A 54275-nucleotide genomic window follows, 5' to 3' on the forward strand; every position below is an offset into this window, starting at 1 on the left:
AATGTTTAGAGGCACGTTATGCCCATCAAGCTGGACCGCACCGATAAAGCCCTGTTGAACGCGTTGCAAGGCAATGCCCGCCTGACGGTGGCCGAGTTGGCCGAGCGGGTTGCCCTGACCACTTCACCGTGCTGGCGGCGAATACGCACCCTGGAAGAGAGCGGGGTGATCAGTGGCTACCAGGCGATCCTCTCGCCCAAGGCGCTCGGCTATGGGGTGACGGCATTTGTCAGCATCATGATGGAGAGCCACACCCAGGAAATCGCCCGGGCGTTCGAGCAGCGGCTGTTGGAAATTCCCGAGATTGTGGCGTGCCATAACGTGTCGGGGCGCTATGACTTTTTGCTGGAAGTAGTGGCCAAGGACCTGGAGTCGTTCGGCGAGTTTGCCCGGGAGGTCTTGCAGACCTTGCCCTGCGTTAAGGAAATCTATTCGAGCTTTTCCTACAAGTCGGTGCGGCCGTTGCGGGTGATTCCGCTGCCGGGGTGACGGGCTTCTCGGGCAATCCGCTTCCATCAGGGTTACGTCCCAGCGGGGGGCGTGCTCTGAGCGACACCCCGCAGCAACAGCGCCTCGAACACCCGCTGCACCCGTGGCTCATCACTGTGGGCCACATTGAAGCGCATTGAGTCGCGATGGGCCGGGTCGTAGCCAAACAGCGCGCCGGGCGCGAGCACCATGCTGCGTTTCAACGCCTCCTGGGCCAACAGTTCGCCGTTTACGCCAGGCGGCAGGCGCGCCCAGATGAACATTCCGCCTTCATAGGCCATCGGCAGTACGCAGCCGCAGCGCTTGAGCCATTGCTCGACGCGCCCACCGGCCTCCATCAGGCGTTGCACCATGCGCTTGCGATGTTTGGCATAGCTGCCTTCGCTGAGCATGCGGTAAACAATCTGTTCGAACAATTCCGAGGTCACGCCACCGCTCATCAATTTCATGTTGGTCAGGTTGGCGGCCAGTTGCGGCGCAGCCACCACGTAGCTGACTCGGGTGTTGGCACTGAGGATCTTGGAGAAGCCCGACAGGTAGGTGACCTGGTCCAGCCCCGCGACGGCGGCCAGGCGCGGGGGTGGGTTGGGGTGCAGGTCGCCGTAGAGGTCATCCTCGACGATGTGGCAGTGGTACTGCTGGGTCAGTTGCAGCAGGCGAAACGCCTGGCTGGGGCTGAAGGAGTGGCCGGTGGGGTTATGCAAGACGCTGGTGGTCAGGTACAGGCTGGGGCGGTGTTCGGCCAGCAAAGTTTCGAGGGCGTTGAAGTCAAAGCCGTCGGGGCGGCGCTCGATGGTGATGACCTTGACGCCGTGCAGCGCCAGGTTGGCGTGGAAGTTGAAGTAGCAGGGTGCGTCGAGCAGCACGGTGTCGCCAGGGCGGGCCAGCAGGCGCATGAGCATGTCCAGGCCCTGCACGGTGTTGGGCGTGGTGATGATTTGCTCCACCGGCACCGACAAACCTTCGCCGTGCAGTTTCTGTTGCAGTGCCTGGCGCAGCGGCAGCAGCCCGGCCGGTGTGCCCAGCCCGGCAATGCGCAGTGACGGCGCGCGCACCACGCTGCGCATGGCCTGGCGGATTGCTTCGCCATTGAGCCAGTCCTCTGGCAAGTGCCCGCCACCGGGGCGCAGCTCGCCACCGGCGGTGACCAAGGGGCGGCGCAATACGCTGAGCAGGTCCTGGGGCAACAGGTCGACCCAGGTCACCGAGGCTGGACGGGGGCAGTCCATCGCCACGAAGTAGCCCCGGCCCTGGCTGGAGGTGAGCAGGTGGCGCCCGCGCAGGCGGTCCAGTGCTTCATTGAGGGTGAACTTGCTGACGCCCAGGGTCTGGGTCAATTCGCGTACCGACGGCAACTTGCTGCCCGGTGCCCATTCGCCGCTTTCGATGGCCTGGCTGAACGCCTCGACGATCTGCTGGACCTTGGGTGTGCCTTGCACAAAAGCGATGGCAGATACAAACATGACGCGTCCTTGTGTTTACTGGTGCTTTTACCGGTGAAGTTAGGCCGGATTAGGCATCACTTTACCTGCCTTGTGCAATGCAACTTCCCTAGACTGCGGGCCATCTCGCCAGGAATTGGCGAAATTTCCTACAAGCGAGCAATGGATTCTGCATTCTCATGAAGACTTATATGTGCGCCCCCTGCGGTTTTATGTACGTAGAAGAATTGGGTATTCCGGAGGACGGAATACCTGCAGGCACCCCTTGGGAAGAGGTGCCTGAAGACTGGACATGCCCGGATTGCGGCGTGACCAAGGCCGATTTCATGGCCATCGAGCTCCCTGACACTCCATCAACGAAAGGAATCGCCCCATGGAAAGTAAACTGATCAACGCTAGCGTGCCGTTCTGTACCGGTGTGGCCCACCAGAAATACCTGGGCGCCGAGAAGGGGCTGGAAACCGCCATCGAAGGCAATTGCACCCACTGGTACATCGACGGCAGCCTGTTTGGCGAAATGGTCGACGACTGGACCGATGCGCGCATCGAAAGCCTACAGGCGCAAATCGCCGCCACCGGCGTTCGGCCGATCTTCCACGGCAACTTCAAGGCGCCGCTGGGCAGTGACGTCGAGGCTTTTCGTGCTGCGGCGGTGGAGTATGTGAAGAAAGAAATTGACATTGCGAGCCGCCTGGGCGCGCCGTTGATCATTCACGGCGGCTGCATCGTCGAGCCGAAAATGGTGCTGATGGCCAAGAAGGTTGCCCTGGAGCATTACCTGAAGGCGGTGCAGGAACTGGCGCGTTACGCCGAGGCCAAGGGCACGGATATCTATCTGGAAAACCTGTCCAACTACGTCAACTATCGGCCATTCCACTACATCTTTACTCATGAAGCGGAATACGCCTTTGTGTTCGAGCGCCTGCAAGCCCACAGCAACGTGTACTTCTTCCTTGATGCCGGCCACGCCAACATCGAGAACGGCCAGCCAGCAGCAATCGTGCGCAAGTATCACCACCTGATCAAGGGTATTTCCTTCAGCAACAACAACGGCGTGCAAGACCAGCACTTCGGCATCCACGACGGCAACTGTGACTACGCCGATGTGGTGCAGGCCATCGTCGAGACCAACTGGAAGGGCCTGGTAGCGTTCGAAACCCGTAACCAGACGGCCAAGGCTGCCCTGGCTGACCTGGCGGTGATGTACCGCGAATCCCTGACCACCGAAATCGCTGTTGCCTGATCGGCCCAGGGGCGAGCACTTGCGGCGCTCGCCCCGTTGTTGTTTTTATCCATTCAAGGTCCCCGGCCATGACAAGTGCGTTAACCCTGTCTTCGTTTCTCTACTTCCTGCTGTTTTGCGCCACCATGACCTTCAGTCCCGGCCCCATGACCCTGCTGCTGCTGAGCCTGGGCTTGAAGGACGGCTTGCGTAGCTCGATCCCGGCGCAGATCGGCGCCAGTGTGTCGTACCTGATTTCCATCCTGATCTTTGCCGTCGGCTTCTCGGAGTTGATCAAGGGCAACCTCGCCATTACTCAGACCATCCAGTTTGTCGGCGTGGCGTACATTCTCTACCTGGCCTACAAACAGTGGACCAGCAGCGGTGTGTCAATCAATAAAGCCGGCGCCGTGGAGGGCTCGCGCAGCCTGTTCGGCAAAGGGCTATTGACCGGGTTTTCCAACCCCAAGACCATCATCATGTTCAGCGCCGTGTTCCCGCAATTTGCCGGGGCTGGGGAGCACAGTTCGGCGGCGGATATCGCCATCCTCGGGGCGACCTTCCTGTTGCTGCAGTTTGCCAGCGGGTGCCTGTACTGCTATTTCGGCCAGCGCATCAAGCACGTGCTGGAAAACCCCAAGAGGCGGGTGTTGTTGCAGCGCATCACCGCCGTGTTGCTATTGGGCGTTGCGCTGATGCTGGCGCGTGGGTTTTCACACTGAAGTATTAGCTTCCAGGCGGTAGTGGCGATCTGCCGGTGCCCTGATAGACTCCAGGCACCCACCCAGGATCGCACCCACCATGCCAGCCGTCGGAGGAAATGGACGTCCGCTCGCTTCGCGCTTGTACAAATCGCGCCTATTGGGGCTGACGCTCGGCTTTATCTGCGTCGCGTTTGGCATGTATCCGCTCAACCCCTCCCTTTGGGTGTGGGTCTGGATGCTGATCAACGCGTTTGTGTGGCCGCATGTGGCGTTTCAATTGTCGTTGCGCGCGGCCCATACGTTGCGCAGCGAGCGCCGCAGCTTGTTGTTCGATTCCTATTGCGGTGGGTTCTGGGTCGGCGCGATGCACTTCAACCCGCTGCCCAGCGTCACCACGCTCTCGATGATGACCATGAATAACGTCGCCATTGGCGGGCCGCGCTTCATGCTCGCCGGTTGGGTGGCGCAGGCCCTCGGGATCGGCACGGCGCTGCTGATATTTGCCCCTGCATTCATTGCCGTGACCACCCAGGCCCAGCTGTATGCCTGCCTGCCGATCCTGATGCTGTATCCCCTGGCCCTGGGCTGGATCTGCTACCGCCAGGCCGTGACCCTGGCCAGCCACAAACGCGAATTGCTGGCCCTGAGCCGGACCGACAGCCTGTCTGGTCTGCTCAACCACGGCGCCTGGAAAGACCACCTGGACATCGAGTTCCAGCGTTGCCGCCGCGGCCCGGCTGGGGCAGCCATCGCCTTGATCGACATTGACCACTTCAAGACTATCAATGACACCTATGGCCATGTGACCGGCGATATCGTATTGCGCCAGTTGAGCAAAGTGCTGCGCCAGAACCTGCGTACCACCGACCTGGCCGGGCGTTATGGCGGCGATGAGTTCTGCGTGATCCTGCCTGACATGCCCCTCAACCGTGCCACTGAAGTGATGGACGCCTTGCGCGACCGTTTCAATGCCCTGGCGTACGCCCAGGACCCGACGCTGCGCGTCAGCTTGAGCATCGGCCTGGCGCCGTACCAGCCGGCCCACGCCGACTCCATCAGTTGGCTCAACGATGCCGACCAGGCGTTGTACGAAGCCAAGAGCAGCGGGCGCAACCGGGTGAGCTCGGTGCAGGAGAGTTGGTTGCGGTCGATCTAGTGGGGTAGGGTGGCGGGGCACCTTCCAACAAAAAAACAAGGATCGGCCCATGCTCTTCACCTTCCCGCGTACCCTCCTGGCCGCCACCCTGGCCTTGTCCTTCGCCCTGCCGGCCTACAGCGCCGAACCCCACAAACAGATCCAGGCGGATGCCGAGCAGTACAAGGCCGACGCCCTCAAACTGCTGGAGCGCCTGGTGAACATCGACTCCGGTTCCGGCTACGAGCCGGGTCTGACCCAAGTAAGCGACATCGCGGTGGATGAGTTGAAGCAGCTGGGTTTCAGCATTGAACGGGTGCCGGACAAGGCGGCCAACAACAGTCATGTGGTCGCCACCCTCAAGGGCACCGGCAAGGCCAAGATCCTGCTGATGGCCCATATGGACACCGTATTCAAGGAAGGCTCGGCCGCCGAGCGCCCGTTCCACATCAAGGACGGCCGCGCCTATGGCCCCGGCGTGATGGATGACAAGGGCGGCATCGTCGCCGGCATCTATGCGCTGAAAGTCCTGAAAAACCAGGGTTTCAAGGACTACGCGCAGATCACCTTCCTGCTCAACGCCAGCGAAGAAACCGGCTCGGAAACCGCCTCCGAACTGATCCGCAACACCGCCAAGGGCCACGACGTGACCCTCAACCTCGAACCAGGCCGCCCAGCCGACGGCCTGGTGGTGTGGCGCAAAGGCAGCGCCACCGCCGTGGTCGAAGTCAAAGGCAAGGCCGCCCACGCCGGCGTCGCCCCAGAATTGGGGCGTAACGCCGCCATGGAAGTCGCGCACCAGATCCTGCAACTGGGCAAGCTCGGCGACGAAGACAAGAAAACCACCATCAACTTCACCGTACTCAAGGCCGGCGACCGCACCAACGTCATCCCCGACCAGTCCACCGCCAAGGCCGACGTACGCGCAGCCTTGCCGGAAGAGTTTGACCGGATCGAGAAGGACTTGGCGCGGGTTTCAGCGAACAAATTGATTCCGGAAACCGAAGTGAAAACCAGCCTGCAACGCGGCCTGCCCCCCATGCCGCAGACGGCCGAGTCGGACAAGTTGGTGGCAATTGCCCAGGGTATTTATGGAGAGTTGGGGCGTAAGTTGACCATTGAAGGCAGTGGTGGGGCGGCGGATGCGAGTTTGTCGGCCGGGGTAGGCACGCCGACTCTGGATGGGTTTGGGATAGTGGGTGGGAATATTCATACGCCTGAGGAATATGCCGAGGTGGAGAGTGTGGTGCCACGGGTTTATTTGTTGAGTCGGATGATTATGGAGCTGGCCAAGCGCTGATCGGATCGCGGGGTTGCAGAACGAGGCAGATTTGAATGTGGGAGGGGGCTTGCTCCCGATGGCGGTGGGTCAGCTTGCATATGCATTGACTGACCCACTGCTATCGGGGGCAAGCCCCCTCGCACATTGGATGTTCAGATCTCTAGGATTAGGGGATTTACCTGAACGGCATCAAGGCTGTATGAAGTATAAATTAGAGGTGGAGCCTTCGATTTTCCTGGCTTTGCTCTTTTTTAGGTACGCGTTGAATTCACGTTCCAGGGATTCTCTATTGGTGTATTTTTTGTACTTGCGTGGTGTTTCGCATGCGTACATATACAACCGCCAAGAGTCGAAGCCGTCGACCCTTTCGTCCGGGCCATAATCAAAGTCAATACATGCTTCAGATAGATAAACACGGCAACCAATTCCATGTAGCTCGTAGGTGATATCGCCGGTGACTGATCCTTGTTGCGGAATTTTTTTGGAGCGCCATAGCCTCAGAATATTTTTGGTTCCGAATGATTGCTTAAGTAAATCTGTCGCTTTTTTTACGTGCGCTAAATATTCAGCTATCAAATCTTCCAGGGTTTGAGTTTTCATCGTCTTGGCTTGTCCAATTTATCGATCCCAACTGCATTTGATGTGTTTGTTGTGGAAGGGTGATGAATTCATTTAATTGTAAATGTTGTTTGCGGTACTTAAACTGGTCTATCTGCTTTGTGTTGCTATAATGCCAATGCAGCTTTTATCAAATTATTCATCCGCTGCTGCTTCAGTTCTATAACGAATCAGGCACTCAAGTAGTGTTTTCATGAGCGCTCAATTTTCGATGATATCATTCTCGAAGTAAGTGTCGAAAAGCTCTGTTAACTCTTTTGGCTTGTTAATCTTTTTTGAGGCGATGATTTCTTCTCTTTGAGAGTTTTTAGTGTTTTCGATGCACTATGTAAGTAGCAGTCCTTGAAGTATTGATAGATGTGGTTGTCTTTTCATGTTTAATAATCCGTGCAAACAGTGGTTAGTTTTTTCTTTACTTGGATGCAACTGGATCTTCGTGTTTTTCATGTTCTGGTGTTTTCCATTTGTCCATTTTACTAAATGAATCTGTCTCTTTTATGATTCTTCCATTTTTTGACTTGCGCTGGCCTTTAGGTTGTAGTGTTTTAAGCGGCGTAAAAGTACTTGCATGAATTTTCGCTGGTCGATTATCTCGGTGCTAAAATAAGTTGCCATTTTTTCGAATACACTATTGAAGCTGTCACCAGCCGCCAAGAAATGCTCGATTGAGTCAATAAACCAATTTTGTTCTAGGTGGGTATACATCAGGAACTCGGGTCTGGTCAGCTTGTTGAAAAGCTCGGCAAGTTCTTTTTCGTTGTTTACGTTTATTGAGGCGATAAGCTCCTCTCTTTTAAGGTCATCCGTGTTCTCGATGTCGTAAGTGAATAGCAGGCCGCGAATTATTGACATGCTAGGTGGTTTTGTTTTCATGTTATTTGCTCGCGGAAGCCTCTGTTATGTAGTTCTGTAAGCAGCTTAATAACACGTGCATGAATTGCCTGTGGTCAGTTATCTCATCATCGAAATAGGTGTCGAGAAGATAAAAAACGGAATTAAAATTTTCATCAGTATTTAGGTAGTGTTGAAGTGTTTCAATATGCCATTGTTGAATTTCAAATTTGTATGATAGGAATTCTGGTTTGGTCAATTTTTCAAAAAGCTCAGCGAGTTCTGTTTCGTTGTTGACATTTTTTGAGGCGATGAAGCGCTCTCTTTCTGGATCGTCGTAGTTTTCAATGCTGTAGGTGAATAGTAGGCTTTTGAGTATTGATAGTTCTGGTGTGAGCTTCATGTTTAGAATCCGTGTACGCAGTAATTGGATCGCGCTTATCAGATAGCCGGATTGCAGAATGAAGCAGATTTAAATGTGGGAGGGGGCTTGCTCCCGATGGCGATGTGTCAGCTTGTATATACATTGACTGAGCCACTGCTATCGGGGGCAAGCCCCCTCCCACATTGGGCATTCAGTGTGTCCAATACTGAGGTTCACCATGTGGATGGGTCCTCGAGGCTGGCTTTTTGGAGATCTTCTTTCCAGACATCTTGAGCGAGAATATAGATGTCCATTAAGAAACCCCTTGGGTCATCAAGCGCATACCACTCGGCTCTCGGCCACGATCCAGTTTCATTTTCGTCTATCTCAAATAAATTGTCGAAGTTATGCTTTTCGTCCTTCAATTTGCTTTTTAAGCTTTCAATTAAAGTGTACTTGTGTCTGTGTGATAGATAATTCAAGCTCAAAGCATAATTTGTTATAAGTTTTTCTCTGTCAGATTTTTTATTTGGATCATATTGCGCAAGCTCCATGCCGAGCCCTTGCTCACGGTAATAAATATCAAAAGCCCCGATAAACCACATCAGGCTTGGATCAAACGGTTCGTTTAAGAATGGGTCTTTCAGCATTATTTTTTCTCAGCAGGAAACGCGGTAAATGGTCGAGAGATATTGTTTTTATCAAACTTTATTTCAAACCAATTCATGTTTTCATTTAGGTGTGGATTTTCAGGATTTCTGTTATTCGGCCTGTATCCTCGACCTGCTCCCGGTAACTCCAATTTGAGCGTGGGATTTCTATTGTGATCTTGGCCATTGAATGGATCGAGTCCGAGAGATTTGCGTGTCAACGCCTTATTCAATGCATTCAGCTGCATTTTCCAGCTATGAAACTGAGAGCTTAGATTGCCCCTTCCATCCGGTCGGGGCAATCCGGTGATCGGATCTGTTCCGTCGATAGCCCTTTGCTTCAATGCGGCGTCAGTTATTTCAGGTCCATGCCCAGCAACGACGGCATATCCGCTGCATGACTGACCGAGTCCAGCGCACGCGAGTACCAGGCGCCCATCTGCTGGCGGTACTCCACCAGGCTCTGATGGAAGCCATCCAGCTCGTGTTCGATATGGGCAATTTGGGAGGTGTGCGTCATCCGCGAGGACTTCCCACTGGGGAGGGCCACGCGACCAATGCGCTAACGAAAAAAACCATCTGCAATCCCTCGCACTGTTTGATCAGGCGAGGGACTTTGCAGAGGTTTTCAGGGCAGGGGAGTAGAGCTTATCCGGCGGTTGCGTGGGACGTTTCAGCAACCTTGTCGCGCAGCACCAGGCTGCACAGCGCCGGCAGGAACAACAGCGTCAGCACCGTGCCCACCAATACTCCGCCGATCAGCACATAGGCCAGGGACGACCAGAATACCGACAACGTCAGCGGAATAAACGCCAGCGCTGCCGCCAATGCGGTAAGGATCACCGGGCGTGCACGCCGCACCGTGGCTTCGATGATCGCTTCGCGAATCGGCATGCCGTGGTCCTGGTTCTGGCGAATCTGGTCGGTGAAGATCAGCGTGTTGCGCATCAGGATGCCGCCGATGCCGATCAAGCCCAGGATCGCGTTAAAACCGAACGGTTGGTTGAACAGCAGCAAGGTCGGTACCGCACCGATCAGGCCCAGTGGCGCGGTGGCGAAGACCATGAACATCACGCCAAAGGAACGCACCTGGAACATGATCACCGTAAGGGTCAGCAGGATCATGATCGGGAACAACGCCGCCAGGGCCACGTTGGCTTTGGCACTTTCTTCCACCGGGCCGCCGATGTCGATGTGGTAACCGGCCGGCAGCTTGGCGATCAGGGGTTGCAGGTCTTTGTACACGGCCATTTCCACATCGGGCGGTTGTACGCCGTCGATGATGTCGGCGCGCACCTCCACAGTGGTTGCGCGGTTGCGGCGCTTGAGGATCGGTTCTTCCATCACCGCCTGGAAATGCCCGACCTGGGCCAGCGGCACCGAAGTGCCGGTGCTGTTGGTCAGCGTCATGTTATCGAGGTTGGCAAGGTCTTCGCGCTGGCTGCCTTGGGCACGGGCTACCACGGAGACGGTGCGGTTGCCTTCGCGCACTTCGGTGATCGGGTTGCCGCTGAGCAGGGCGTTGAGTTGGGACTTGACCTCTTCGGGCGTGAAGCCGAGCAAGCGCAGGCGATCCTGATCCAGTACCAGGCGATATCCGCTGGCGCGCTCACCCCACTCAAGGAAGGTGTCCCGGGTCAGCCGATTGCCGGCAACCACTTGGCGCACTTGCTCGGCCAGCCCGCGCAGCACCTCCAGGTTCGGCCCGGACACACGGAACACCACGGGGAACGGCACTGGCGGGCCGAATACCAATTGCGTGACGCGCACCCGCGCCGCAGGGAATTCGCCGGCAGCGATGCGCTCGCGCATGCGCACTTTCAAGGCGTCGCGGGCGTGGGAGTCTGGGGTTTGCACGATCAACTTGGCGAACGCCGGGTCGGGCATTTCGGGGTTCAACGAGAGGAAAAACCGCGGTGCGCCGCCGCCTACATAGGTGTCGACCATACGTGTCTGCGGCTCCTGCAGCAGGGCTTTTTCCACCTGCGCCGCCACCGTTTCAGTGCTTTTGAATGCGCTGCCGGGCGGCATATACACTTCCAGAATCAGCTCCGAACGGTCGGAATCGGGGAAGAACTGTTTCTTCACCACCGTCATGCCCAGGCCGCACAGCACAAACGCGGCCACCACCAGCCCGGTCACCAGCCAGCGCCCGCGTACGCAGGCTTCTACCAGGCGACGCAGTTTCTGGTAGTAGCGCCCGGCGTAAATTGCATCATGCCCGCCAGGCACAGGCTTGATCTGCGGCAGCAGCTTCACGCCCAGGTACGGGGTGAACACCACCGCCACTAACCACGAAGAAATCAATGCAAAGCCAACGATCCAGAAGATATTCCCGGCGTACTCGCCCGCACCGGAGCGCGCGAACCCCACGGGTAAAAAGCCGATGATGGTCACCAGCGTACCGGTCAGCATGGGCGCAGCCGTAGAGCTCCAGGCGTAGGTCGCCGCATGGATACGATCAAAGCCTTCTTCGAGTTTGACCACCATCATCTCGATGGCGATGATCGCGTCATCCACCAGCAAGCCCAGGGAAATGATCAGCGCGCCCAGGGTCACGCGGTCGAATTCTCGCCCCGTGACGAGCATGATCACGAACACGATCGACAGCGTCAGCGGCACCGCTGCCGCCACCACCACGCCCACGCGAAAGCCCAGGGCCAGCAGGCTTATTAGCATCACCACGGCGAGGGCGACGAAGAATTTGAGCATGAACTCATTCACCGCCAGGCTGATGTTTTTCGCCTGGTCGGAGACCTTGACGAAGTTCACGCCCAAGGGCAGGTCGGCCCGGATGCTGGTTTCCTGCGCCTGCAGGCTTTTGTCCAGTTCCAGGCCGTTCCAGTGCTTCTCCATGATCACCCCGAGCATCAGCGCCGGGTCGCCCTGATGGCGAATGCGGTAGCTGGGCGGGTCTTCATAACCGCGGCTGACGCTGGCCACATCAGCGATGCGCAGCACGCGGCCATTGACTTGCAGGGGCACGTTTTCAATCAGCGCCAGGCTGTCGAACGCCCCGTCGATACGGATATACGCGCGAGCGCCGGCGGTCTCGACAAAGCCCGACGGCGCCACGGCGTTCTGCGCGGCGAGGGCGGCAAAAATCTGCTCAGGCTTGATGCCCAGGGTCGCCAGGCGTTCATAGGAAAACTCGACAAACACCCGCAGGGCTTGCTCGCCGAGAATATTGACCTTCTTCACCCCCGGCAGGTTGAGCAAACCCTGGCGCAGAGTCTCGGCCATTTGCACCTGCTGGCGATGAGGCAGGTGCTCGGCTTCCAGGGCGTACAACGCAAAGTAGACATCGGAATATTCATCGTTGAAAAACGGCCCTATTACACCCTTGGGCAGTTTCGCCGCTTCGTCGCTGAGCTTTTTGCGCGTCTGGTAGAACAGCGCCTGGACTTCGCCAGGGCGCGTGGACTCCTTGAAGGTGATGCGCATCGACACAAAGCCGGGTTGAGCGATGGTTTCGACGCGGTCGTAGTAGTCCAACTCCTGCAAGCGTTTTTCCAGGCGATCGGCGACCTGTTCCTGCATTTCCTCGGCTGTGGCGCCGGGCCAGGCGGCGGCGATGGTCATGACCTTGACGGTAAACAACGGGTCTTCGGCGCGCCCCAACTTGCCAAACGAGAACACCCCGGCGACGAGGATCGCAATGAGCAAGAACAGCGTGACCGCACGGTGTTTGACCGCCAGTTCAGAGAGGTTGATCCCGCGCATGCTCAGTGGTCCTGTTTGCGGTTGAGGGCGATTCGCACCGTGTCGCCGCTGTGCAGCAGGTGCGCGCCGAGGGCAACGATGGTTTGGCCCGGTGACACGCCGCTGTCGAGCCATGCGTCTTCCTGGCCGAGGCGGGCGACTTTTACCGGCGCGAAGGTGAGCCTGTTGTCATCGCCAATCAGCCACACGCCGGGGCCTTGGCCTGCGTCCTGCAGTGCGCCAATCGGCACGCGGGTTTGTCGGGCCTGGCCGTTACCTTGCAGGCGTACGGTGATGGTGGAGCCGAGGGCGAAACGCTCTACCGCACCGTGCAGCACATAGCGGGCGCGGTAGGTGCGGGTGGTCGGGTCGGCGCTGGCAGACAGCTCGCGCAGGGTTGCGGTCACGGCCTGGTCGGGGGCGCCGAAGGGGAAGGCCAGGGCCTTTTGCGAGGCTTGGTCGCGCTGGTTTTCCGGCAGGTTGACGATGGCTTCACGGGCACCGTCATGGGCCAGGCGCGCAACGATTTGCCCTTCGGCCACCACTTGGCCGTGGTCTGCGCGCACGTCGGTAATGACGCCGTCGCCATCGGCCTTGAGTACCGAGTAGGTGCGGCGGTTTTCAATCTGGCTGGCATCGGATTGCGCGGCGGCCAGTTCCGCCTCCGCGACGCGCAGGTTGGTGGCCGACTGGTCGAAAATCTGCCGCGACACCGCGCCGGTACTGGCCAGGCGCTGGTAGCGGTTTTCATCATCGCGGCGTTGACGCAGCTGGGCCAGGGCGGCGTTGACGCGGTGCTTGGCCGAGCGCAGCGCCAATTCGAAGTCGCCGATATCCAGCACCAGCAAGGTGTCGCCACGGGCAACGCGCTGGCCGGGGTCGACCTTGCGTTCGATCACCTTGCCGCTGACTCGGAAGCCCAGGTCGCTTTCGGTGCGGGCGGCGACTACACCGGTATAGGCACTTTGCTGAGTGTTGGCGGCTTCGACAGTGGCCGCCAGCACGGGGCGCGGCAGGGGCGTTTGAGCGGCATTGTCGGCTTGGCTGTTGCAGCCACCGAGCACCGTCAACAGGGCCAGGGGCGTGAGAAGACGCAGAGGGAGAGGGTGCATGGCGGGCTCCAGGGTGACCAGCGGGCAAAAAAATTACGGTCATAATTTTTAACTTATATTATGGTTGAAATATAAATTAATCCAGCCCCGGATAATCCCCATGGCAAATGCCTCGGCACCTTCACGCAGCACATCCAGTGCGTGGGACCGCAGCGGATTGTGGTGATAGGCGTGACAATGGTGGCGGTTAGCGGAGGGCTGATGTTGCCCGGTTGACGTGCTTGGCCTTTGTCGCGTTCGCTCTGTTGCGGCAGCGGCAAGTTAAAGCATTGTCCTATGTATAGAACGATGCGGGCCAGTTTTGCCGGCTAGTGCCCAAGGGTGAGGCGATTTATTGTGTACTCACTTTGGAGGTACACATGAAAAAGCTGATTGGTCTCTACACCAGCCCCCGCGCCCACTGGGTCGGCGATGGCTTCCCGGTACGCACATTGTTTTCCTACGACACCATGGGCAAGCACATCAGCCCATTCCTGTTGCTGGACCACGCCGGGCCGGCCGAATTCACGCCCACCGAACAGCGTCGTGGCGTCGGTCAGCACCCGCATCGCGGCTTTGAAACCGTGACCATCGTCTACGACGGCGAAGTCGAGCACCGCGATTCCACGGGTGCCGGTGGCAAAATCGGCCCCGGCGACGTGCAATGGATGACCGCCGCCAAGGGCATTCTCCATGAGGAGTTCCACTCCCAAGACTTCGCCCGTCGCGGCGGAGCGCTGGAAATGGTGCAACTGTGGGTCAACCTGCCGGCCAAGGACAAAATGGCCGATGCCGGCTACCAGACCCTCGTGGATGGCGATATTCCGGTGCTGCCATTGGCCAACGACGCCGGTCACCTGCGCCTGATCGCCGGTGAGTTCGCCGGTACCCATGGCCCGGCCCATACCTTCACGCCGATTGACGTGTGGGACTTGCGCCTCAACGCCGGTAAGGCGGTCACGCTGGACCTGCACGCCGGGCGCAACACGGCCCTGGTGATCCTCAGCGGCACCGTGCTGGTCAATGGCGAGGAAGTCGCACGCCAAGGGCAGTTGGCGCTGTTCGAGCGTGACGGTGATCGGATCACCCTGGAGTCGAATGAGGACGCCAAGGTGTTGCTGCTCAGCGGCGAACCGATCGACGAGCCTATCGTCGGCCACGGTCCGTTCGTGATGAACACCGAGCAGGAGATCCACCAGGCGTTCGCCGACTTCCAGTCGGGCAAGTTCGGGCAGATGCACGCCTGAATACTGGGTAGGTTTATAACCTCTGTGGGAGGGGCTTGAACCCGATAGGGGCTGTCAGTTTGAGTTTTTCTGACTGACCCACCGCTATCGGGAGCAAGCCCCCTCCCACATTTTGCTTTGTGCTATACCCGCGATCTTCATTTCATGCGATCTTCTCGGCATTCGCCCTGGAGTCGCCTGGATGCCCTCATTTATCGCTGATCACCCGATGCTGTGCGCCGTCGCGTTGATCTTGATCGACATCGCCGTGTGGCGCCTGATCTCTGCCGACCTGGCCAACTGGAAACTCGCGGCGCGGCTGGTGATCTTCGCGGTGTTCAGTGCCGTGCTGTTCAACGACGGCATGAACCCCATGCAAGCGGCGCCTTATGCCGACGACACCACTCTGCACCTGGCTGCCACGGCGTTGCAGATCGGCTGGTGGTTGTTCGGCGCGCGCACCCTGACGGTGTTGCTCGGCGCGGTGATGATGCAGCGGGTCGGCCATACCGGGCGCCTGTTGCAGGACCTGATGGGCGCGGTGATCTTCCTGATCGCGATTATCGCCGCCATGGCCTACGTGCTCGACCTGCCGGTCAAGGGCGTGCTGGCCACCTCCGGCGCGGTGGCGATCATCGTCGGCCTGGCCTTGCAGAGCACACTGAGCGACGTGTTTTCCGGGATCGTCCTCAATACCACCAAGCCTTACCAGATCGATGACTGGATCTCCATCGACGGCACCGAAGGCCGCGTCACCGATATCGATTGGCGCGCCACGCGCCTGCAAACCTCCCAGGGCAGCCTGGCGGTGATTCCCAACTCCCTGGCGGCCAAGGCCAAGATCATCAACTTTTCGCGCCCGGCGGATATGTTCGGGCTGACGGTCAGCCTGCAAGTCAGCCCCCATGCACGCCCGCAAACCGTGATCGACGCGCTGGAGCGTGCAATGCAGGGCTGCCGGCCATTGTTGGCCCAGCCGGCCCCGAGCGTGGCGTTCAAGGCGTCCACCAGTGGCGGCGCCGAATATGAGATCAGCGGGTTCGTGCCGGCCATGGGCCTCAAGCGCGAAACGCGCAACCTGCTTTACGACCTGGCGTACCGGCACTTACAGGCGGCGGGTGTGGGCCTGCTGTCCGCGACTGAAGGCAGCACGCCGCCAGCGCTTTCCGGAGCCCGGGCGTTGCTTGAACGCTCGCCGATCTTCTCCACCTTGCGCCAGGAAGAAAAAGACACCTTCAGCCACAACATGAGCCTGCACACCTACCGCGCCGGCGAGATGATCCTGGCGGCGGGGGAGGTCAGCGATCATCTGTTCATCGTCGAGTCCGGCGTGGTCTCGGTGCTGTTGATCAAGGACGGGCACACGTTCGAGGCCGGGCGCATGGGGCCGGGGGAAGTGATCGGTGAGGCGGGGATCCTGTCCGACCAGGCCGCGCTGGCGGACTTCTCGGCCAAGACCTTCTGCACGCTGTACCGCATCGAGAAGGAATACTTGAAGCCGTGCCTGGACGCGCGGCATGACATCGGCGAGGCAATGAAGGCGCTGCTGGATTTCCGTATGCATGCCGCCCAGACACTGACCCAGGACGCGCCGGTGGTACCGGTGAAGAAGGGCTTTTTGCAGTGGCTGAGGAACCGTGGCCTGTAGATTGGTCACCTGTTCTTCGCCCGGATTGGCTATTCCTCCAGAACGCTGCGGTGACTAACCTGCTCACCAATCCCACCGTTCTGGAGCAATACCATGCAAACCCGTACCGATTTCTACACCGCCTCCCCGGACGCCATGAAAGCCATGCTCGCCCTGGAGGCGGCGGTCGGCAAACTCTCCATCGAACTGCCGCTGCTTGAGTTGGTGCGCCTGCGCGTCTCGCAGATCAACGGCTGCGCGTTCTGCCTCGACATGCATACCGCCGACGCACGCAAGGGCGGTGAGACCGAGCGGCGCCTGTACACCGTGTCGGCCTGGCGCGAAACGCCATTCTTTACCCCGCGTGAACGCGCTGCCCTGGCCTGGGCCGAAAGCCTGACGCTGCTCAGCCAGACCCACGCCCCGGACGAAGATTTCAACGCGCTGGCCGAGCAATTCAGCCCACAAGAACAGGTCGACCTGAGTGTGGCCATCGCCACCATCAACAGCTGGAATCGCCTGGCGGTGGGCTTTCGCAAGATGCCTAAGTAAACCCTTATTCCGGTAGGGGCGGGTGAATCAGAAATTCACCGACGCACTCAAGCGCGCCGTCAACGGCGCGCCCTGGAACAGATAGTCATCGCCCATGTACTCGCCCGCATCGCGCCAGTAGCGCTTGTCGAACAGGTTGTCGACGCTCAGGCGAAACACCGTCTCATACCCATCGACCTTGGTGGTGTAGCGGCTGCCGACATTGACCACTGCGTAATCACCCACCTCCACATTGCCGTTGCGGTTGGCGTACTTCTTGGCGCTGTATTGCACGCCGCCCAGCACCGCCAGCCCATTGACCCACGGCAACGCATAGTCGGCATACAAGCTGGCGCGCAGCTTGGGCACGTTGATTGCCTGGTGGCCTTCATAGTCGGGTGTACCGCTGCCACTCACCCGCGCGCGTATCGCGGCGACGCTGGTTGCGATTTGCAAGCGGTCAGTGGCCCAGCCGTTGGCGGACAGCTCCAGGCCGGTGTTTTTCTGCTGGCCCTGTTGCATATAGGTAAAGTTGCCCGCGCCATCTGGCCTGGAATACTGATAGGCCTGGCGTGTCTGGAAAACAGCGGCGGCGAAGCTGATGCGGCGCCAGTCGTATTTCACACCGGCTTCAATCTGCCGTGACGTGGTGGGCGCCAGAGTGTCGCTGCTGTTGCTTGCAAACCATGGTGCGGTGCCGCCCAGGGACAGGCCCTTGCTGTAGCTGGTGTACAGCGAAACGTTTTCCACTGGTTTGTAGATCAACGACGCCTGGGGCAGGAACACGTATTGCTGGGTGTGGCGGGCCTGGTTGCCCTGTTTGTCGAAGGCTTTTTCATCCAGGCGCACTTCGCGCCCGCCGAGGATGGTTTGCCACTGTTCGTTGAAGCGAATGCGGTCAGTGACAAACAGGCCGTACTGGCGGCTGTCGAGGTTGCGATGGCTGTCATTCAGTGGCTTGTCGGTAGGTGAGAAGCTCGGCGCGTCCTGATGGATATTGCCGCTGCCGATGTACTCGTTGACCGAGTCGCGCTTGTCGATCACCCGGCGAAACGCGCTGGTGCCAAAGGTCAACTCATGGCCCAGGCCCGCCGTGTCGAACAGCCCGGTCATGGCCGCCTGGATTTCATCGTCGCGGCGAGTGTCGTCGGGGCTGCGGTAGTCGTAGATGTCGTAGTCACCTTCGGGGCTGAAGGTGTTGGCATTGCAGGTGCTGACGTAATAGCAGCCCCAGGCAAACGAGCTGTAGTCATCAATCACCACCTTGCTTCGCGCCGCGCTGATATTACCTTTCCACTGATCACTGAAGCGGTACTCGAACTTGCCGTTGAGGTTCAGCGAATCAATTGCCACCTGCTTGCCGCCGCTCTGATGCCCCAGCAGTTTTTTCGGCGAGGCACCCTGGGGCACTTCGGTACCGCCCAACAGTTGGTAACCCGGCACCGAACGCTGTTGCTTGTTCTGGTATTCGGCATCCAGTTGCAGCACGGCGTCGGGGCTGATGTTCCAGTCGAAGGCCAGGGATACAAAATCGCGCTGGCCGTTGGCGTGTTCTACATAGGAATTGAGGTCTTCATGGGCGACGTTGGCACGCAGACCGAATTGTTGCTCGCTGCCAAACCAGCCGCCGACATCCGTGGCGATATAGCCGCTGCCGCGATCATCGGTGGAGACGGTCACCGAGCGCACATCCTCCGGGCGCTTGGTCACATAGTTGATCACGCCGCTGGGTTCGGAAATGCCGCTCTGCAACCCGGCCAGGCCCTTGAGCACTTCCACCTGCTGCTTGTTTTCCAGGGCGACGTTCTGCTCGCCGGTGATGGTGCGCCCGTTGATCTTGTAGCTGCTGGCCGCGTTCAGCGAGAAACCGCGCACCAAGAAATTTTCGTAATAGCCAATCGGTGCATAGCTTTCACCGACAGAGGCATCGTTGCGCAACACTTCACTGAGCAGGCGCGCTTGCTGGTCCTTGATCAGCGCGGCGTTGATCACCGTGATCGAGGCGGGTGTGTCCAGCAGCGGCGCTTCATTGAAACCACCGACCAAGGCGGTGTCTGCGCGATAGCTGCCGGGTGCTTCCCCCTGGATGGTGACCGGGGCCAGTTCGAGGTTCGCGGCCTGGCTCACGGCCACGCCACTGCACAGCAAGAGGCTGACGCTGTGCAGGCTCAGGTTCAACAGAGAGGAAGGGGGACGAATAGCCATCGAGGTTTCCGTTTTACAGACAGGTGGCAGCGAACGCGCGGGGCGCCGGGAAGGGTCGCTACGCTAGGGCCAAATGACTGCTTTTACAAGTTGTCGAGACTGCTCAATGGCTGATTGCGCGACATTCTTAGCCCTCCTTTGATTGATAGCCTTTTAATCTATCAATAGAAGTTGCAGAGAAAGTTATTGGACTAGTCTCGTATCTAGATGTGCAGCCAAGGATGGACGTGCTGGCTGACCCACTGCAAAAGTGGCTTTGGCATCTGTGTTTTTTATCTTCAACTCTTTGAAATAAGTGATATTTCCATATTCGCTGATGTTTTTATCGGCAGAGTCTTCCTGTGTTTTTTTGTCGGACCGTCGCACTGCATCAAAGGGAATTCGCCACAGATAGCGGCTTGTTGAAGCCGCCGCCACGGACAGGATCGATCATGAAGATCGTCGAGAGTGCGTTGCATGCTTTCTATGCCAAACATCCAGGTTTTGACCTGGCCACGTTTGATTTCATTGCCCAGGACAGTGCGCAGGCCCGCAAGAAAAAAGGGGCTGGCAAGACGCGAGTGTCCAAGGCGGAGCAGGTCGTGCGGGCGTACCAGCGACTGTTACACCTGAGTGGCAGCGAGAGTGCGGCGCAACGCCTCGTGGAGTTGGGATTCCATAGTGCCCATCAGATCGCCGCCATGCCCGAGTCGGTGTTCCTCGCCAGGATTGGCCAGGACATGGACCCCAACTTCGCCGCGCAACTGTACGCCAATGCCGCGCATACCAAACATCAAGTCAGCCATCTGTGGGCCAACCTGGTGGCCTCACGGCCACAGTCGGCGGCGACGATGCTGCGCGCAAGCACCGTGACCGAAGATACCTTGGCTGAACTGCAAGCGCTGCCCAGTTACGCGGCCATGTTTGGCAACCAGAACTTCTGCAGCTGTGAGGACTGCAAGTCGATCTTCGGGCCCGCCGCCTATTACGTCGACATCATGCGCATCACCGATGCCTATGTCAGCCAGGTCAACAAAGACAGTATTCCAGCGAAGTATCCCTTGGCGGTCCGGCGCAATGACCTTTTCACCTTGCCGCTCAGTTGCGCGACCACCCATGATCCGCTTGCGTACCTCGGTATCGTCAACCGGGTGCTGACCGACAAGTTGCGGGTCGAGACCCTACAGGCTGATATTCCCTGGCTGCTGGCGACCACCACGTACCCGTTCAGCACTCCGTTCAACCCTCACCGGATGTACGTCGACCTGACCTTGCAGGCCCTGGACCTGAGCTTGGCGCAGATCTACGGCACCACTGCGGGCTTTGCGTCTGCCGACCCCTATGCCCTGGCGCTGGCGGTGCTGGCGTTATCCCGGGAGCAGGCCACGTTTGGGGTGACGCCCCTGGCCACCGAGGCGCAATTGAAGACTGCCTGGGGGCTGCGTGCCGACAATACGCTGGCGAGCCTGTCGGAGCTGACGGTGTTCTCACACCGTTCGGGGCTGCCACGGGCAGCTGTGGTCGAGCTCACCCGCCAGGGCTTGACGGCCGAGGAACTGGAGGCCGGCCTGGCTCATGGGCTGTGGTTCAACCAGTCGCTGCCGGCGGGGCAGTCGGTGCAGATTCAACTGGGCGATGACAGCCCCGATACGCTGACCCACCTGACGCCCACCACCCTTGACGCGGTGAACCGTTATATCCGCCTGGCCCGCTGGAGCGGGTTGGGGTTTACCGATCTCGGCTATGGCCTGGGTAGTCTGGGCCTGAATCTGTTGAACGCGGATACGCTCGCGACGCTGGCCATGGCCCGTGGTGTGGTGCAAGGCCTGGGCTGGACCTGGGCGCAGGCCTCGGCCTTATGGGCCGGCATGCCGACCAGCGGTTCGGGTGGCGCGCCGGGCACGCCTTCGCTGTTTGATCAGGTCTGGAACAACCCAGTGGTGCTCGGTGCCGATGGCCGGGTGTATCACCCCGAGGACCCGTCCAATCCGCTCTACACCGATGAAGTCGCCATTTGGGATGTCATGGCCGGGCACACCGACCAACCCGGCTTTGACGCGGCGCGGTTGCAGGCCGGCCTCGGAGTGACCTCGGCCGATCTGCAGGCCTTGGCGGCGTTGGCGTTTCCCGATGACGACGAGGTACGCCTGACGGTCTCGAATCTCTCTTGCCTGTACCGCCTGGCCGCGTTGGCGCGGGCTATGGGCCTGGGCGTGGATGCGTTGCAGGCTACGGCGGCCTGGGTGCAAATCGATATGACCCAACCCATCCCGCCGCAGGCCCTGGCACGTTGGTTGCTGGTCCCCAACTGGCTGGAGCAATGCCATCTGAGCGTGGATCAGGTGGAAGCCTACCTCGATCCCCAGGCCCCGTTGCTGGTCGAAGCGGCCTCTGTTCTCAGTCATGCCGCGCTGCTATCGATCTGGACCCAGGCCCAGGGCAGCCTGTTCACCCCGGCCGCGCTGGTGGGCAATACCGTCAGCGAAGTCATGGCAGACACGCTTTACGCGCAAATACTGGCCTTGAGCCCGGCTGTCGTGGTGGATGTACGCATGGCATACCATCGGCACATACCCAATGCGCCGGATATCGCCGTTGCCCTGGTACCGCTGGCGGTCACCGAGGCGGCGCTGGCGGCCCTGGGCCTGAGTGAGGAAGAAACGCAGGTGGTGGCCCAAACGCTCAATCGCATGCACCGCAGCCAGGCGCAGGTCCTCGACAGCGGCCTGGCAACCTTGGCGGGCGTGAGCGTCGAATTGATCGGTGCCGTGGGGGCAATGGTTTCGGCACAGCCCGAGCGGTCAGCCTGGCTGACGTGCCTGCTTACCCCGAGCGCCGACGGCGATGCTACCTGGCAGGTCAGCAGTCAAGCCTTGCTCGACGCCAGCCGTTTGCTGTTGGTCAGTGAAGCGCTGCCCCTGGATGCACCCGTGTTGACCGCCATGCTGGCCATGCCGACGGTGTTCGGCGTGATGCCGGCGGCGCTGTTCAGCCTTGACGCTTTGCAGGCCATGGGCGTGTATGTTCAGAGCCGCCAAGCCCTGGGGCTTTCCGATAGCAGCTACCTGGCCTACCTCTCGATGCCCGCCGACACCGCCTGTAGCGACGGTCAGAAGGCTGCTGCGTTGTGCACGTTGACGGGATGGTCGCAGGCCGACCTGTGCGGTGTGCTGGCAGCGCTGCAAACCACTGACCTGTTGTACGACACCACCCATGGCCTGCTGCGCCTGGTAACTATTTTTTCGATGCTGCGCCGTGGCGGTTTCGGTGCCAGTGCTTACCAAGCCCTGCTGCACAGCCGGCAGTGGGCCTTGAGCGGCAGTGCCGCCACCGCCGACTGGCAGGCCTGGGAGCAACTGGCCAACACGCTGGCGGGCGCTGCGGCTGCACACCTGCGCGGCGCCTGGGCTGAAGTGGGTGGCGGTATCGACGCGCGGTTACTGGAGGCCCGGCGCGATGTGCTGGTGCCCAGCCTGCTGTGGTATTACGAGGTCAGCCTGCCGTCAGTGCGCACGGTCAATGACCTGTCCGGTTACCTGTTGCTCGATGTACAGATGGGCGGCGCGAATCAGACCTCCGAAGTGGTACTGGCCTTGGCCTCGGTGCAGATGTACCTGAACCGGGTGCGCGCTAATATCGAGCCGGGTATCACCCAGCTACCCATTCCCCAGGTGTGGTGGGAATGGCTCCCCACCTACCGGATGTGGGAAGCCAACCGTCGGGTGTTCATCTACCCGGAAAACTACCTGGTCCCGACCTTGCGTTCGTCGCGCACCACATTGTTCCGTGAGTTGGAAGCGGACCTGCTACAGACCAACATCACCCCTGAACGGGTGGAAAGCGCGTATCGAACCTACGTGCAAGGCCTTTCAGGGTACGCGTCGTTGCAGTTTGTCGATGCCTTCCGTGGCACCGTCAGCGACCCGCGCCGCGGTGAGATCGATACATTGTTCGTGTTTGCCCGCAGCGCCACCGAACCCTATTCCTACTATTGGGCCAAGCAGGAGCACGAGGCCAATTGGTCCCAGTGGACCGCCATCGATGTGACGATCAAGTCACCCTATGTAACCCCGGTGTATGCCTTCGGCCGCCTGTTTGTGTTCTGGGTGGAAACCAGCGTGGTGTCCAGTACCGCCATTGAAACCACCCAGGGCAATACCCAGTCGAGCAACAGCGTGGTGTACAAAGCCGCGATCCGCTACAGCTTCATGGATGCCAGCGGCACCTGGGTCGGCGACCAGACCCTGGCCCCCGAGCAGGTGATTTTCGCCGGGCCCAATAACGTCAAGTTGTCCACCCAGTCGGGTTACGACCTGTTCAATATCAACAGTCTGTTCTGGCAGAAGTGCAATGTGCTGCTGTTTGCCGGCACCGCGCCGATCGGCCCGGAAAACGATGTGCGCATCGACGAGAAAATCGCGGTGCTCTACGGGCCGTTCCTGGAAAACACCTCCAATGGCACGCCGATCGACACCTCGGTGCTTGCGCCCAGCGGCAGCCAAGTCAACCCGGCGGTGGCGCAGTTTGAAATCCAGGTGTACCAGCGCAGCCGCATCGTTAACCAGGCTATCGCCTCGGGCTTTCGCGGCCTGGTGGGGTTACGCGAGCCGCTGTTGCTCAACCGCGAGTTGCTCAAGGACTACCTGTTCCAGCGCACCGAATTCCTCAACCTGGCGGACAACTATGCTTTCGGCGTGCCGCCCACGGTGCAGCCGCTGTATGACTATGCGATGAACCGCTTGTATGCGCGCGGCACGCTCAATCCATTTCGCACCAACTACTATGGCGACTGGAATAACAGTGTCGACACCGCGCTGTTGCGCACCCCGGTCACCCCAGCCTTGGTGAAGTTCAGCGGGCTCGAACTGGCGGGAGCGCAGCAGTTGATCCTCGACCTGGTAGCCGCCGGTTACCTCAAGGCCGGCAGCAGTTCCGCCAAGTACGTGGTGCAACCGGGTTTCAGCAACAACGCCGATTTCCGCTTCCTGTTCTTCGGCGATGACAGTCGCGATGTGCAGATTATTCGCCTCTGGGCCAAACACTGCCTGTTGCAGGCCAGCATTGAAAGTCGCGAAGTGCAGGCGCAGACCTTCCTGATGACGCCCCTCGGCCAAGGTGCGGCCGACCAGGCCATGCTCGACCTGCGTGCCGCGGGCATTCTCGACAGCGGCGATTATGTGCGGTCCAGCTTTACCTCGGCCACGGACCTCTCGCAGATCCTTGACGGCGCACCGGATCATGCCTCGGTGGAGTTCGCCATTCGCCAGCAACTGTTCGTTGCCATGGGCGATGCGGTGCTGTTCGCGCGCCTGTCCAACCGGCAATGCTCGACCTTTGTGATCAAGAATCAGCCGTCGCACTTCGTCGGCAACGTCAATAGCGAAAGCTTCCTGGTGACCCCGGATACCTCGCGCGCTCCTGCGTTGAACGAGAAATCACGCGCGATGGGCCTGGAGACCGCGCAGTCGGTTACCAATACGTCGTTTATCAGCAGCGATATTACGGCGGCGGAGTCCATCGCGGTGTTCAACCTGCTGGTGCAGCACGGTGTGATCGACAACAAGGGGCGCCTGAGCGAGCCCTTCCTCAACAGCGATGACTTGAGTTACCTGTTCCCGGGCGAGCCGTTGCAAAGCCGCCAGATCAAGACCGCCCAGGTGCGGGTGGTACTGGTGGATCTACCGACCATGACCCTGGTGTCCTACTACGCCGAAGACGACCGGGTCATCATCACGGTGCAGTCGTTTTTGCGCCTGGGGATTTCCCAGAGCCAGGCCCAGTACGTCTTCGAGACCTTGAAGGCACGCCAGGTCATCGGGGCCCAAGGTTACATCAGCGCCAACTATGACCCCCTGGATGACCTCGACGACTTGTTCCCCGACGAGCCTGCCCAGAAAGCTGCGCTGTTGACCGCCGATGTCGCGTTGATCCTGCGCGTCTACTACGACAATACCTGGCGGCGCAGCGTGCAGGATCTTTATTACCGCTTCACACGGCTCACCACCGGCGCAGTGCCCAGGCTTGCCGCCGCTTTGCAGCAAGGCGGGGTGCCTGCGTTATTGAGCCTGCACCAGCAACAGGCGCCGGTGATTGCTACCACGCCGTTCAGCAGCTATGCGCCCGGCGAGCGGGTGCGCCCACCGGTGTTGAGCGACGCCACCCAAGTGGATTTCGACGGGGTCTACGGCCTGTACTACTGGGAGCTGTTTTTTTTCACCCCCCGGCTGATCGCCGATGCATTGTTCCAGGCCGGGGATTTCCAGGCGGCCCTGGGGTGGTTGCAATACATCTTCAACCCCACCGAGCGCCTGACCTCACTGAGCCCTCAGGATTTCCAGACCCCGGATATCTCACCCGAACAAGCCGATGCCGCGTTCCTCCTGCTCAAGGCCACTGCGGTGATCACTGCGCAGAACCACGTGGCTGCCGACTACAGCCGGTTCACCGACCTGAGCTTCTTGTTCCCCCAGGTGGCAGACCCTGTCTTGCGCACGCGGATGATCGAACAGGTGCGTGCGGTGCTGTTCAACCACCAGACTGCCAGCCTGGCCTGCCAGTTCTGGCGTTTCCAGCCGTTTCGCAACCACACCCAGCAGTCCCTGGTGCAGACCCTGACCAGCCCCGTGCAGATTGCGGTGTACAACAGCGATCCTTACGACCCGTACGCCATCGCCCAACTGCGCATAGGAGCGTTCGAGCGGGCGACATTCTGCAATTACATTGACCTTCTCGTGGCCTGGGGCGACAGCTTCTTTGCGCGCAAAACCCGCGAATATCTGAATGCCGCCTACCTGCTGTATGCCATGGCCAGCGACCTGCTGGGGCCGCGCCCTGAAAGCGTCGGGCCCTGCACTGATCAATTGCCGGTGACCTTCAACGAAATCTTGCAACGCTATGGGGACGATCCCGCGGCCATTCCGCAATTCTTGCTGGACATGGAAAACCTGCTGACGGTGCGCGGCGCAGCCCTGGACGAAGCGGTGCCGATGGCTGGCGGGGCTTTCAATGAAATTGACGCGCTGTTCTGCGTGCCGCAAAACGACCAACTGATGGCGCGCTGGGACGGTGTCGAAGACCGCCTGTACAAGCTGCGCAACAACCTCGACCTGGACGGCAACACCTTGCTACTGCCGCTGTTTGCCGCGCCCATCGACCCTATGGCGCTGGTGCGGGCCGCTGCGGCCAATGGCGCGGGTGCCGGCTTTGCCGAACTGGCAGTGCGCCCGCCAACGGCGCAGACATTGCGTTTTGCCGGTCTGCTCATGAACGCCCGAGCAGTGGTCGGCGACCTGCAAATGCTCGGCAGCGAACTGGAGCAGGCCTTGACCGCGCAAAGCAGCGAGCAGTTGATGCTGTTGCAATCGACCCACGAGCAACGCCTGACTGCCGCGCAATTGCTCTCGTTCGAGCAGCGCACCCAGGCTGCCCAGCACACGTTGGAAGCGGTGCTCGCCACGCGGGCCACCACCGAACAGCGCAAGCAGTATTACGACGGGCTGATCAGCCAGGGCATGATCGCCGCCGAGATCGTTTCGATCACCCTGGGGATTGCCTCGCGGGTTGCCAGCTTTGTCGCGATCGGCTTTGAGACCGGCGCGGCGATTGCGGCCCTGGCGCCACAGGTGGGTTCGCCATTCGCTATGACCTACGGTGGCGAGCAGATTGAAACCGGGCTGCATCGCACGTCGGGTATCTGGCGCCAGGTCGCCGAGGTGGCCGATACCGCCAAGGACTTGAGTGACACCGTTGGCCAGTTCCAGCGCCTCAAGGCCGGCTGGGAGCAAGAGTCGACCCAGGCAGGTCTGGAACTCAAGCAGATCGATCAGCAGATCCTTAACGCTCGTTGCGACTTGGCGAGTGCCAAGGCTGACTACGCCGGCTACGAGATCGGCCTGAAAAACGCCGAGGCCCAGCAGGCGTTCCTGTTGAGCAAATTCGACAATCCGGACTACTACGCCTGGCGCGTCAGTCGCGCTACGGCCCTGTACTACCAGTTCTATCAATTGGCCCTGCAGTCGGTGGATGCTGCCCAGAGTGCGTTGCAATGGGCGTTGGGCGACACCACCGCTTACCTCACCAGCGATCCCTGGGACCCCAGGCGCCGTGGCCTGATGGCCGGGGCCAGCCTCAGCCTGGTGCTGGACCGCATGGACTATGTGTTTGCGCAGAAAGACGTGCTGCGACAGGAGATCGTGCGCGAGGTGTACCTTTCGCAACTCAACCCGGCGCAGTTGATTCGCCTGCGCGCCGAGGGTATCGCCGACTTCACGCTGAGCGAAGCACTGTTCGACTTCGATTTCCCCAGCCACTACTGCCGCCGCATCAAGACCGTCGCGGTCACCGTGGTCAACACGGATGACGCCTTGCCCAGTGGTATCCACGCCAACCTGACCCAGACCGCCAATAAGATCCTGCTCAAGCCCAACCCGGTCGGCCTGCAATACATGCTCGACGGGTCCGGCCACCCCGGCGGCGATGTGTGGGTGGACTGGCGCTCCAACCAGAGCGTGTCCCTGAGCCGCGCCGCCGCCGATGAAGGGGCCTTTCTGGAGTACTTCTCCGACGTCGAGAAGTTGCAGCGTTTCGAGGGCACCGGGGCGGTGTCCAATTGGCGCTACCAGTTGCCCAAGAACACCAACCAGTTCGATTTTTCGTTGATCGAGGACGTGCAGTTCAGCCTGCGCTATACCGCCACCGACGGCGGCAAGACCTATGGCGAACTGGTGCAAGGCAAACTCGCCGGAAGCACCTACAGCGCGGCGCTGATGGTCAGCCTGGCGACCGCCGAGCCCGAGGTGTGGGCGGCGTTTCTCGACGATACCGGCGACCCGCTGACCCAGGCCCTGGTGTTTGACATGCCCGCGCAATTATTCCCTCCCAACACCCGCGATCTGGTGGTGGACAAGGCATACCTGGCCCTGGTGGTGAGCAGCGGCGTCCAGCTACCACCCAGCGCCAGCTTCCTCACCCTGACCGCCGGTGGTCAACCGGCACAGGCAGTGACCACGGTGGGCCTGGCGGGTGAGGCCGCCTACGCGAAAATCCCCCTGAAGCAGATCGCCGGGGAATGGCGTGTGCTGTTCGATCTGCAAACCATGAAATCCAACCCCCTGTTGGCCGCTTTGCTCGATGGCAACGGCCATATCGATGGCGAGTCCTTGCTCAATCTGTTTGTGTCGGTGCAGTTCACCGCCAGCGTGTTCAAGTGAGCAGTCTTGACCTTCACGTGTTTGAAAGGAGATCACCGTGAGCGACCAATGTAAAAGCAGCCTCGAACCGGGTCAGTCCCTGTGCAGCGTGACCCACTGCGAAAGTTATCGCCAAAGCTCGGCCATGGCGCGCTGGTGCAAGTGCAAGGATTGGCAAGGCAATCCGATGCCCGACTGCACGCCCATGGGCGGCAACTTTCCCGTGGAAACCTACAACTGCTTCAACAAAACGACCAAGGAGCGCCGTGCCATCACCCAGGATGCCTGCCAGATCCTGCGCGACGACAACCACGACTGGTCGTGGCAGGCTTGCTACTGCTGCTGTTCCTGCTTTGCCTGGGGAACCCGCGTCACCGTGGCCGAGGGTGAATACCGCACGGTGCAATTCATTGGCCTGGGCGACCCGGTATTGACCAGCACGCTGGAGGTTGTGGGCGGCAAGCCCCGGCTCAAATGGGAAAGCCGCGCCGTGACGTTTTCCGACGGCATGGTCGCCGCGCCTCATCAACCGGCAGTGCTACTGCAATACGGTGACCAGGGCGAATTGGCGGTGACCCTTGACCAGCCGATGCTGCTTGCCAATGGCAGCCTCAAGTCGGCAGATCGCCTGACCCTGGATGACGAGTTGGTCGACCGTGACGGCAAACCCGTGAAGCTGCATGCGGTGGTGCTAGGCAAGTTCACCCTCGGCTTTCATGCACTGGCAACCCAGGACTTTTCCCAGACCGAGTTTGTCGAGCGCTACCTGGAAACCAATGGCGTAATCGCCGGCGACCACCTGGTCATGGCCATGCAGGACGATGACAAGCTGGCTTCGCGTTATGTCAAAGGGCATGACGCCTTGCCTCGTATCGGCTCGTCGGCGTACGCCAAGACCCGCAAAGGCAGTTCTGATTACTCCCAGCTGAGCAGCAAGGCACGGGAGATCGCCAACGATGCGTTCCTGTCACTGGAAGAGTTGCTCACCGGTCGTTCGGCGGTGCCCTATGGCGCTTCGCCCTACATGACCCAGAAACAGGCGGCGGATGTGGCGGTCAACGGCACCTTCCGCGGCCTGGGGCAAAGCTACCTGAGGGCTGAGTTCAACTACATGGAGAAATTGTTCGAGGCGTTTTACCCCAAGATCAATTTTTATCTCGACTGGGAAGACCTGCACCCCAACCAATACGCGTTCAAGGCCTATGGTCAGGACACGGTCTACCTGTCCGGTCAACTGTTGCGGCTGGAGGGCATGCACAAGCAGGGGCTGGCATTGATCATGGCCCAAGGCGTCGGGCGATTCGTCAAAGCGTCCTATACCAATGACGAAGGCCTGACCTGCACGGGCCTGGCTGATTACTTTGGCACCAACGAGGTCTTGCAAACGGTGTTCTATGGCACCTGGGGCGCCTGGGTGAACCCAGGGCTGGAACAGGTCAAGGCGCTGTTTTCCCTGATCAACCCGGTCAATCTCATCGGCCATGAAAAGTGCTCGACACCTTCGATTCCTTGCCGTGTAGAAAGTATGCAAGCCGCGCTGCTTGGCATGCCTTTACCGGCGTGCGCCGGAGGCCCGGTGCCCAACTCGCTGACATTGGACAGCGCCCAATGGACCACCTACGAAGGTGCACTGGCCGTTCTGGTCAGCTTCAACCAGCGACTGAATATCCTGAGCGCGAAGATCCCCGCTAACTACGAGCTCAAGGCGGATGAGCAGCCGATTCCGGTCGCCCTGGTACAAATGGACAACAATCTGCCGTGGCAGGCATGGCTGGTGATCGATGAGCGCTTCAAACCCAGCGGCCAGGCCACGCTCACCGTGCGCGATATTCGCTCGGACAACGGCTCGACCCTCGACCCTGATGCATCCAGCGTGGTGGTGGAGGGTACGCCATGAGTGTCTTGGGCCTGGACACAGCGCAGTCCGAAAGCCAGATGTGCGCTCAATTCGCTGAACTGCTGGGCTTGCCCGAACCGGTCAGCGCCCAGGTCTTGCAGGCGGCGCTGCACAGCGACAGCTATGCCCGCAGCCTGCTGGCCAGCCGTCGCACCCCGGGGATGCTGCAGATGTTGCTGGCGTCACCGCCACACAACGTGCGCCCCAAGGCCGAGCACGGCACGGTCCAGTTGCTCCAGCGCGGCAGTCGTTCATTGGTGAACTGGGCCAAGACCGGGTTTTCCACCACCGATCCCCGGGAGCGCGAGCTACGTAGCCAGGCCTGCAGGCAATGCCCGTATCGGCAGGCCCCCGGCGCCAGCCTGTTGCAGGCCACCCGTTCGGAGCTGGGCATCTGCGGCCTGTGTGGTTGTCCGCTGTCGCGCAAGGTCTCGATGCTCTCGGAAAGCTGTCCCGGCGAAATGCCGGACAACCCTGGCGTCAACCGCTGGGGGCAAATCGTCACCGCGAGTCAACCGATGTACCCATCCAGTGAAAAGGAGTTGTCATGAACACATCTCACACACGCTCTGAGACATCTGTCGCAGACACCATGGCCGGCCTGTTGAGCGGCGAGATCCTCAACCAGAACTACCCAGGCGGGTTGCACGCCGCAGCGGGCAGCGCAGGCAAACGCAGTGCTTCCGCAGGCGGTGGGACTGAAGTGCAGGGCACCACGGCCAAGACCTGCAAGCCCACCCGCAACCCTTGCTGCAAGTCATCGGACGATTCCGCGCCGGGCGGCCAGGGCGGCGATGAGGTGCAAGCCACGAAGGCCAAGACCTGCAAACCCACACGCAACCCATGCTGCAGGGGCTCTGAAGAATTGGTGGATGACACCGAGCAAGTGCAGGCCACCACGGCCAAGACGTGTAAGCCGACCCGTAACCCATGCTGCAAGGAAAGCTGATTCGCAGCGCGACCCATGGGGCGGCGTGACGCCGCCCCATGGCGCATCATTCTGGGGGGCACTGAATGATTCTGACCCGGCACAACACTGCCGTCTTTCTGATCAACCACGGGTTGCTCGATATCCGCAGCCTGCTGGACCAGGTCATCGCCATCCGTAGTCATAGCCAGCGCAATCGTGGCTTCAGCGTGTGCTGGCCGGATGGCCGGGGCTACTACATCAAGCAGCACCAGCCAGACGCCGGCCCCTGGGAAAAGCGCTCCAGCGTGGCCCATGAGGCCGCTATGCTGGAACGTCTTGCCGGGCTCGCAGGCGTACCGTCCCTGCGTTTTTATGAGCCCCTGCGCCAGGCGCTAGTGCTGGATTGGCTGGCCTCGAGCGAGGGCGCCGAGGCCCGTGCGATGGTCGGCGGTGTGCCAGACCTGGCGGTAGCGCAGGGCTTGGGCGGGAGCCTGGCGCGACTGCATCAAGGGCTGGTGGGCATTGCGAGCGATGATCTGGCGGGAGACCCGCCCTGGATCATCCGCCTTGACCGTCTGTACCCACTGGCTGGCGAAGACCAGAGCTGGGGCCAAGCGCATCTGGTGGCGCAGGTCCAGGCGATGGGCGAGTGCATGGCTGCATTGGCGACACTGGCGGCCCACTGGCCGCGCGCGCAATTGATCCACGGCGATATGAAGTGGCAGAACTGTCGGTTGCGCGGGCACGACTGCATATTCATCGATTGGGAACTGGCTGACCGTGGCGATCCCCTGTGGGATATGGCCGGCCTGTGCCAATCCTGGCTCAAGGACTGGATCGACCGCCAGGCGACGCAGCCGGATGCGGCTGAGACCACCCGGCAGGCCGCAAGCGGGTTCGTTCCCTATCAACGGGCACTGGCCCGGTTGTGGCAAGGCTACTGCCAGGCACTGGAGGCTAATCCTGACCCCGAACGGCTGATCGCACTGTGCGGCGCCCGGCTGCTGCAAACCCTGTACGAAGACCTGGCCGGTGAGGCCCAACTGAGCGCTAGCCACATCCTGCTGTTGCAACTGGCGCGCAATCTGTTGGTGGCCCCTCGGGACGCCGCCCGGCAATGGCTGGTGCAACCATGAACGCCATGAATCCAACCCCGCCGGGCTGGTGGGCCACCTTGAGCGCGGCTTTGAGCGGCCTGGCCAGGGATGAGCAAGGCACGCTCTGGCTGGACGGCCTGGCATTCACCGCCGCACCCCTGGCGCAGCAGGCCGACCGCGTCGGCCATCACGATGACCCGCGCATAGAGCGATTGCAGCAGTACCTGTACCGGCGCTATTACGCGGCGTGTGTGGATGACCCCAGCCCTCAGCCCATGTGGTATCCGCCCGCGGTAAAGGCATGGGATGGCGGCCGTTGGCAGGTCCTCGAACAGTTGGGTAATGGTGCGCTGGCGGTGCAGCAGGGCAGGGTAGCCAGGCGTGTGGAAGCCGGGGAATACCTGTTCGATGGCGTACCGGCTCGGGCGATGCGCGGCCAGCACGTCACGGTCCAGCGGGCAGCCTGGACAGAGCAACTGGACCCGGCGTTCATCTACCTGTTCGGCGAAACCCCGCAGGACACCTGCAATGACGATTGCCAGGTGCGTTACTACCTGGCGCCGCAGCCTGCGCGGCTAGGGGACGTGGTGCAGGCATTAAGTAACGCCCTGGACCAGGCCTGCTTGCCCTACCTGCTCAAATACCCCAGCGAGCCTGCGGCTTGGCTGCGTCAGGATGCGGTGGTGCTGTACGTCGCGGCTCGACATGGGCGCCATGTGCATCGCTTGCTGGGGCATCAGGCCGATTGGCTGCGAACACGCCTGCGCAGTACGTCGCCGCTGTGGACGTTGCCGCTGCTGCCGGGCTTGGGTTTTGCCCAAGACCCCGACGACGGGCGCAGTTTCGGTGAAAGCCGCTGCCGCGCGTTGGCCCTGGGCCTGTTGGACGCCGCCTGCCACGGCGCGGACCTGAGGCAAGCGGTGCAGGCGCAGTTCGACCTGTGCGGTATCGACTGGGATCACCCCCACCTGGAGGCCGACCCCGAGGACCGTTACGGTTTGCACCATTTGCACTTTGTCATGGGCGCGCCCGCCAGCGTCACGGCGGTGGCGCAGCCGCTGCAGGAAGCCATCCGCATCGGTCACCACGTGTGCGCCGAGGCCCTGTGGCTGGGCGAGCGCTGTACCTGGCTGAGCGATGACGCCGATGATAGCGATGGCCCGCTCAAAGCTTTTGCCTGCAGCATGAATGCCAGCCTGTACGACGGTACCGTGGGGGTCGCTGCGTTTCTGGTGCTGCTGGCGGAGCAGAGCGTGCAGCCCGCTTTCGTCGATACCGCCCGGGGAGCTTTGCGGCACGCTCTGGCATTCGCGGCGGGGAATACGCTGAGTCTCTACGAAGGGCGCCTGGGCACCGTGACCCAAGGGTTATGGCTAGCCCGTCGCCTGGGGGATGCAGAGCTGGTGCAAGACTATGAACGGGCGATCACGCCGTTGTTGCAGGACCTGCAAGGGTTGCCTGCCGACCCACAACCGGTGGACCTGATGCACGGCCTCGCCGGTGCGATCATTGGCCTGCTTGGCCTCGCCAACCAGGCGCCGGCGCTGGCCCCCCAGAGCCGCGTCATCGCACAGGCGCTCGGCCTGCGCCTTGTGCAGCAGGCACAGCGCACGCCACACGGCTGGCATTGGCCGGAACACGGCGCACATCTGGGATTGTGCGGGCTGTCCCACGGTAACGCCGGGATAGCCCTGGCCTTTGCGCAACTGGCCCGGGACTGTTCGGGCCTTGAATGGTCGCAGGCTCTGGCGCACACCCTGGCCTATGAAAGCCACTGGTTTATTGAAGAGCAGGGCAACTGGCCCTATCTGTTTGCCGAAGATGCCCGGCACCTGGATGACCGGGTGTCCCATTGCGGCATGGCCTGGTGCCATGGAGCGCCAGGCATCGCCTTGTCGCGACTGGCACTGTTGCAAATCAGTGGCGAGCAACACCATCGCGCCATTGCACGCCGGGCCCTGCAAACCGTCGCGGCTGACCTGATTGCTGTCACGTCCCTGGCCGGCAGCAGCTACACCCTATGCCACGGGCCGGCTGGCAATGCCGACATTCTGTTGACCGGGGCAGCCCTGTTGGGCGAGCCGGCCTGGGCCGAGTGCGCGCGGCAAGTAGCCAGTCGAGGCCTGGCCGCCGAGCGTGGTGCCTGGCGCAGCGGCTTGGGCGTGGCACAGGGGCAGTCGATGGGGTTGATGTTGGGCCTGGCGGGCACCGGGTACTTTTTATTGCGTTGCGGTGCGTCGGCGCCGGTACCGAGCCTGCTATTACCCTTGGGCCTTACGCCCATGGGCGATGTTTGAGGGTTTCACTGGGTAACTCCTTGAACAATGCGCGGTAGCTATGGGAAAACCGCCCCAAATGCCAGAACGACCAATTCATCGCCACTTCGGCGACGGTGCTGCTGGATGAGTTCAACAACTCCTGCCGCGCCCCATTCAACCGGCGCAACCTCAGCCACTGCGCCGGGCTCATCCCGGTGTAGGTCTTGAAGCCTTGCTGCAGTTGGCGCAAGGGCACGCCGGCAATTTGCGCCAGTTCCAGCAAGTTGACGGTTTCATCCGGCGCATCCGCCGCCCATTCGCCGATGCGCGCCATTAGCCGGCGCTCCTCGCTGCGTTTTTGCAACGAACTGCGGTCCAGGCACACGCAGGCGTTGTCGAGGATAAACAGGCAGTCGTCGAGCAGTTGCTGGGTGAGGGCGTCGCGGCTGATGGGGTCGGTGAGTGCTGACAAGCGCGTGAGGGTGCCACTGAGCCAGCGCGTGAACAAACCGTTCTGCTGGCAGGTCAGCGGCGCCATGAACAAGCCTTCGAGCCTGGCCATGTCGAGCCCATGGCGCTGCACAAACTGCGGGCCGAAAACCACTGCTACTTCACGGTAGTTTTCCGGGGTGATCCAGGTGTTGCGGCTTTCGCCATTGAGCAGGTACAGCGCGTTGTCGCTGCCGTCGAAACAGAACGCCAGGGCGCCGGGCGGTGCGTTGAAATGCTGTTCCACGCGGGTATTCATGCACTCTTCGTACACCTGCACGCCTTGCAGGTCGAGGTAGCGCACCCGACCGGCAAAATGCCCCGGAGACATCTGCTGGTATTGCTGTACCCAACCGGGTGTCGCACTGCATTGGGTGGCTACATCGCCGGTGGTGAAGGCCTGTACGCGCAAAGCGGTTGCCTGTGTCATGGGTGATCCGTGCGCACTCTATTGGTGCGTTGTGCTGCGTGCAAAGTGGATAGATGCCGTTTCAAGGCTGGCCCAAGATAGACCTCAATGCGCCGCGAGTACAAGCCGGCGTCGCATCCCACCCAAGACGAGGTCTTTATGAACGCCCCCTTCGATCAGCTTTCCACCTGGCTGAAAGAACACAAGATTACCGAAGTCGAATGCGTGATCAGTGACTTGACTGGCATCGCACGCGGCAAGATTGCACCCACCAACAAGTTCCTGCATGAGCGAGGCATGCGCCTGCCGGAAAGTGTGTTGCTGCAAACGGTAACCGGGGACTTTGTCGACGACGATGTCTACTACGACCTGCTCGACCCGGCCGATATCGACATGATCTGCCGCCCGGTGGCCAACGCCACCTACGTGGTGCCGTGGGCCATCGAACCCACCGCCATCGTGATCCACGACACCTTCGACAAACAGGGCAACCCCATTGAACTGTCGCCGCGCAACGTGCTCAAGAAAGTCCTGCAGCTCTACACCGACCAGGGCTGGCAGCCGATTGTCGCGCCGGAAATGGAGTTCTACCTGACCCAGCGTTGCGAAGACCCGGACTTGCCGTTGAAGACGCCTATTGGCCGTTCCGGGCGTGCCGAAACCGGGCGCCAGTCGTTTTCCATCGACGCCGCCAACGAGTTCGACCCGCTGTTCGAAGACGTCTATGACTGGTGCGAAGCCCAGGGCCTGGACCTCGACACGCTGATCCACGAAGACGGCCCGGCGCAGATGGAGATCAACTTCCGCCACGGCGATGCCCTCGACCTGGCCGACCAGATCACCGTGTTCAAACGCACCCTGCGTGAGGCCGCGCTCAAGCACAACGTCGCCGCAACCTTTATGGCCAAACCGGTGGCCGACGAGCCGGGCAGTGCCATGCACCTGCACCAGAGCGTGGTGGATATCGCCACCGGCAAACCGGTGTTCGTCGACGCCGACGGCCACATGAGCCCGCTGTTCCTGCATCACATCGGCGGCTTGCAGAAGTACATCCCCAAGCTGCTGCCGATGTTTGCGCCCAACGTGAACTCGTTCCGCCGCTTCCTGCCGGACACTTCGGCACCGGTCAACGTCGAATGGGGCGAAGAGAACCGCACGGTCGGCCTGCGCGTGCCCACCTCCAGCCCCGAGGCGATGCGGGTGGAAAACCGCCTGCCGGGGGCCGATGCCAACCCGTACCTGGCCATTGCCGCCAGCCTGTTGTGTGGCTACCTGGGCATGATCGAGCAGATCGAACCCAGTGCGCCGGTGGAAGGCCGCGCCTACGAACGGCGCAACCTGCGCCTGCCGTTCACCCTCGAAGATGCGCTGGCGCGCATGGAGGACTGCGACACGGTCAAGCAGTACCTGGGCGAAAAATTCGTGCGTGGCTACGTCGCGGTCAAACGCGCCGAGCATGAGAATTTCAAGCGGGTGATCAGTTCCTGGGAGCGTGAATTCCTGCTGTTGAGCGTCTAAAACAATCATAAAAGGGGTGACGATATGCGTCTTGTGAACAAGCTTCTCCCGCTGGCCCTGGTGGCGGCGTTCAGCAGTGTCGGGCAGGCCGCGCCGACGGTGAGCGTCTACAACTGGACCGACTATATCGGCGAGACCACCTTGGCGGATTTCCAGGCCAAGACCGGGGTCAAGGTGATCTACGACGTGTTCGACTCCAACGAAACTCTGGAGGGCAAGTTGCTGGCCGGGCGCACCGGCTACGACGTGGTGGTACCGTCCAACCACTTCCTGGCGCGCCAGGTGAAGGCCGGTGCGTTCCTCAAGCTCGACCGTGCGCAGTTGCCCAACTTCAAGAACCTTGATCCCAAGTTGCTCAAGCTGCTGGAACAGAACGACCCGGGTAACGCGCATTCGGTGCCATACCTGTGGGGCACCAATGGCATTGGCTACAACGTGGACAAGGTCAAGCAAGTGCTGGGCATCGATCATATCGATTCGTGGGCGGTGCTGTTCGAACCGGAAAATATCAAGAAGCTCAACCAGTGCGGTGTGGCCTTCCTCGACTCGGCGGACGAACTGTTCCCGGCGATCCTCAACTACATGGGCAAGGACCCGCGCAGCGAGAACGCCGAGGACTACAAGCAGGCCGAAGCCAAGCTGCTGACGCTGCGGCCGTACATCACCTACTTCCATTCTTCCAAGTACATTTCGGACCTGGCCAACGGTGATATCTGCGTCGCCTTCGGTTATTCCGGCGATGTGTTCCAGGCGGCCAACCGCGCCAAGGAAGCCAAGAACGGCGTGAACATCGCCTATTCGATTCCCAAGGAAGGCTCCAACCTGTGGTTCGACCTGTTGGCCATTCCGGCAGACGCCAGCAATACCAAGCAAGCCCATGCCTTTATCAACTACCTGCTCGAACCCGAGGTGATCGCCAAGGTCAGCACCTCGGTGGGCTATGCCAACGCTAACCCGGCGTCCAAGCCGTTCATGGCCCCGGAACTGGTGAACAACCCCGAGGTGTACCCGCCCCAGGCGGTGCTCGACAAACTCTACATTTCCACCACGCCAACCCCGGCGACCATGCGCGTGATGACTCGCGCCTGGAGCAAAGTGAAGACCAACAAATGACCCTGTCCAATGACCATGCCCACTCCTATTACCGCGCCTCGGCCCATGCCCTGCCTGAGCGCGCCGCCCTGGGTACTGACCTGAGCGCCGATGTGTGTGTGATCGGCGGCGGTTTTACCGGGGTCAACACCGCCATTGAACTGGCCCAGCGCGGGCTTTCGGTGATTCTGCTGGAGGCACGCCGCATTGGCTGGGGAGCCAGTGGGCGCAACGGTGGGCAGTTGATCCGAGGCATCGGCCATGATGTCTCGGGGTTCGCTAAATATGTGGGCGAGGAGGGCGTGCGTTACCTGAAACGGGCCGGTATCGACTCGGTGGCGTTGGTAGGCCAGCGCATTGCCGAGCATGGCATTGATTGCGACCTGCGCTGGGGCTTCTGTGAACTGGCCAACACCCCGGCGCAGTTTGCTGCGTTCAAGGGCGAACAGGCGCATCTGGCGGCCATGGGTTACGCCCATGAAACACGGCTGGTTGCCGCCCAGGACATGGCGCAAGTGGTCGGCTCGACGGTGTATGCCGGTGGCCTGGTGGACATGGGCTCCGGGCATCTGCACCCACTCAACCTGGTGCTGGGTGAAGCACAGGTAGCCGAGGCCCTCGGCGTGAAGATCTTTGAACACACTGAAGTGCTCGAACTGATCCATGGCGACACCGTGCAGGTGCGTTGCGCCGGCGGCAGCGTACGCGCCGCCCAGTTGGTGCTGGCGTGCAATGCGCATCTGGAAGACCTGGAGCCGCGTTTGAGCGGCAAGGTGCTCCCGGCGGGCAGCTACATCATCGCCACCGAGCCGCTGCCTGAGCAGGTGGCCGAGCAATTGATCCCACACAACCTGGCGCTGTGTGACCAGAAAGTGGGGCTGGATTACTACCGGCTCACCGCTGACCGGCGCCTGTTGTTCGGCGGTGCCTGCCATTACTCGGGGCGCGACCCCCAGGACATCGCCGCCTACATGCGCCCGAAAATGCTCAAGGTATTCCCGCAACTGGCCAACACCGCCATCGAGTTCCAGTGGGGCGGCAAGATCGGCATCACCGCCAACCGCTTTCCCCAGGTCGGGCGATTGCAGCAGTACCCGAATGTGTTCTATGCCCAGGGCTATTCCGGCCATGGGCTCAACGTGACCCACTGGTGCGCGCGATTGTTGGCCGAGGGTATTCATGCAGGTAGCAGTCGTGGCCTGGATATTTTCAGCCAGGTGCCGCACATGACCTTCCCGGGCGGCAAGGCATTGCGCTCGCCGCTGCTGGCGCTGGGCATGGCGTGGTATCGGTTGCGCGAGATGATCTGATTGCACGTTTTGTTAGCAGTTTGCCGAAAGGGAGAAGTGCTTTTTTCAAGGCGCTTTTTCGGTCATTTGCCTACTGACTGTATGGTTGTGGCGGGCTCAGGGCCGTCCGGGAGGTTGGGGTTTTTGACTGAGTACATATCCGTTGCTACGGGCCCCATCACTCGGCACCTCGCTAATGCTCGGTGTGCCCGAACGCAGGCTTGAATCCGTGGGTGCGGGTCAGTTAAGCGAACTAAATGCTCTAGGCAGCGAAGATCAAATGTGGGAGCGGGCTTGCTCGCGAAGACGGCGGCCCAGCAAACAGTGAAGTTGACTGACCCACCGCTTTCGCGAGCAAGCCCGCTCCCACAGGGGGGACGCGCACGCCACAACGATCAGGTCGGCTACAAGGCCGCCTCGCTTTTGCTTACTTTTGGGTCCTTTCAAAAGTGAGCCGCTGTAAGAGCGGAACCCTAAGCGGCCGTTACCGCAGCAATGGATATGTACTCGGTCCAACCACCCAACCACCCAGTCAAACAGCCGTAGTTTCAGTCAACACCTTGCGAAACGTCTCCACTAACGGCCGCAGGTTGACGCGGTGCCACGCCGCCCACAGCGGTGTGGTGTAAGTCATCCACGGCAATTGGCGCAACACCACGCCGGGCGGTGCGTTGCGGCTCAGGCCCTTTTGCACCATCGCCACTCCAAGCCCCGAGGCCACCAGGCCCAATGCGGTAAAGGGCTCGCTGGCTTCCATGGGAATCTGCGGGGTGAACCCGGCACGGATGCAGGCGGCGACGAAATCATCAGCAGGGTTGGCGCCGGCTTTGCTCTGCACGCCGATCCATTGTTGTTCGGCCAGGTGTTCAGGCCTCAACTCACTGTGTGTAGCCAGCGGATGGTGTGCGGGCAGGGCCAGCAGCATCGGGTCGTCGAGCACTTGCAAGGCGGTCAGGTCCGGGTCGTCGGCGGCAGGCGGTTCGCCCACCAGGGCGATGTCCAGGCTGCGTTGGCGCAGGCCCTCCAATTGCTCCAGGGAAGGCAGGTTATACAGCTTGATATGCACGGTGGGCCGGTCATCGCGCAGGATGCGCAGGGCATTGGGCAGCACGCCGGCATGCATGGCATTTTCGATATAGCCGATGCACAAGCCGCCTTCTTCACCACGGCCCAGGCGCTTGCCCAGGGATTCCAGGCGGTTGGCGTGGGTCAGCAGCGCCTTGGTTTCGGCCAGGAAGGTCTGGCCGTCGCGGGTCAGGCGGATGCGTTGCTGGCTGCGTTCGAACAGGGTCAGGCCCAGCCGCTCTTCGAGCTGGGCGATCTGGCGGCTCAGGGGCGATTGAGAGATGTGCAGGCGCTCGGCGGCGCGGCCGACGTGTTCTTCTTCGGCGACCACTTCGAAGTAGCGCAGTTGGCGTAGATCGATCATGTAAGACCTCTGGGGACTCAAGTTGGTCGCAGTATGTCTTGGACGGTCTGATCAACGCAATCTAGCATCTGCTCAACGGTCACAACCCCCTTGAACCGATTGAGGATTCCACCATGAGCTTGAAAGACAAACTGCCCGGCGTACTGGGCTTTGGCACCGCCCCCCTGGGCAATATGTTCCGCGCCATTCCTGAAGATGAAGCCCAGGCCACCGTCGAGGCCGCCTGGAACCACGGCGTGCGTTACTTCGACACTGCACCCTTCTACGGCTCGGGCCTGTCGGAAATCCGCCTGGGCCAGGCCCTGTCCAATTACAACCGCGATGACTACGTGCTCAGCACCAAGGTTGGCCGGGTGATTCTGGATGAAGTCGAAGCCGGCTCCCGCGACCTCGGCGAAAAAAGCGGTGTGTTCGAACACGGCCGCCCGAACAAAATGCGCAATGACTACAGCGCCGATGCCACGCTGCGCTCGATTGAAGACAGCCTCGAGCGCCTGCAAACCGACCGCCTGGACATCGTGTGGGTTCACGACATCGCCCAGGACTTCTACGGCGACCAATGGCTGGAGTACTTCAACCAGGCCCGCACCGGCGCGTTCAAAGTGTTGACCCGCTTGCGTGAAGAGGGCGTGATCAAGGCCTGGGGCCTGGGCGTCAATCGCGTCGAGCCTTGCGAACTGACCCTGGACCTGACTGAGGCCCAGCCCGACGGGTTCCTTCTGGCCGGCCGCTATACGCTGCTGGACCACGAACGCGCGCTGCAACGCTTGATGGATGCGGCGTTGGCTCAGCACGTCGAGATTGTCGTGGGTGGCCCGTACAGCTCCGGGATCCTTGCCGGCGGCGCACACTTTGAATATCAGCCAGCCAGCCCGGCGATCATCAGCAAGGTCGAACAGATCAAGGCAATTGCGCAGGCGTTTGGCGTCAGCGTAAAAGCCGCAGCGCTGCAGTTTTCCCTGGCGCATCCGGCGGTGGCGGCGGTGATCCCGGGTGCCAGTCGTCCGGGGCGGATTGCCGAAGACGTTGCGGCGTTGTCAGAGAAGATTCCAGTAGCCTTCTGGCAAGCGTTGCGCGAGGCCCGACTGATTTCGGACCGTGCGCTTTTGCCCGTCTAATTACTAAGGAGTTCAAGCATGAACATTGATGTGAGCGGCAAAGTAGCCATCGTCAGCGGCAGCACCGCCGGTATCGGCCTGGGCATCAGCCAGGCCCTGGCGCAATCCGGCGCCACGGTGGTGGTGATCGGGCGGGACGCGAGCAAGGTCGACGACGCCTTGGCCAGCATTCGCCAAGCGGTGCCCGCCGCCGAGTTGCGTGGGCTGGTGGCGGACCTTGGCACCCTCGAGGGCGCCGAGAAACTGTTCGCCGCCGAACCGCGTGCCGACATCCTGGTCAACAACCTGGGCATCTTCAACGATGTGGATTTCTTCGAGGCGCCAGACAGTGAGTGGACGCGCTTCTACGAGGTCAATGTGATCTCCGGCGTGCGCCTGGCGCGGCATTATGCGCCGGGCATGGTCGAGCAGGGCTGGGGCCGGGTGATCTTTGTGTCGTCGGAATCCGGTGTGGCGACGCCGGCCGACATGATCAACTACGGCGTCACCAAAAGTGCCAACCTGGCGGTCTCCCATGGCCTGGCCAAGCGCCTGGCAGGCACCGGGGTGACGGTGAATGCGATCCTGCCGGGGCCGACCTTTACCGATGGCCTGGAGCAGATGCTCAAGGCGGCCACCGCCGAATCCGGCCGCAGTGCCCGGGACGAAGCGGATGTGTTTGTGCGCCAGGCGCGGCCTACCTCGATCATCCAGCGCGCGGCAAATGTGGATGAAGTGGCGAACCTGGTGGCGTACATTGCTTCACCGCTGTCCTCTGCTACGACCGGTGCCGCGTTGCGGGTCGACGGCGGCGTCGTGGATAGCATGGCGATCTGATTTTTTCCTGTTTGGAGTATTTATCGTGGCAACAGCTTCTTCTGTGATTGAAATTGCGGTATCGGCCGACCAGGTCTGGCAACTGATCGGCGGCTTCAACAGCCTGCCCGACTGGCTGCCCTTCATCGCCAAGAGCGAGCCCGGCGATGGCGGCCGCGTGCGCCACCTGCACACCGCCGACGGTGGCCAGATAGTCGAGCGTTTGCAGACCTTCGACAACGTGGCGCGCACCTACAGCTACACCATTGAAGCGTCGCCGTTTCCGGTGAGTGCCTATCTTGCGACCGTGCTGGTTGAAGCGCTGACTGAGACGTCGGCGAAAGTGACCTGGTCCGGCGTGTTCACACCTGGCGCGGGCACCACGGATGCGGCGGTGGAAGAATTGTTTGCCGGCGTCTACAACGATGGCCTCAAGGCGCTGCGCGGCAATTTCCCTGGCTGAACCTGGCTAAAGCTCGACAGCTCCCCCATTGAACAGATGCGTGTGGGCTGTCGCGACTGCCTGTTCCGGTGTCATCCGCGCCGTATCTAGCCTGAACGGTAGCTCATCCCAGCTTTCATACTCATGCGCCAGCACCGACTGCCACGTCGGCGGCACCAGCCCGGGAATATCGCCCACGCGGCTTTCCACACGGCGCCGGTGCTCCTGCTGATCAGAACACACCACCTGGATATTGATCAGCTCTACGCCAGCGGCCGTCGCCACTGCCTGCCACGCGTGGCGGCTCTCCCTGACCGGGTTCACGCAATCAGCGATAACCCGTTGGCCCACGTGCAAATTACTCAGCGCCAGTGCATTGGCCACGCTGTAGCCGCTGGCCCCCACATCGCCCGCCAGTACTGCTGCGTTACGCAGTGCCTGTTCGATCACATCCACGCGCAGATAAACCGCACCGGTCTGTCGCGCCAGTTCCCTGGCAATCGTGGTCTTGCCGCTGCCTGGCAGGCCGCTGAATACAATAAGCATGGTCAAACCTCCGTTAGTGCAAGGCAGGTGCTAGAACATCACGGTAAACGTGGTGCCGGCCGTTGCACAGGAACTCACCGCCACATCGCCGCCATGCACCTTGGCCAGTTCGCGCACGATATACAGGCCCAGGCCCACGCTACGCACCTCGCTGCCCTGGTCGGTGCCACGGGTCATGGGTTCGAACAGCCCGGGCAGCAGCGCTTCGGGAATCGCCGGGCCATGGTTGTGGACCGAGATGGCACAGGCGTTGTCGCCCAGGCGCGAGGTGATGGTGATCGGTTGCAGCAGGTCGCCATAGGCTACGCTGTTGGCGACGAGATTACCGATGATTTGTTGCACACGGTCAGCGTCCAGGCACGCCTGGCCGTGCCCCTCGGCCTGATGTACCAAGGTGGCGGTGGGGAAGGCCACCCGCAGTTCGTCCACTGCATGCTCAATCACGCCGTGCAAATCCAGTGGCACCGCCTTGATGGTGATGCCCTGGCCTACGCGGGCCTGGGTGAAGTCCAGCAGGTCGGCGATCATGCGATGGGCGCGTTCGGACGACTGGCCGATATGTCTCAGCAACTGGCGCTCCTTGGCCGTGCGCTCGCCGCGCTGGAGAAAGTCCGAGGCCATACGGATGGCGGTGAGGGGGTTTTTCAAGTCATGGCTGACAATCGCCACCATCTGTTCGGCAAACAACGCCCGGCGCTGGGCAATGGCATACGCCGCGCTCAGTTCGGCCTGGGCCTGTTTCAGGGCCAGTTCGGTGGCGGTTTTTTCCTGGAGCAGGGCTTCGGCCAACTTGCGCGCATTCAGCAGCTCACGTTCGTACTTGTCGCGGTCGGTAGTACCGAACAGCGCCAGGTCATACACCACGCCGTCGGGCTGTTGGCGTTGGTTGGCATTGAGCAAGACGGTGACCTTGTGCCCGGCGCAATGGCGGATGTCGAGTTTCACCTCGGTGACACTGCCGTGCATGCGCAGCATCGGTGCCAGGTGGGTCTGGTAGAAAATCCGCCCGCCCATGGTCAGCAGGTCCTGGAAACGCCGCCCGTGCAACTCCGCTGCGCTGAAGCCAAGCCAATCGCACAAGCGCAGGTTGACGCGCAGGATCGTGCCGTCCTCTTGGGTGACGGCCAGGGCGCAGGCGGCGCTGTCGAACAGCGACTCAGTCGGCATCAATTGTGGCCCACGGCGCCAGGAACCGGTCCATCGCCACTGCGCACGCCTGGGGCGCGCTCATGTGTGGGCAATGGCCGACGTTGTCCACCAGGCAATAAGTGCTGTTGGGCAGCACGGCGTGCAGGTATTCACCCACGGCAACGGGCGCGATCAGGTCGTCGGTCGATTGCAGGATCAACACCGGGGTGGCCAGGCCAAGCAGATCCTGGCGGTTATCCGACAGGAAGGTGACGCGGGCGAACTGCTTGGCGATGTCCGGCTCGGTACGGCAGAAACTCTCGGTGAGTTCGGTGCTTAGCGACGGTTGTGCCGGGGCGCCCATGATCACTGGGGCCATGGCGCTGGACCAGCCCAGGTAGTTGCTGTCGAGGGTGTCGAGCAGGTCTTCGATATCGTCGCGCTTGAAACCGCCGACATAATCTTCGGTGTCGATATAGCATGGCGATGGGCCGATCATCACGTGTGCGGCAACGCGCCCGGGGACAAAGCGGTCGGCCAGGGTACCGATCATCGCGCTGACCGAGTGGCCTACCAGGATCACCGGGCCTTGGGCGTAGGCGTCGATAATCTCGTTGAGGTCGCGGGCATAGCCGCCCAGGCTGCTGTATTTGGCCTTGTCGAAGGCACTCAGGTCCGACAGGCCGGCGCCGACCAGGTCATACAGCACCACGCGAAAGCGCTCGAGAAAGTGCGGCGCCAGGTAGTTCCACATCGCCTGGTTACAACCAAAGCCGTGAGAAAACACCAGGGTCGAAGGCCCGTGGCCCATCACACTGACATTGTTGCGGTGGCGTAGGTCCATGGCGTTCTCGTAGATGGCAAATAGCTATGTTGGCGTGGCAGCAGTTTAGATAGTCGCAGGCCTGGGGTCACGCGTTATACGTCGATAAGGTAGAGTCGGAGCCTTCAGGAAGAAACTTCAGGTAACAACGCATGTGGCTGGTATTGCGGCAATCCATCTTGAGTCTACTGGCCCTGTTGCTTGTCGGCGGGCTGAGCATAGCCCAGGCCGACACGTCGCCTATCGGGGTGGCTTTCGACCAACGGGTGATCGACCTCACCAACACCCTCGACGCCGCCACCACTGAGCGCCTCAAGAACCAGCTCGCCGACCTCGAACAGCGCACAGGCACGCAAGTCGCGGTATTGATCGCCGCGGTCACGCTGCTGTTGGCGATGTATGGCGGTGGCCGTGATTGGCCGGTGTACCTGATGGCGTTTCCGATTGCGTCGTTTGCAGCGCCGTTTATCTTTGGCAAGACCTGCGAGGGGGCCGGGTCGAGCTCAAGCGCAGGGTCCGGTTCGAGCTCCAGCGGCAGGGGGGCGGTGGCTTAAGTGGCGATGGTGGTGCATCGGGCAGTGGGTAAGGATTTGGCTGATGTCCCCCATCCAACTGTAGGAGCGAGCAAGCCCGCTCCTACAGTTGGACCGAGTGCGGCCTGTAGCGTACCCAGCCTTTCGGAAATCAGTGGGGCGCAGTTTTACGCCTTGATCCAGCCGCCATTACCGTCGGATTTGATTTCGAAGTCGATGGCGTCACGCTTGGCGGAGACTAGCGAGTTGTCGATGGGCTTTTTGTCCGAGGGCAAGAGATCAGCGGCCGGCGGGCGTTCGGGGATTAGCGAGTTGTCGATGTTTTTTTTGTCGGTGGGCAAGAGATCGGCGGCCGACTGGCGTTCGGGGACTAGCGAGTTGTCGATGAACTTTTTGTCCGTGGCTGGGAAGTCGCGCTCTAACCGATTGCGGTTGGCGTGGGCCCGGGACTCGTCGCCGGCGCTTATCCGACCGTCCTTGACAGTGAACACTTCTGCATCTTCCCCAGCTGTTTTATCCAGGGGATTTTGCTTCGGTTTGTCGTTATCGATATGGCCTTTTTTTACGGGCTGGTACGCAGGTATGAACGGAACGGAATCATTGATTGAAGACATGATTGCACCTCTCTGATAGCTAGCAAATTGACCCGCCAGGACGTGGTCCCGGCCAGGCGTTTCGCAAGCTACAGCGCCATGAACTGTCGCTCAATGCGGCACATTTTGGGTGAATGTAACGGAGTGAAACCGCTGCGTGTACAGGTCACTGAATGTCAGGAGTGGCTGTAGGCACAGTCTGCGAGATCGTTTGCAACGCCAGGCTTGACGTCAGATAGCGCAGATGAATTCACGATTTTTACCCGTTGAAATGCATTTGTTCGCTGCGCGGTTTTTGGCGGTTTCACGCTTTGCAACATAAATACGATCACTGTCGTGGGGGGCGTCCTTCAAACACCATCACCATCTCATGCCACGCCATTCCACCGTGATCCGATGGCGATGGGCGCACATAGGTGTAGCCCATGCGCGTGTACAACGGCACATGCTGTTCCTTGCACATCAAGTGAATCGTCTGCTTGCCCAACGCGCGCATACGCTGCACGAACTCGCTCATCAGTACCTTGGCATAACCCTGGCCTTGATGCGCTGGGTCGACCACCACCGACATGATCACCACATTCGGCGCTTCGGGCGCATGCCCCACCAACTCCTTGAACGCCTCGTCCGACATCACCACCTCATGGGCGCAGCCCGAGTTGATAAACCCGACCACTTCGCCGTCCGCTTCCAGGATCAAAAAACCCTGGGGATACTGCGCGATGCGCGTGGCGATCTTTTCCAGGGTGGCGGCTTCGTCGCCTTCGTAGGCGGTGGTTTCGATTTCAAAGCAGCGGGCGGCGTCGGCGGGCAAAGCGTTGCGCAAGGTGGGGGCGGGCATGGGCGTTTCCTGGGGCATTGAGCGAAGGGCCACATCATAGAGAAACAATGGTGATTCATGAACATTCAAATGTGGGAGGGGCCTGCTCCCGATGACGTAGCAAGCCCCTCCCATACTCCTGACCGAGACTAAGCCCCGGTCATCAACTTGCCCCCATCCATGCGGCGCTTATACGCACTGTCCCGGCTAGCCAACCAGAAGTACAACGGCGACGTCACCACCAACCCCACCACCCAGGACAAATCCGCACCGTTGATGTGCTCGGAAATCGGCCCCACGTACAGCGGCGTGTTCATGAACGGAATCTGCACCGCAATCCCCACCGCGTAGGCCAGCAGCGCCTGTGGGTTGTACTTGCCGTAGATCCCGCCATCAACACGAAAGATCGAAGCAATATCGTACTTGCCTTTGTGGATCGCATAGAAGTCGATCAGGTTGATCGCCGTCCACGGCACCAGCACCACCAGCAACACCAGCACCATGTCGACGAAGTGGCCGATGAAGTCTTTGGAGGCGAATACGGCTGCAATCGCACAGGCAGCCAACACTAGAATCGAGATCACTGCGCGGCTTTTGGCGGTTGGAATCCAGCGGTAGGCGAAGGTCTGTACCAGGGTGATGATCGACAGCACGGCGCCGTACAAGTTGAGGGCGTTATGGCTGATCACGCTGAGCAGGAACAGTACCAGCATCAACGGGCCGATGGCGCCGGTGGCGAGTTTGACCGCGTCCATGGTGTCCATGCCCACCGGCGTGGCGAGCACAGCGACGGCGCCGAAGATGAAGGCCAGGCTCGAACCCAGGGCCGAGCCCAGGTAGGTGGTCCAGAAGGTTGAGGCAACGGGCACGTCGGCCGGCAGGTAGCGGGAGTAGTCCGAGACGTACGGCGCAAAGGCGATCTGCCACAGCGCGGCCAGGGAAACCGTCGCCAGCCAGCCGGAGATATTGAAGCTGCCGCGCGTCAGGAAGTCCGTTGTTTGCACGTGGGTGAAGATGTAGCCAAAGCCCAGCACGATACCGGCGCCCAACACCCAGGTGCCGATGCGGTTGAGCACATGGATAAAGCGGTAGCCGATGATGCCGATGATCCCGGAGCCGATGGCGCCGATGACGATGCCCACCGGCACGGGCACGGCGTCGACCACGCCGTGCAGGGATTTACCCGCCAGCACGATGTTAGAGGCGAAGAAGCCGATGTACATCACCCCGGCAATCACCACCACCAGCAACGCACCGAGGGAGCCGAACTGGGCGCGGCTCTGGATCATCTGCGGGATGCCCATCTGCGGGCCTTGGGCCGAGTGCAACGCCATCAACACACCGCCGACCAGGTGGCCGACGAGGATGGCGACAATGCCCCACACCAGGTTGAGGTGGAACAGTTGCACACCCAGCGCGCCGGTAACGATCGGCAACGGCGCGATGTTGCCGCCGAACCACAGGGTGAACAGGTCTCTTACCTTTCCATGGCGATCTTCCGGGGGCACGTATCCAATCGTGTGTTTTTCAATAAGCGGGGCGGAGGATGTTGCAGTGGTAACCATGACGAGCTCCAAGGCAAGGTGAGTACGTTGACGTACTTCGCTGTGCGGCGCGTGGGTGCCGCTTTGTTGTTGGAGTGATCATCTGCAATGGGCGCAGGCAGGTAAATTAGTAAGTTTGTTGCTATAGACCTTAAAAAAAGTATCTCGTGTGGATTTTTGCTCCGGTATGTTGCATGGACTTCAATTGCTTGAAAAACCGGTGTTTGTGCGCACCTGTTTGGGGCGAAATCCCACGTTTATGGAGGTGCCGATGGCTGCCTACAACCTGCGCCAGCTCAGATATTTTGTTACCACGGCCGAATGCGGCAGCGTCGCCGAGGCGTCGCGCAAGCTGTATATCGCCCAGCCGTCGGTCTCCACGGCGATCAAGCAGCTGGAAGACAGCTTTGGCGTGCAGCTGTTTATCCGTCATCACGCCCAGGGGGTTTCCCTCACCCCCAGCGGCGCGCGCTTTTATCGCAAGGCCCTGGAGCTGCTGCGGGTGGCTCATGAGTTCGAGCAGAACGCCTTGGCGGACAACGATGTGGTGGCGGGGCAGATCGATATCGGCTGCTTTGAAACCGTAGCGCCGTTGTACCTGCCGCGGCTGATCGCCGGCTTCAAGGCGCGTTGGCCGGGGGTGGAGATCCGCATTCGCGATGGCGAGCAGCAGGAACTGGTGCAGGCGCTGACGGCGGGCAGTATCGATGTGGCGATGCTGTTCGAGCACGACCTGGGCGGCACTATCGAGACCACGCCGTTGATGCCGCCGCAACAGCCTTATGCGCTGTTGCCCGCAGATCACCGCTTTGCGCAACAGGCCAAGGTGTCGCTGGCCGACCTGGTGCTGGAGCCGATGATCTTGCTCGATGTGCTGCCGAGCCGCACCTACTTCGTGAGCATCTTTGAAGAGCGTGGGCTGACGCCGAATATTGTGTTCAGCTCGCCGTCCATCGAGATGGTGCGGGGCATGGTGGGGCGTGGGTTTGGGTTCTCGATCCTGGTGACCAAGCCGTTCAGTGAGTACACCTATGACGGGCAGAAAGTGGTGTGTATTCCGTTGGCGGAAACGGTCACGGGGTCGGGGTTGTCCGCCGTTTGGCTGAGACGGGCGCCGCTGACCAAGCCGGTGCAGTTGTTTGTGGACTACTGCCGCGAAGAATTGGCGCGGTTACTCGGTTAAAGGAACACTGGGCAAAAGTGTGGGAGGGAGCTTGCTCCCGATAGCGGTGTATCAGTCAGCTTATGTATTGACTGAGCTACTGCAATCGGGAGCAAGCCCCCTCCCACATTGGATGTGTATTCACTTCAGATGCGAATCGAGTCCAGCATTCGCCGCAACATTGCATCGCAGCCGTCGAGCTGTTCCAGGCTCACAAACTCATCCGGCTTATGCCCCTGGTCCATGCTCCCCGGCCCGCACACCACGGTCGGAATGCCCACGGCATCAAACAACCCACCTTCGGTGCCAAACGCTACGGTGCCAAACTCCCGCGAGCCGGAAAACGCCGCAATCAGCTCCGCTGCCTGGCTGCGTTCATCCGTGACCAATCCCGGGTAGGCCGACAATTCAGTAAACCGGATCGAACTCTGTTTGCTCACGGCCTGCATGCGCGGCAATACCTGCTGCATTGCGTAGGCTTGCAACGCCTCAGCCACTTCGCCCGGGTCCATGGAGGGCAGGGCGCGTACTTCAAAATCGAAGCGGCAATCGGCGGGCACGATGTTCAACGCCTTGCCGCCGGTAATCAGCCCCGTCTGCACGGTGCTGAACGGCGGGTCGAACCTCGGGTCCTGGCGCGAGTGCAAGCGCTGGCCAATACGCCCCAGTTCGCCGATCAACTCGGCAGCATGCTCAATCGCATTCACCCCCGAAGGCGCATACGCCGAGTGGCACGCCTCGCCATGCACATCGCAGCGCATCGCCAACTTGCCCTTGTGGCCCAGTACGGGTTTGAGCTCGGTCGGTTCACCGATGATGCACAGCATCGGCTTCACCGGGCGCTGTTCAAGCACGGCGAGCAGCGAACGCACACCCAGGCACCCGACTTCCTCATCGTAGGACAGCGCAATATGCACCGGCAGGCGCAACGGCGCCTTGACCAGCTCAGGCACCAACGCCAGCACACAGGCGATATAACCCTTCATGTCGGCGGTGCCGCGCCCGAACAGTTTGCCGTCACGTTCGGTCAACTCGAAAGGCGGCAGCGTCCACGGTTGCCCGTCCACTGGCACCACATCGGTATGGCCCGACAGCACGATGCCGGGCAGGTCCACCGGGCCAACGCTGGCGAACAGGTTGGCCTTGCTGCGTTCTGCGTTGTAGACCAACTCACTGGCCACGCCAAACCCGGCCAGGTAATCGCGTACAAACTCGATCAACTGCAGGTTGGACTCGCGGCTGGTGGTGTCGAAGCCCACCAGCGTTTCGAGCAGTTCGCGGCTGCGGCTCATCGCTCGTCTCCGGCCACGCCGTAGCCGGGGGAACGGTCGGGGGCGAGGGCGCGGTCGATGTAGTCCTGCATTTGCGGGCGGTAGGCGTCCCAGAGTTTTTGCAATTCGCCAATCGGTGCTTCATCGGCCCAATCCACGCGCAAATTGATGATCGGCCAGGTCAGCTCGCCCACCACCACCAGCGCGGCGGAGTGCACCGGGCCGGCTTCGCCACCGGCGGCGATGGCGGCATGCATGGCCGCCAGTAGTCGGTCTGCCAGCTGCCCTTCACCCTGTTCAAAGGCGGTGACCATCGCTGAAATCACCTCGTGGTCGGCGAGCATATTGCCCGCCGCCACACATTGCTCGCCCGACACCGCATGGTGGGTGCCCAAGGTTTGGCTGCCACTGAAATGCACGCTGCGGCCCAGGTGATCAATCGCCGTCAGTTGCCGGTATTGGCTGTAGCCATTGCTCGTCAGGGCTTTGTCGATGGCGTCGGCCGGGGCCAGGCCCTGTTCCAGCAAGTCGAGTACGTCCGGGCCGAGGGCCGGCAAGGTGATGTTCTGGGTCGATACCGCGCCCACACCCGGGCGCAGCCACGGGCAGCGGGCGCCCACGGCGATGCTCGATGAGCTGATGGCGATGCCCAGTTGGCCGGTTTCCGCGCAACGGCCGACGATTGAAAAGGTCATGGCTAGCCTCCTTACTCTGGAATAACCGCGATCACATCAATTTCCATCAGCCACTGCGGCTGGCCCAGGGCCGAGACCACCAGCCCGGTGGAAATCGGGAACACGCCCTTGAGCCACTTGCCGACTTCCTGATACACCGGCTCGCGGTAGCGTGGGTCGATCAAATAGGTGGTGGTCTTGACGATATGGCTGAGGTCACTGCCGGCCTCTTCGAGCAGTTGCTTGACGTTTTTCATCGCCTGCTCGGCCTGGGCGCGTGGGTCGCCGAGGCCCACCAGGTTGCCGTCGAAATCAGTGCCCACCTGGCCGCGTACATACACGGTGTTGCCGGCACGCACGGCCTGGCACAGGTCGTTGTCCAGGCTCTGGTTGGGGTAGGTTTGCTTGGTGTTGAACATGCGGATGCGAGTGTGGGTAGGCATCAAAAAACTCCGGGAAAAAGTGATCAGGCGCTGACAGGGGTCGGGCGGACAAGCGGGGCGGCTTCGCGGTACTCAAGGTACTGACGCTGGATGGCGATGTGGTCGGCCACGTATTTGGCGTCGTGCCACACGCCCCAGATAAACGACGAGCCGCGCCGCGATTGCCACGGCAAACCGAGGAAGTAAATACCGGCTTCGCTGGCTACACCGCGTTGATGCTGCGGCTTGCCGGCGGCGTCAAACGCATTGACCTGCAACCAGCTGTAGTCCACGGCGAACCCGGTGGCCCAGATGATCGAGGTGATGCCGGCTTGGGCCAGGTCCAGTTGCAGGATCGGGTGCTTGATGCACTCGGCGTCGGGGAACACGCGCCGCGCTTGCGGTTCCAGGGGCAGGTCGAGACCGTTGCGCTCGATATAGGCGTCGGCCGCGTCCAACAAGGCCAGGTAATTTTCGTCGCCGCGTGCCAGGTTTTCCACCAGGTTGGGTTGGAACGTGGCCACGTTGCCGTCGAAGGCTTGGGTCAGGCCGACCAGGGTCATGCCTTGCTGGGCCAGTTCACGGAAGTCGATGGTCTTGCCGCCGTGGGCACCGCTCACTGCGATGGTCACGTGCTCACGGCCAGGTTTCATCGCTGCTTGGTCCCACTCGCCCAACACCCCCAGCCACCAGCAGAAATCCCGGTTGCGATAGGCGCGGGGCGGGCGGTCATGGGCGCCCACCGACAGGTACACCTGGCGACCGGAGCGCTGCAATTCATCGGCGATTTGCACACCGGAAGAACCGGCACCTACTACCAGTACAGCACCCGCCGGCAGTTGCGCGGGGTTGCGATAGTCGGCGGAGTGGATCTGGTGCAGCGCGGTGTCTTTCGGCGCGATGGCCGGAATCACCGGCTTCTGGAACGGCCCGGTGGCGGCCACCACGCGGTTGGCTTCGATCACGCCATCGCTGGTGTGCACGGTAAAGCCGGGGCGGCCGATGTTACGCACCACTGAGGTGACGTCCACACCGGTGCGGATCGGTGCATTGAACTTGCGGGCATAGGTTTCAAAATAGTCCGCTACGCGCTCTTTGGGCGCGAAGCCATCGGCAGGCACATCGTCGAATTCCAGACCGGGAAAGCGATCGTGCCAGGCCGGGCCGTTGGCGACCAACGAGTCCCAGCGCCCGGTACGCCAGCGCTCGGCGATACGGCTGCGCTCCAACACCAGGTGCGGCACGCCTTGCTTGCTCAGATGCTCGCTCATGGCTACGCCCGCTTGACCGGCTCCCACTACCAGCGTGTCTATTTTTGTTATTACTTCAGTCATGTGTCTGTCCTTGCGTAATGCAGTTGGATTCAGCTGGGCATGACGTCAAGTTAGGGGGCGGGCGGTGATAAATAAAATATTATTAAGTTGGGAATTGAGCATAAATATCGGATGCAGAGCGGCGTGTGTGAGGGGCTAACTGATGCTACTCGGTCAAATGTGGGAGGGGGCTTGCTCGCGAAGGCGTCGGCCCAGTAAACATTGATGTTGACTGACACACCGCTTTCGCGAGCAAGCCCGCTCCCACAGGGGGTACGCGCACGCAGCATCGATCAGGTCGGCTATAAGGCCGCCTCGCTGTGTTTTTGATCTTGATCTTAGGCGCCCCGTTAAACCACGCTGGCCGGAATTCGATATTGATTTGGGGGGTAAACCGGCAGGGATGCCGGTTTAGCC

The 54275-nt window shown here is 60.9% G+C and carries 43 protein-coding genes and 1 pseudogene; 23 read left to right on the forward strand and 21 right to left on the reverse strand.

What is annotated here, in order from left to right; translation table 11 throughout:
- Positions 1 to 18: 18 nt before the first annotated feature.
- Positions 19 to 489, forward strand: coding sequence for an Lrp/AsnC family transcriptional regulator (locus JFT66_RS22605; RefSeq protein WP_034117692.1), 471 nt, complete (start codon positions 19 to 21; stop codon positions 487 to 489).
- Positions 490 to 521: 32 nt separating this feature from the next.
- On the opposite strand, the gene JFT66_RS22610 is transcribed toward JFT66_RS22605, so the two are convergent.
- Positions 522 to 1952, reverse strand: a complete 1431-nt coding sequence (locus JFT66_RS22610) for an aminotransferase-like domain-containing protein (RefSeq protein WP_198860191.1) — start codon at positions 1950 to 1952, stop codon at positions 522 to 524.
- A gap of 158 nt (positions 1953 to 2110) precedes the next feature.
- Between JFT66_RS22610 and JFT66_RS22615 the strand changes: the two genes are divergently transcribed.
- From JFT66_RS22615 to JFT66_RS22635, 5 genes are all read left to right on the forward strand, one after another.
- Complete coding sequence (locus tag JFT66_RS22615; RefSeq protein WP_080752916.1) at positions 2111 to 2320, forward strand: rubredoxin; 210 nt, start codon at positions 2111 to 2113, stop codon at positions 2318 to 2320.
- Positions 2305 to 3174, forward strand: a complete 870-nt coding sequence (locus tag JFT66_RS22620) for a sugar phosphate isomerase/epimerase family protein (protein ID WP_198860192.1) — start codon at positions 2305 to 2307, stop codon at positions 3172 to 3174. The genes JFT66_RS22615 and JFT66_RS22620 overlap by 16 nt, the downstream gene beginning before the upstream one ends.
- Before the next feature lie 68 nt (positions 3175 to 3242).
- Positions 3243 to 3875: a LysE family translocator gene (locus JFT66_RS22625; RefSeq protein ID WP_034117695.1), complete on the forward strand. Its 633-nt coding sequence runs from the start codon at positions 3243 to 3245 to the stop codon at positions 3873 to 3875.
- 79 nt (positions 3876 to 3954) lie between these two features.
- Entirely contained in the window at positions 3955 to 5013 is a 1059-nt protein-coding gene (locus tag JFT66_RS22630) for a diguanylate cyclase (RefSeq protein ID WP_034117696.1), read from the forward strand.
- 49 nt (positions 5014 to 5062) lie between these two features.
- Positions 5063 to 6292: a M20/M25/M40 family metallo-hydrolase gene (locus JFT66_RS22635; protein WP_198860193.1), complete on the forward strand. Its 1230-nt coding sequence runs from the start codon at positions 5063 to 5065 to the stop codon at positions 6290 to 6292.
- Positions 6293 to 6463: 171 nt separating this feature from the next.
- Here the strand turns inward: JFT66_RS22635 and JFT66_RS22640 are convergent, their stop codons facing one another.
- From JFT66_RS22640 to JFT66_RS22670, 7 genes are all read right to left on the reverse strand, one after another.
- Positions 6464 to 6874 (reverse strand): DUF6896 domain-containing protein, encoded by a 411-nt coding sequence (locus JFT66_RS22640; protein ID WP_198860194.1) that lies wholly within the window; start codon positions 6872 to 6874, stop codon positions 6464 to 6466.
- Between the two features lie 513 nt (positions 6875 to 7387).
- Positions 7388 to 7765 carry a hypothetical protein gene (locus JFT66_RS22645; protein WP_153839342.1) on the reverse strand — a complete coding sequence of 126 codons (378 nt, stop codon included), beginning with the start codon at positions 7763 to 7765 and terminating at the stop codon, positions 7388 to 7390.
- Between the two features lies 1 nt (position 7766).
- Complete coding sequence (locus JFT66_RS22650; RefSeq protein ID WP_153839343.1) at positions 7767 to 8126, reverse strand: hypothetical protein; 360 nt, start codon at positions 8124 to 8126, stop codon at positions 7767 to 7769.
- A gap of 194 nt (positions 8127 to 8320) precedes the next feature.
- Positions 8321 to 8737 carry a hypothetical protein gene (locus JFT66_RS22655; RefSeq protein WP_198860195.1) on the reverse strand — a complete coding sequence of 139 codons (417 nt, stop codon included), beginning with the start codon at positions 8735 to 8737 and terminating at the stop codon, positions 8321 to 8323.
- A gap of 355 nt (positions 8738 to 9092) precedes the next feature.
- Positions 9093 to 9257, reverse strand: coding sequence for a hypothetical protein (locus JFT66_RS22660; protein ID WP_198860196.1), 165 nt, complete (start codon positions 9255 to 9257; stop codon positions 9093 to 9095).
- A gap of 128 nt (positions 9258 to 9385) precedes the next feature.
- Positions 9386 to 12460: an efflux RND transporter permease subunit gene (locus JFT66_RS22665; protein ID WP_198860197.1), complete on the reverse strand. Its 3075-nt coding sequence runs from the start codon at positions 12458 to 12460 to the stop codon at positions 9386 to 9388.
- A gap of 2 nt (positions 12461 to 12462) precedes the next feature.
- Positions 12463 to 13551, reverse strand: a complete 1089-nt coding sequence (locus tag JFT66_RS22670) for an efflux RND transporter periplasmic adaptor subunit (RefSeq protein ID WP_198860198.1) — start codon at positions 13549 to 13551, stop codon at positions 12463 to 12465.
- A 359-nt stretch (positions 13552 to 13910) separates the two neighbouring features.
- On the opposite strand from JFT66_RS22670, the gene JFT66_RS22675 reads away from it, so the two are divergent.
- The 3 genes from JFT66_RS22675 to JFT66_RS22685 all read left to right on the forward strand — a co-directional run bounded on the left by JFT66_RS22675 (position 13911) and on the right by JFT66_RS22685 (position 16935).
- Positions 13911 to 14777 (forward strand): pirin family protein, encoded by an 867-nt coding sequence (locus JFT66_RS22675; protein WP_153839346.1) that lies wholly within the window; start codon positions 13911 to 13913, stop codon positions 14775 to 14777.
- A 181-nt stretch (positions 14778 to 14958) separates the two neighbouring features.
- Positions 14959 to 16404 (forward strand): mechanosensitive ion channel domain-containing protein, encoded by a 1446-nt coding sequence (locus JFT66_RS22680; protein WP_198860199.1) that lies wholly within the window; start codon positions 14959 to 14961, stop codon positions 16402 to 16404.
- A 93-nt stretch (positions 16405 to 16497) separates the two neighbouring features.
- Entirely contained in the window at positions 16498 to 16935 is a 438-nt protein-coding gene (locus JFT66_RS22685) for a carboxymuconolactone decarboxylase family protein (protein WP_034119200.1), read from the forward strand.
- 27 nt (positions 16936 to 16962) lie between these two features.
- Here the strand turns inward: JFT66_RS22685 and JFT66_RS22690 are convergent, their stop codons facing one another.
- Complete coding sequence (locus tag JFT66_RS22690) at positions 16963 to 19119, reverse strand: TonB-dependent siderophore receptor (protein WP_198860200.1); 2157 nt, start codon at positions 19117 to 19119, stop codon at positions 16963 to 16965.
- 431 nt (positions 19120 to 19550) lie between these two features.
- Between JFT66_RS22690 and JFT66_RS22695 the strand changes: the two genes are divergently transcribed.
- The 6 genes from JFT66_RS22695 (at position 19551) to JFT66_RS22720 (ending at position 34487) form a co-directional block, all read left to right on the forward strand.
- Positions 19551 to 28307, forward strand: a complete 8757-nt coding sequence (locus JFT66_RS22695; protein ID WP_198860201.1) for a neuraminidase-like domain-containing protein — start codon at positions 19551 to 19553, stop codon at positions 28305 to 28307.
- Positions 28308 to 28344: 37 nt separating this feature from the next.
- Positions 28345 to 30183 carry a hypothetical protein gene (locus JFT66_RS22700; protein WP_198860202.1) on the forward strand — a complete coding sequence of 613 codons (1839 nt, stop codon included), beginning with the start codon at positions 28345 to 28347 and terminating at the stop codon, positions 30181 to 30183.
- Positions 30180 to 30734 (forward strand): hypothetical protein, encoded by a 555-nt coding sequence (locus tag JFT66_RS22705; RefSeq protein ID WP_034119203.1) that lies wholly within the window; start codon positions 30180 to 30182, stop codon positions 30732 to 30734. Before JFT66_RS22700 ends, JFT66_RS22705 begins: the two co-directional genes overlap by 4 nt.
- Positions 30731 to 31132, forward strand: a complete 402-nt coding sequence (locus JFT66_RS22710) for a hypothetical protein (RefSeq protein WP_198860203.1) — start codon at positions 30731 to 30733, stop codon at positions 31130 to 31132. The genes JFT66_RS22705 and JFT66_RS22710 overlap by 4 nt, the downstream gene beginning before the upstream one ends.
- Positions 31133 to 31197: 65 nt before the next feature.
- Positions 31198 to 32229, forward strand: coding sequence for a phosphotransferase family protein (locus JFT66_RS22715; protein WP_198860204.1), 1032 nt, complete (start codon positions 31198 to 31200; stop codon positions 32227 to 32229).
- Positions 32226 to 34487, forward strand: coding sequence for a lanthionine synthetase LanC family protein (locus JFT66_RS22720; protein ID WP_198860205.1), 2262 nt, complete (start codon positions 32226 to 32228; stop codon positions 34485 to 34487). The genes JFT66_RS22715 and JFT66_RS22720 overlap by 4 nt, the downstream gene beginning before the upstream one ends.
- On the opposite strand, the gene JFT66_RS22725 is transcribed toward JFT66_RS22720, so the two are convergent.
- On the reverse strand, positions 34465 to 35367 hold the full coding sequence (locus tag JFT66_RS22725) for a helix-turn-helix domain-containing protein (RefSeq protein WP_153839353.1): 903 nt from the start codon (positions 35365 to 35367) through the stop codon (positions 34465 to 34467). The two genes, JFT66_RS22720 and JFT66_RS22725, sit on opposite strands and share 23 nt — an antisense overlap.
- Before the next feature lie 138 nt (positions 35368 to 35505).
- Between JFT66_RS22725 and JFT66_RS22730 the strand changes: the two genes are divergently transcribed.
- Genes JFT66_RS22730 through JFT66_RS22740 form a run of 3 tightly spaced genes read left to right on the forward strand, consistent with a single transcriptional unit; the run spans position 35506 to position 39266 of the window.
- The gene (locus tag JFT66_RS22730; RefSeq protein ID WP_034119247.1) at positions 35506 to 36864 is read left to right on the forward strand and encodes a glutamine synthetase family protein; all 1359 of its coding nucleotides are present in this window, start codon (positions 35506 to 35508) and stop codon (positions 36862 to 36864) included.
- 24 nt (positions 36865 to 36888) lie between these two features.
- Positions 36889 to 37977 carry a polyamine ABC transporter substrate-binding protein gene (locus JFT66_RS22735; protein ID WP_198860206.1) on the forward strand — a complete coding sequence of 363 codons (1089 nt, stop codon included), beginning with the start codon at positions 36889 to 36891 and terminating at the stop codon, positions 37975 to 37977.
- Positions 37974 to 39266, forward strand: coding sequence for an NAD(P)/FAD-dependent oxidoreductase (locus JFT66_RS22740; protein WP_198860207.1), 1293 nt, complete (start codon positions 37974 to 37976; stop codon positions 39264 to 39266). The genes JFT66_RS22735 and JFT66_RS22740 overlap by 4 nt, the downstream gene beginning before the upstream one ends.
- A 511-nt stretch (positions 39267 to 39777) precedes the next feature.
- Here the strand turns inward: JFT66_RS22740 and JFT66_RS22745 are convergent.
- Positions 39778 to 40674: a LysR substrate-binding domain-containing protein gene (locus JFT66_RS22745; protein ID WP_153839356.1), complete on the reverse strand. Its 897-nt coding sequence runs from the start codon at positions 40672 to 40674 to the stop codon at positions 39778 to 39780.
- Between the two features lie 113 nt (positions 40675 to 40787).
- Between JFT66_RS22745 and JFT66_RS22750 the strand changes: the two genes are divergently transcribed.
- Genes JFT66_RS22750 through JFT66_RS22760 form a run of 3 tightly spaced genes read left to right on the forward strand, consistent with a single transcriptional unit; the run spans position 40788 to position 43050 of the window.
- Entirely contained in the window at positions 40788 to 41792 is a 1005-nt protein-coding gene (locus JFT66_RS22750; protein WP_198860208.1) for an aldo/keto reductase, read from the forward strand.
- A gap of 18 nt (positions 41793 to 41810) precedes the next feature.
- The gene (locus JFT66_RS22755) at positions 41811 to 42608 is read left to right on the forward strand and encodes an SDR family NAD(P)-dependent oxidoreductase (RefSeq protein WP_034119213.1); all 798 of its coding nucleotides are present in this window, start codon (positions 41811 to 41813) and stop codon (positions 42606 to 42608) included.
- Positions 42609 to 42633: 25 nt separating this feature from the next.
- Positions 42634 to 43050 carry an SRPBCC family protein gene (locus JFT66_RS22760; RefSeq protein WP_198860209.1) on the forward strand — a complete coding sequence of 139 codons (417 nt, stop codon included), beginning with the start codon at positions 42634 to 42636 and terminating at the stop codon, positions 43048 to 43050.
- 6 nt (positions 43051 to 43056) lie between these two features.
- On the opposite strand, the gene JFT66_RS22765 is transcribed toward JFT66_RS22760, so the two are convergent.
- Genes JFT66_RS22765 through JFT66_RS22775 form a run of 3 tightly spaced genes read right to left on the reverse strand, consistent with a single transcriptional unit; the run spans position 43057 to position 45547 of the window.
- Positions 43057 to 43575, reverse strand: coding sequence for an AAA family ATPase (locus tag JFT66_RS22765; RefSeq protein WP_034119215.1), 519 nt, complete (start codon positions 43573 to 43575; stop codon positions 43057 to 43059).
- A gap of 30 nt (positions 43576 to 43605) precedes the next feature.
- Complete coding sequence (locus JFT66_RS22770) at positions 43606 to 44742, reverse strand: PAS domain-containing sensor histidine kinase (protein WP_034119216.1); 1137 nt, start codon at positions 44740 to 44742, stop codon at positions 43606 to 43608.
- Positions 44732 to 45547, reverse strand: a complete 816-nt coding sequence (locus JFT66_RS22775) for an alpha/beta fold hydrolase (RefSeq protein ID WP_198860210.1) — start codon at positions 45545 to 45547, stop codon at positions 44732 to 44734. The genes JFT66_RS22770 and JFT66_RS22775 overlap by 11 nt, the downstream gene beginning before the upstream one ends.
- Before the next feature lie 131 nt (positions 45548 to 45678).
- Here JFT66_RS22775 and JFT66_RS22780 point away from each other — a divergent pair.
- Positions 45679 to 45909, forward strand: a pseudogene (locus JFT66_RS22780) (TPM domain-containing protein); the annotation flags it as partial.
- Between the two features lie 317 nt (positions 45910 to 46226).
- On the opposite strand, the gene JFT66_RS22785 reads toward JFT66_RS22780, so the two are convergent.
- The 3 genes from JFT66_RS22785 to JFT66_RS22795 form a co-directional block, all read right to left on the reverse strand.
- Positions 46227 to 46673, reverse strand: a complete 447-nt coding sequence (locus tag JFT66_RS22785) for a hypothetical protein (RefSeq protein WP_198860211.1) — start codon at positions 46671 to 46673, stop codon at positions 46227 to 46229.
- A 307-nt stretch (positions 46674 to 46980) separates the two neighbouring features.
- Positions 46981 to 47493 carry a GNAT family N-acetyltransferase gene (locus JFT66_RS22790; RefSeq protein ID WP_198860212.1) on the reverse strand — a complete coding sequence of 171 codons (513 nt, stop codon included), beginning with the start codon at positions 47491 to 47493 and terminating at the stop codon, positions 46981 to 46983.
- Positions 47494 to 47621: 128 nt separating this feature from the next.
- Complete coding sequence (locus JFT66_RS22795) at positions 47622 to 49037, reverse strand: purine-cytosine permease family protein (RefSeq protein WP_153839362.1); 1416 nt, start codon at positions 49035 to 49037, stop codon at positions 47622 to 47624.
- Positions 49038 to 49287: 250 nt separating this feature from the next.
- Between JFT66_RS22795 and JFT66_RS22800 the strand changes: the two genes are divergently transcribed.
- Positions 49288 to 50199 (forward strand): LysR substrate-binding domain-containing protein, encoded by a 912-nt coding sequence (locus JFT66_RS22800; protein ID WP_003190675.1) that lies wholly within the window; start codon positions 49288 to 49290, stop codon positions 50197 to 50199.
- A 125-nt stretch (positions 50200 to 50324) separates the two neighbouring features.
- Here JFT66_RS22800 and argE read toward each other — a convergent pair whose 3' ends face one another.
- Genes argE through JFT66_RS22820 form a run of 4 tightly spaced genes read right to left on the reverse strand, consistent with a single transcriptional unit; the run spans position 50325 to position 53879 of the window.
- Positions 50325 to 51470 carry an acetylornithine deacetylase gene (gene argE / locus JFT66_RS22805; RefSeq protein ID WP_198860213.1) on the reverse strand — a complete coding sequence of 382 codons (1146 nt, stop codon included), beginning with the start codon at positions 51468 to 51470 and terminating at the stop codon, positions 50325 to 50327.
- Positions 51467 to 52144 carry a DUF1028 domain-containing protein gene (locus tag JFT66_RS22810; protein ID WP_198860214.1) on the reverse strand — a complete coding sequence of 226 codons (678 nt, stop codon included), beginning with the start codon at positions 52142 to 52144 and terminating at the stop codon, positions 51467 to 51469. Before JFT66_RS22810 ends, argE begins: the two co-directional genes overlap by 4 nt.
- An 11-nt stretch (positions 52145 to 52155) precedes the next feature.
- Positions 52156 to 52566 carry a RidA family protein gene (locus JFT66_RS22815; RefSeq protein ID WP_034119226.1) on the reverse strand — a complete coding sequence of 137 codons (411 nt, stop codon included), beginning with the start codon at positions 52564 to 52566 and terminating at the stop codon, positions 52156 to 52158.
- 23 nt (positions 52567 to 52589) lie between these two features.
- Entirely contained in the window at positions 52590 to 53879 is a 1290-nt protein-coding gene (locus JFT66_RS22820) for a flavin-containing monooxygenase (protein WP_198860215.1), read from the reverse strand.
- Positions 53880 to 54275: the final 396 nt, after the last annotated feature.

Origin of the sequence: Pseudomonas sp. MF6755, from assembly GCF_016405635.1 — a bacterium.
GTDB lineage: Bacteria > Pseudomonadota > Gammaproteobacteria > Pseudomonadales > Pseudomonadaceae > Aquipseudomonas > Aquipseudomonas haemolytica.

Coding starts and splice junctions, on each gene's coding strand:
- JFT66_RS22605 (WP_034117692.1), top strand. CDS start 19: ATGCCCATCAAGCTGGACCGCACCGATAAAGCCCTGTTGAACGCGTTG.
- JFT66_RS22610 (WP_198860191.1), bottom strand. CDS start 1,952: ATGTTTGTATCTGCCATCGCTTTTGTGCAAGGCACACCCAAGGTCCAG.
- JFT66_RS22615 (WP_080752916.1), top strand. CDS start 2,111: ATGAAGACTTATATGTGCGCCCCCTGCGGTTTTATGTACGTAGAAGAA.
- JFT66_RS22620 (WP_198860192.1), top strand. CDS start 2,305: ATGGAAAGTAAACTGATCAACGCTAGCGTGCCGTTCTGTACCGGTGTG.
- JFT66_RS22625 (WP_034117695.1), top strand. CDS start 3,243: ATGACAAGTGCGTTAACCCTGTCTTCGTTTCTCTACTTCCTGCTGTTT.
- JFT66_RS22630 (WP_034117696.1), top strand. CDS start 3,955: ATGCCAGCCGTCGGAGGAAATGGACGTCCGCTCGCTTCGCGCTTGTAC.
- JFT66_RS22635 (WP_198860193.1), top strand. CDS start 5,063: ATGCTCTTCACCTTCCCGCGTACCCTCCTGGCCGCCACCCTGGCCTTG.
- JFT66_RS22640 (WP_198860194.1), bottom strand. CDS start 6,874: ATGAAAACTCAAACCCTGGAAGATTTGATAGCTGAATATTTAGCGCAC.
- JFT66_RS22645 (WP_153839342.1), bottom strand. CDS start 7,765: ATGAAAACAAAACCACCTAGCATGTCAATAATTCGCGGCCTGCTATTC.
- JFT66_RS22650 (WP_153839343.1), bottom strand. CDS start 8,126: ATGAAGCTCACACCAGAACTATCAATACTCAAAAGCCTACTATTCACC.
- JFT66_RS22655 (WP_198860195.1), bottom strand. CDS start 8,737: ATGCTGAAAGACCCATTCTTAAACGAACCGTTTGATCCAAGCCTGATG.
- JFT66_RS22660 (WP_198860196.1), bottom strand. CDS start 9,257: ATGACGCACACCTCCCAAATTGCCCATATCGAACACGAGCTGGATGGC.
- JFT66_RS22665 (WP_198860197.1), bottom strand. CDS start 12,460: ATGCGCGGGATCAACCTCTCTGAACTGGCGGTCAAACACCGTGCGGTC.
- JFT66_RS22670 (WP_198860198.1), bottom strand. CDS start 13,551: ATGCACCCTCTCCCTCTGCGTCTTCTCACGCCCCTGGCCCTGTTGACG.
- JFT66_RS22675 (WP_153839346.1), top strand. CDS start 13,911: ATGAAAAAGCTGATTGGTCTCTACACCAGCCCCCGCGCCCACTGGGTC.
- JFT66_RS22680 (WP_198860199.1), top strand. CDS start 14,959: ATGCCCTCATTTATCGCTGATCACCCGATGCTGTGCGCCGTCGCGTTG.
- JFT66_RS22685 (WP_034119200.1), top strand. CDS start 16,498: ATGCAAACCCGTACCGATTTCTACACCGCCTCCCCGGACGCCATGAAA.
- JFT66_RS22690 (WP_198860200.1), bottom strand. CDS start 19,119: ATGGCTATTCGTCCCCCTTCCTCTCTGTTGAACCTGAGCCTGCACAGC.
- JFT66_RS22695 (WP_198860201.1), top strand. CDS start 19,551: ATGAAGATCGTCGAGAGTGCGTTGCATGCTTTCTATGCCAAACATCCA.
- JFT66_RS22705 (WP_034119203.1), top strand. CDS start 30,180: ATGAGTGTCTTGGGCCTGGACACAGCGCAGTCCGAAAGCCAGATGTGC.
- JFT66_RS22710 (WP_198860203.1), top strand. CDS start 30,731: ATGAACACATCTCACACACGCTCTGAGACATCTGTCGCAGACACCATG.
- JFT66_RS22715 (WP_198860204.1), top strand. CDS start 31,198: ATGATTCTGACCCGGCACAACACTGCCGTCTTTCTGATCAACCACGGG.
- JFT66_RS22720 (WP_198860205.1), top strand. CDS start 32,226: ATGAACGCCATGAATCCAACCCCGCCGGGCTGGTGGGCCACCTTGAGC.
- JFT66_RS22725 (WP_153839353.1), bottom strand. CDS start 35,367: ATGACACAGGCAACCGCTTTGCGCGTACAGGCCTTCACCACCGGCGAT.
- JFT66_RS22730 (WP_034119247.1), top strand. CDS start 35,506: ATGAACGCCCCCTTCGATCAGCTTTCCACCTGGCTGAAAGAACACAAG.
- JFT66_RS22735 (WP_198860206.1), top strand. CDS start 36,889: ATGCGTCTTGTGAACAAGCTTCTCCCGCTGGCCCTGGTGGCGGCGTTC.
- JFT66_RS22740 (WP_198860207.1), top strand. CDS start 37,974: ATGACCCTGTCCAATGACCATGCCCACTCCTATTACCGCGCCTCGGCC.
- JFT66_RS22745 (WP_153839356.1), bottom strand. CDS start 40,674: ATGATCGATCTACGCCAACTGCGCTACTTCGAAGTGGTCGCCGAAGAA.
- JFT66_RS22750 (WP_198860208.1), top strand. CDS start 40,788: ATGAGCTTGAAAGACAAACTGCCCGGCGTACTGGGCTTTGGCACCGCC.
- JFT66_RS22755 (WP_034119213.1), top strand. CDS start 41,811: ATGAACATTGATGTGAGCGGCAAAGTAGCCATCGTCAGCGGCAGCACC.
- JFT66_RS22765 (WP_034119215.1), bottom strand. CDS start 43,575: ATGCTTATTGTATTCAGCGGCCTGCCAGGCAGCGGCAAGACCACGATT.
- JFT66_RS22770 (WP_034119216.1), bottom strand. CDS start 44,742: ATGCCGACTGAGTCGCTGTTCGACAGCGCCGCCTGCGCCCTGGCCGTC.
- JFT66_RS22775 (WP_198860210.1), bottom strand. CDS start 45,547: ATGGACCTACGCCACCGCAACAATGTCAGTGTGATGGGCCACGGGCCT.
- JFT66_RS22785 (WP_198860211.1), bottom strand. CDS start 46,673: ATGTCTTCAATCAATGATTCCGTTCCGTTCATACCTGCGTACCAGCCC.
- JFT66_RS22790 (WP_198860212.1), bottom strand. CDS start 47,493: ATGCCCGCCCCCACCTTGCGCAACGCTTTGCCCGCCGACGCCGCCCGC.
- JFT66_RS22795 (WP_153839362.1), bottom strand. CDS start 49,037: ATGGTTACCACTGCAACATCCTCCGCCCCGCTTATTGAAAAACACACG.
- JFT66_RS22800 (WP_003190675.1), top strand. CDS start 49,288: ATGGCTGCCTACAACCTGCGCCAGCTCAGATATTTTGTTACCACGGCC.
- argE (WP_198860213.1), bottom strand. CDS start 51,470: ATGAGCCGCAGCCGCGAACTGCTCGAAACGCTGGTGGGCTTCGACACC.
- JFT66_RS22810 (WP_198860214.1), bottom strand. CDS start 52,144: ATGACCTTTTCAATCGTCGGCCGTTGCGCGGAAACCGGCCAACTGGGC.
- JFT66_RS22815 (WP_034119226.1), bottom strand. CDS start 52,566: ATGCCTACCCACACTCGCATCCGCATGTTCAACACCAAGCAAACCTAC.
- JFT66_RS22820 (WP_198860215.1), bottom strand. CDS start 53,879: ATGACTGAAGTAATAACAAAAATAGACACGCTGGTAGTGGGAGCCGGT.